Below are 42,502 nucleotides of genomic sequence, written 5' to 3' on the forward strand. Positions count from 1 at the left end.
TATAGAAAATTTTTAAAATTGGTGTCATTTATTTACCTCCCAATGTTTTTTGGGAGGTTTATTTTTAACATATTTTTATTTTTCACTCAAGGTATATGTCAATATATGTTTTAGCTCTTCTACTTTCTTTATTAATTTCTCTTTTCCATGAAAGCTTGTACGTATCTGAATATCCAAAGCCGGTTCCATCTGCTATTATGCAATAAAACTCTTTATTTTTTTAGCCCTTTCATTATATCTTTTGCTATTCTTTCTATGAGTTCATTTAAGTCTTCAATTTAAAGTTTCTTTATTCTCTAATGTATAGTAGAGAAATCGGGGAATTTGATTGAATATATATCTAAATACTATTTTTAAGATTCTATTATTAGAAACCTTTCTTTTCATCTTTGTAATATCTAACTTTTACCAGTTTTTTAACTTTGGTAAACAATGATTAGATAAATTGAATAATATCATACATTTTTCTTTTAATCTACATAAAATATTAAAAATCTAAAAATTAAGAGGTGAAATTTTATGATAGATTATATAATTGGATTAGTTTTATTAATTTTTGCAATTTATATACTGTATAGGATTTTTAAAAAAAATATTCAAAAAGGTAAATGTGCAAACTGTTCTTTATATAGCTCCTGCCAAAAATCGTATAAATCTTAGAAAGATTTAAATATTAATTTTCTTTTTTAAAGTCATATTCAAAATTTTTTATAGTGATTGAAAATTTATCTTGCAAATGGTAATAGATAATGGGCATTTAAAATATTTATCATTACATATATTGTTTTGTATGTTTTACCGGTATCTCTATTGTAATCTTCATAAAAACTTGCCATTAATGACCAACATTTTCTATCCCATATAAAACTAAATCTTTTTTGCTGGACATAACCATATTTTAGGTTATTTAATATATAGCCATTGAAAGTATAATTTTTATAATTGATAGACATAGAATTAGCAATCTGATTTGTTCCAATGCCTTCTGTATCTGCTTTGTCATAAGAATGGGAAATAGAATAAGTTATATGACTTCCAATTGGAAATGATACGGAAGTTATAGACCTTAAAAAGCTATTTTTATTTATATCATAATAAGTTGTATTATTTGCAGAATATTTATCTATATTAAAAAATATGGAGTTTTTCAATGGCTTGATATTTCCTTTATACTCATTTAATCCAACTAAATATTTATCTAAAAATGTGTATCCGGAAGCTATTTGCCATCTGAAAAAATTATTATTATCAAATGTTAATATGTTATTTAATGCTATATCTAAATCTTTTTGTGAAAAGATATTATCTTCCCTGTCAAATTGCGGTAAATTATCTTGATTTACTTTTGATATATAACTGAAAGTTATTTCCGGAATTATACTATATATAAATTTACTATAATCTCTTGTAAATATAGTTTTAACAGAATCTTTAACAGAAAATAGATTTCTAATAGTATCAGATTTATTGCTATTTCTTACACCTAAATAAAATGTTGTTCTTGGAGATATTTCAAAAGAATTTATTAAGCTACCAAAAACAGTTGTATTTGTTAATCTTAAAATATTATCTGACCTAAATGCAGACTCTCCCTTCTCTCTATAAAAATTAATATTTGTAGATAAAAAATCTATATAAAAAGGTGTATCAAATAATTTTCTTTCTTTATAGTATAATCTAACTTCCGGCAATTCTTGTAATGTTTGTTCTTGATTTGGAACTGTTAAATCATATAAATAATCAAAATTAAATTCTATATCAAAATTTTCAGTTGAGTAATTAGTAAATAGATAACTTCTTGTATAAGATAGATATTTTAAATGAGAACTATTATAAATATCTTCAAAGAAATATGTATCACTTGGTTTATCTATTTTTAAATACCATTTTAAGTTATCAAAAGAATAAATTGAATCTAATTTTAAACGGTATCTATTTGTAATCGGTGTTATACTTCTATTGCTCCACCAATCTCTCTTCCCACTTTCTCTAAAAAAATATAAATCAGCATTTATATAACCATTTTCCAATACTCTTCTATATTCTGTATCTAATCCTTCTCCTTGTTTATTTCTATAATCGTATGTAAATGTTAAATCTGAGGTTCTGTTTATTACATAAAAAAATGGTATCTTGGCTATAAATGGGTTATAAGTATCCTGTCCTATGGTTGGTATTAAAAATCCGGTTTTTCTATCTATCGTAGGATAAGAAAAATAAGGAGTATATATTATAGGTATTTTACAAAAATTAAAGGTTGTATGGTAAGTTTTTGCCTCATCATTTTCTTTTATAACTCCTGATTTTGCTTTTACATACCAATCATATTGGTTAAATTCGCAGGAAGAAAATTCTCCATTTTGGAAATAATATTCATCTTTTTCTTTTCTTAAAACTTTCCCTCTTGTGTAATATTTATTATCTACTACTCCTTCAAAATTATATATTTCTCCGGTGTCATTTTCTATATCCCACCAGCCATTTGTTCCTTTTAACTGAAAATTTTTAGTTTTTATATAAACAGGTTTATTTATGTATATTTTTTTATTTTCAGTATCATAGATTACTTCATCGCTTTGTAGTATTTTATCTATATATTGTATTTCTACATTACCGGATGCTGTGATTACACCATTTTTATCTCTTTCCATTTTATCTGCTGTTATATTAACAGGTTCTTTTGCATAAGCAAAACTCATTAAAGCAGATAAAGCCAATAAAAATCTCTTCAATTCTACCTCTTTTTATCCGGATTTTACAGATAAAAATTTTATCATAATATCAACATTGCATCGCCGTAGCTAAAAAATCTGTATTTTTCTTTTATTGCCTCATTATAGGCTTTTAAAATAAAATCTTTTCCGGCAAATGCAGATACAAGCAATAAAAGTGTAGATTTTGGAAGATGAAAATTGGTTATTAATTTATCTACTAATTTAAATTTGTATGGTGGATATATAAATATGTTGGTGTAATCCTGAGTTTTTCCCGTATTTGCATAACTTTCTAAGGTTCTTACAACTGTTGTTCCTACTGCAAAGATATTTTTATTATTTTCTTTTGTTTCTTTTATTAATTTTATTGTTTCTTCCGGTATTTGATAAAATTCTTCATGCATTTTATGCTTTGTTATATCTTCCGTTGTTATTGGTTTAAATGTTCCAATTCCTACATGAAGGGTTATAAATCCTATTTTTACACCTTTTTGTTTTAATTTGCTAATTAACTCCTCTGTAAAATGTAATCCGGCAGTAGGTGCTGCAACTGCTCCTTCTTTTGAAGCAAATACAGTTTGATACATCTGTTTATCTTTTTCTTCATCTTCTCTATCTATATAAGGTGGAAGTGGAATATGTCCGTATTTTTTAATTGCTTTTTTTATATCTTCTGTATTTAATTTTATTATTGCAGTTTCTTCTTTCCTTTCAATTAACTCTATAAAAAAATCCTGCGAGATATAAACTTTACTTCCTATTTTTAATCTTCTTACATTTTTTATTAAAGCTTCCCAGACATCTTCTTTTAAAGGTCTTAATAAGAATATTTCTATCTTTGCTCCGGTTTCTTTTGTTCCTATTAATCTTGCCGGTATAACCTTTGTATCATTAAAAATCAGTAAATCTCCCTCATTAATATAATCAATAATCTGGTAAAAGATTTTATGTTCTATCTTTTGGTTTTCTCTGTGTAAAACCATTAATCTGCAATGGTCTCTTGGCTCTACCGGATATTTTGCTATTAGCTCCTGTGGAAGCTCAAAATTATATTCTGATAATCTATTCATCTTAAAAACTTCCCTATGATGTAGAATATAACAGATAATAAAATACTAAGTAATATTGATGTTGTTATTGGAAAATAAAATCTAAAATTTTCTTTTTCTATATAAATATCCCCCGGTAATCTTCCAATACTAAATGGAAGTTTTTCAAAAAAAGTAAGCATTAATCCTACAATAACAAGCATAAATCCTACGAATATTAATATTTTGCCAAACTCTCCCATCTTCACCTCATTCTGTTTGTAGTTTATTTAATATCTCGGGAATTGGCTCCGGCAATTCTTCTAAAGATATTTCTATATATTCATTTGTCCTTGGATGTTTAAAACCTATTTTATAAGCAACTAAAGCATGATACCATAGATTTTCCGATATTTGCTTTGCTATTTCTGATTTTAAGCTTGACTTTTTAAATCCATACACAAAATCATTTAAAAGTGGATGTCCTATACTGCTAAAATGGACTCTTATTTGGTGAGTTCTTCCGGTATGGAGTTTTATATCTACTAAGCTAAGATTATGTTTTTCCCAATATTTTTCAAGCCAGTATTCTGTAAGAGCATCTCTTAAATTTGTGGATACTGTCCCCATCTTTTGCCTATCATATATAGACCTTCCTATGGGTAAATCTATTAATCCATAATCTTTTGGTTTCCCAACAACTAAGGCTTTATATCTTTTATCTATATGTCTATCTTTAAACTGATTTTGTAGTTCTTTATGGGCAAATTCTGATTTTGCAACAATTAATAAGCCGGCTGTGTCTTTATCAAGTCTGTGAACTATACCGGCTCTTTCTTTTCCTCCTATGTAGGATACATTTTTAAAATGATATAACAATGCATTCACAAGAGTGCCTGATGTATGTCCAACAGAAGGATGGACAACCATTCCTGCCGGTTTAAAAACAACGGCAATATCTTCATCTTCATAATATATATCAAGAGGAATATTTTCTGGTTCAACCTTTATCTCTTCCGGTGGCGGTATAATTAATTTAACTTCTTGATTTTCTTTTATCTTTAGAGATGGTTTATTTACTTTGTTATCATTTAAATAAACATAGCCCTCTTTTATCAATTTTTGATAATAAGCTCTGGAATACTCCGGATATACAGATGCCAAAAATATATCTAATCTTTTTCCTTCATTTTCTTTATCTACTTTAAATAATAAACTTTCTAAGGTTTCCATCATTTTAGAGAATAAAATTTAGCCAGATATATAATTTTTTCAACTTCTTATAGAAAGCTCTTTTACTACATCAACAAGATATTTTACTTTTGAAACTTTCATATCAGGTGATAAACCATGTCCGAGATTAAATATATGTCCTGAATCTTTTCCCCATTTATCTAATATTTTTTTTGCTTCATTTTTAATAACTTCTTCATTTGCATATAATACAATCGGGTCTAAATTACCTTGAACTGCCTTATCAGTTTTTTGTTTTACAACGGATATATCTATCATCCAATCAACGCTATAAACATCTGCTCCGGAATCTATCATATAATCTAAAAATCCTGCAACTCCTTTTGTAAAATGAATTACCGGCTGATAATCTCTTTTTAAATTTTTTATTATCTTTTTTATAGGTGGGAGTGCAAATTTATTATAATCATCAGGGGTTAGATATCCTGCCCAGCTATCAAAAATTTGCACTGCATCTGCACCGGATTCTATCTGAAAATTAAGATATTCTATAAGCATATCTGCAAGTTTATCAAGAAGTTCCTGAAATTCTGTTGGATTTTCATACATAAAAATTTTTGTCTTTTTAAACTCTTTGGAAGTTTTGCCTTCAATCATATATGCTGCAAGGGTAAAAGGTGCTCCACAAAATCCTATGGTAGGTATTTCTCTATTTAAAGCCTGATTTATACCTTTTATTATCTCGCCTACATAATAAACATCTTCTTTTTTAAATGGCTTTAATTTTTTTATATCTTCTTTTGTTCTGATAGGATTATTAAATACCGGTCCCTCTCCTTCTCTAAAATCAAAATCCATACCTATGGATTCAAGTGGTGTAAGTATATCTGAAAATATAATTGTAGCATCTATATCAAGTATCTTCTTAGGTAAGATAGAAGCCTGAACTGCTAAATCAACATTTTTATAAAATGCTTTAAAATTACCGGCTTTTTCTCTTAAAGCTCTGTATTCTGGCATATATCTTCCGGCTTGTCTCATAAGCCATATAGGTGTCCTTTCTATATCTTCTTTATAACAGGCTCTTAAAAATAAATCATTCTTAACTTTCATAATCACCTCAATCTATTAAGATACCACTTAAAAAATTATATCATGAAGCGAGTATTAATAAATATTTTATTGTTCATACCATTCAGTTTTTAACTTATTTTCTAAATTTTTATTTTCTTTTATTGTTCCAAATGGGATTCAACAAGTTTTTTAGCTTTCTCTTTTTTCTCCAACTCTTTAATAATTTTTTCTATCTGCTTTAAAGTAAGGGATGTTTTTAATCTTAATTCACCTTTATCTTCTGTCTCAATAATTACTTTACCCATCTTAACACCTTCCAAAATTTAATTTTTACCTTTTCTATTAAAATTTTTAGTTTTATAGAAAGTATAAATCCTTAATTAAAAATATGCAAGCAAAAGATTAAAATATTATAATATTCATATGGAAAGAATAGATTATATAAAATCAGCAAAAAGGATTGTTTTGAAGATAGGCTCCGGTATATTGGAAAAAGAAGATGATATTGATATAGAATTTATTCAAAATCTTGCAAATCAAATAAAAAATTTAGATAAAGAATTTATTATAGTATCTTCCGGTGCAGTTTTAGCAGGGGTAAAAAAACTAAAATTAAAATATAGACCAAAAGATATTACAGAAAAACAAGCAGTTGCAGCAGTAGGACAGGCATATCTTATGCAGATTTATGACAATATTTTTTCAAAAAATAATCTAATAGTAGGTCAGATACTTCTCACTACAGAAGGTTTAAGAGAAAGAAAAAGATATATATATGCAAGAAATACCTTAAATAAATTGATAGATATGAATGTTATACCTATTATAAATGAAAATGATACAATTGCAGTAGAAGAGATAGTTTTCGGAGATAATGATTTTTTAGCTGCCCATGTATCTGTTCTCGCCCAGGCAGATTTATTAATAATATTATCAACAGCCGGTGGTTTATATACAGATGACCCATCAAATCCGGATTCTAAGCTCATAGAAGAAATAAAAGATATAGAAGAAGCTCTAAGCTATGCAAAAAGTTCAAAATCAAAATTCGGAACCGGTGGAATGAGAAGCAAATTAGAAGCCTCTAAAATTGCAACATCTCACTCAATTCCAGTAATAATTGCTCCCAAGAAAGAAGATATAATAAAATCTATTTTTGAAGGAGAAAAAGTAGGAACATTTATATATCCTGCAAAAAACAAAAAATTAAAAGAGAAAAAAAGCTGGCTATCTCTTTTATCTGCTCCAAAAGGAAAAATCATAATAGATAAAGGTGCAGAAAATGCATTAAAAAATAAAAAAAGCCTCCTTCCTGCCGGAATAAAAGAAGTAGAAGGAATATTTTATCCAAAAGATGTAGTTGCAATTGCATCGGAAGATGGAAAAATAATAGGCAAAGGTATTGTAGAAATTGGTTATAAAGATTTGAAAAAAATAAAAGGATTAAAAACAAGCTACATAGAAAAATTATTAAATAAAAAAATATCAGAAGTTATTCATATAGATAATATGGTTTTATTTGATGAATAATCTACAAGAACTTGAAAAAATACAATATGAGCTTGCAAAAAAATTAAATCTTAATGATAAAATTGATATTAACAATATAAAAACCGTTGCCGGAATAGATACAACATTTTTAAATCCTTGGGAAAATCCTACAAAAGCTATATCTTCCATAATTGTTTTAGATTTTGAAACTATGGATATAATAGAAGAAGTTTTTGGAGAAAAAGAGATAGATTTTCCTTATATCCCTACATTTTTAGCATTTAGAGAACTTCCATCTATAATGGAAGCATATCAAAAATTAAAAACAAAACCGGATATTTTTATATTAGATGGTCAAGGAATAATGCATCCGAGGAAAATGGGTATTGCTTCCCATTTTGGAGTAATTACCGATAGCGTTTCTATTGGCTGTGGTAAAACAAGATTAATCGGTAATTTTAAAGAACCGGAAAATAAACCTATGGCTTATTCAGAAGTTTATATAAAAAATCAGCTTGTAGGATATGCATTAAGGGTAAAGAAAAATACAAATCCTATCTATATTTCCCCCGGAAATAATATTTCTGTAGAAAGCTCTTTAAAAGTTATAATAAAATGTATAAGAAATTATAAATTACCAGAACCTGTTAGATTAGCCCATAATAAACTTAAAGATTATCTAAGACTTCTATCTTAATCTCTTTTATTCTTCTTTTTTCTATCTGTAGGATTGTAAATTTATAATTGTTTATAACAATTACTTCATTTCTTCTTGCCATTCTTCCAAGATGATAAATAATCATTCCACCCAAGGTTTCATAAGGACCAGAAGGAAATCTATCCTGCAAAATTGTTTCTACTTCTTTTATCTCTATTCTTCCATCAAATACAATATATTTATCAGTTTGTTCTTTTATCAGATTCTGTTCTTTCTTTGTAGTTTTATCTTTTATCTGTCCCACTATCTCGGCAAGAACATCATTTATTGTAATAATACCAATTGTTACACCTCTTTCATCAACAACGACTGCCATATGGTCTTTATAATGTTTAAATCCTTTTAAAACATTTGGAAGATTTGTAAATTCCGGTATATATCTTATACCTTTTAGATATTTAACTATATTATCGGAAGGATTTGCATTTATAACATCATAAGCCCTTATGACACCTATTATATTATCGACCCTCTTTCTATATATAGGAATTCTTGAAAATCCTGTTTCTTTAAATATCTCTATAGCATCTGCAACTTTTTTGTCATCAGAAATCATAATAACATCAATTAAAGGAATAACAATCTCTCCAAGTCTTCTATTTTTAAATATAATTACATTAGATATTATCTTTTTTTCAATATTTGGTATATCTTCACTTTCAGATAAAATCATATCTAATATTTCTTCCCGTGTATATATCCTTTCAAAAGGAGCTTTAATATTAAATATTTTGTAGATGATTTTTGTTAATATATTTGCAAATATTAGGAATATCTTAAATATCTTTCTGAAAAACTCTAAGAATGGAACTATAAAAAATATTAATTTTTCTGCATAATGTTGGAATATACTTTTTGGGATAATCTCACCAAAAATAAGAGTAAAAATAATTAAACTTTCTGCAAGAATTTCTTCTTTTGAATGAATAAATGGCACAAAATTTGCTAAATCATATAAAAAGCTAACAAATACGGTAGTAGCAATAACAATACTTAATGTGGTTCCGATTAAAGCAGTCCCAACATATTCTGTAAAATGTTTTTCAAGGAGATTATAAATCTTTTCTGCTTTTTTATCTCCTTCTTTTGCCTGATATTTTAATTTAGATTTATTTACAGAAAATAAAGCTATCTCAGAACCGGAAAATAAACCTTCTAAAAATATAAAAAATGCTACGGTAATTATATAACTAATCAATTTACGTCTCCTCTTTCTTCTCAATTAAAACGGTAACTATTCTGTTTATATCCATTTCTAATATGGTAAATTCAAAATCTTGATATCTGAATTTTTCTCCTTCTTCTGGAAATTTTTTAAGCTGGTCTAAAATAAAGCCGGCTAATGTATCATAATCGTAATCTTCCGGAAGTTGTAGATTTATATGTTCTTTTAATATCTCTATATCTATTTTTCCGGATACTTTCCATTTATTTTCATCAATTTTTTCAATGGATGGTTCTTCTACTTCAAACTCCTCAGGTATATCTCCAACTATATATTCCAAAATATCCTGAAATGTTATAAGTCCTACCACCGTTCCGTGTTCATCTACAACTATTGCTATTTTTATTTTGTTTTCTTCAAAACTTTTTATAACATCTAAAAGTGTAGCAAATTCCGGAACAAATATAGCCTCTCTTATGAAATCCTGTATTTTTTTATCTTTTCCATCAAAGATATAAGGTAGTATATCTTTTATATATAAAATACCAACAATTTTATCTAAGTTTTCTTCATAAACCGGAATTTTACTATAATCATGGTCTTTTAGTTCAGATAAAGCTTCTTCTATTGTTAAATTTTTTTCAAGGGCGAAAATATCTCTTCTTGGGGTCATAATTTCTACGGCTGTTTTCTGGTGAAGTTCCAAAGCAGATTCTATTATTTCAAGTTCTTCTTCTGAAAATACTTTATTTTCTACTCCTAAATGGATTATACTTTTAATATCTTCTTCTGATATTTTTTTACTTTCGGTAGGAATATCTACACCAAACTTTTTAAGTATCTTTTCTACAAATTTTTGTATTATAAATCTAAATGGAGTAAATATAATATAAAAAAGATAAAATATTCTAACTGTTTTAAATGCATATTTTTCAGGAAAATTAGCTCCAATAGTTTTTGGTGTTATTTCTCCAAAAGTAAGTAAAAGAATAGTAGATAATAAAACACCTATGAATAGATATTTTTCTCCAAAATTTTCAATAATAAAAGAAGCTGTAATTGCAGATATTGATATATTTACAATCTCATTTCCTATTAAAAATGTTATAACAAGCTCTTTTGGCTTTGAGCGGATTTTATCTATTAAAATAGCAAGTTTATTTCCTTTTTTTGCCAATCTTTTTATTTTTAACCAATCAAGAGAGAAAAAAGAAGATTCTATTCCGGCAAAAAATGCCGCTAAGATTAAAAGGATAAAAATTGTTATTATATATATATATGTTTCATTAAATAAAATGGCAATAAACCTCCCTGTTATTTATAAATTTTATATCCGGTTCTTTTTTACAAATTTCTGTTCTATTTGGACATTTTCCATAAAATATACAGCTTCCTTCCGGTGTTTCTATCTCTTCTATATATTTTATTTTTTTTCTTTTTCTTGGTGTTTCCGGTGGTAAGCTTTCAAGTAATAGCTTTGTATAAGGATGCATAGGGTTATCTATAATATCTTCTGTCCTTCCTTTTTCCATTATTTTACCTTTATATAAAACTATTATTTTATCTGATATAGCAGAAACAACATTTAAATCGTGAGATATAAATAAAAAACTTACATTTCTATTTTCTTTCAGATTTTTAAGTAATTTAACTATACCGGTAGCAACTGATATATCAAGTGCTGATGTTGGCTCATCTGCAACTATTAAAGATGGATTTAATATTATTGCTCTGGCTATTGCTACTCTTTGCCTTTGTCCTCCGGATAGTTCAGATGGGTATCTATTTAAAAAACTCTCATCAAGCCCTGCATCTGTTATTGCTTTTATAATTTTTTCTTTTCTGTCTTTCTCTTTATGCACAATAAGTGGCTCTTCTAAAATATCATATACCTTATATCTTGGATTTAAGGAGTTTCTTGGGTCTTGAAATATTATTGATGTTTCTCTTCTAAACTCTTTTTCTTTTATCTGATTTATATCTTTTCCTTTAAAATATATCTTTCCTTCATCTGATTTTATCAGTTTTAAAATAAGTTTTCCTATGGTAGATTTTCCACTTCCGGATTCTCCGACTAATCCAACAACCTCTCCTTGATTTATCTCAAAAGATACATTATCAACAGCCTTAAAATACTCTTTTTTTAAGAATCTCTTTTTAACCAAATATTTTTTTGATAAATTTTCTACTTTTAATATCTTCATTTTTTCCTCAAAAATGTATAGAATCTTTATTCAGTAAAATCATTATAAACCTATCAACACCAAGAGACGCTCCGCTACATTCAGGCAAATTTTTTATTGCATCTAAAAATTCATCATCAATTTTATATTTTATACCTGTTTCTTTTTCCTTTTTTATAATATCATTTTTCAATATATCATAAACATATTGATAATCAGTAGCTTCATAATAACCATTTACAAGTTCTATTCCATCTATATATGCTTCAAATCTTTTAGCTTTATTATTTTCTACCTTAGATAATAACCCAAGTTGTTTTGGATAATCATATATAAAAGTAGGCTTATCTACTCCAAGAAAAGGCTCAACATAAAATGCATATATTCTAAAAAACAGCTCTTCCCAATCATCACTACCTTTAAAATTTTCTTTTTCTTTTAAAAATTTATTCATACTATTTATATTATCCAAATATACATTCGTATATCTATAAAAAGCTTCTTCCACCGTAATTTTTTCCCAATCTGTTAAATCAAAAATCTTTCCTTTATAATCTATTTTTGGTTTTTTATTTATATTAATTGCCGTATAGATAAAAAGATTTTTTGTATCTTCCATTAAATCATTTAGGTTATATCCTACTCTATACCATTCAAGCATTGTAAATTCTATTTTGTGTTTATAAGAGCCTTCATAATTTCTAAAAACTTTTGTTATCTGAAAAATATCTTTTTTAATTTTAGAAAGTATTTTTTTCATCTGGATTTCTGGTGAAGTATGAAGAAATGCCTGAATTGGTTCTTTTTTTTCGTTATAAATAGTAAGTTCTACCGGATATATATTGCTGTCTAAATTTGGATAATATTGAATAATATCTGTGAAAACTTCTAAGGAATCTGTATTTATAAAATAATTTCTTATGGATTGTATAATTTTTGCTTTTTTCTGCAGATAATCCATTTTTTAAGAAAAAATGCCCTTTCGGGCATTCTTTTTATTGAGCAACAGGGTATACGCTAACTACTTTTTTCCCTTTTGATGTTTCAAATTTAACTTGACCATCTATTAATGCAAAAAGAGTGTAATCTTTTCCCATTCCTACATTTTTTCCGGGATATATTTTTGTTCCTCTTTGTCTTACAAGAATATTTCCGGCTCTAACTATTTGACCATCGTATCTTTTTACTCCCAGACGCTTAGATATACTATCGCGACCATTACGGGTTGAACCACCACTTGCCTTAGATGCCATCTTTTATTCCTCCTTAACTAATTTCTTCAATTTTAATTAATGTATAAGGTTGTCTATGTCCGTTTAATTTATCATAATGTTTCTTTCTTTTAAAATGAAATACTAAAACTTTTTTATGTTTATCATGTTTTAATACCTGAGCTTTAACTTTTCCTTCTGTTTTTATATTTCCATTTTCATCTTTAACAAAGATAGCCGGTAATTCTATGCTATCTCCCACATTTGCACATAATTTTTCAACTTTTAATAATGTTCCCTTTTCTACTTTATATTGCTTTCCACCGGTTTTTATAACAGCATACATCTACTTCATTCCTCCTTCTTCTAAAAATACAGAAAAATATTATAACATAAATTTTTTGATTTAGAGAGAAAATTATTGAGAATTTGAGAATTATAAGTGGAGGCGGGGGGAATCGAACCCCCGTCCGACAGCATCCCAGCAGTTGGGCATCTACATGCTTAGCCTGTGAGAAAGTTTCGCCTATAAACCGGCACAGGCACCGGTTTATAGACTATCCTCTTAAAATTTCCCGAAAGCCTTAAGAGGAGCTCGGCTTTCAGTAGCCTGTATCTCTTACGCCCTTCTACAGCCTACAGGCAAGCCATAGAGGACGTCGCTGCGTTAATTAAGCAGCGAGTGCGAGTTCGCGTTCGGGAATTGTTTGTTTTTGGTTTTTTACGGAGTCGCCTTCTCCGGCATGCTTCCCGCAGCCTAATGCTGCCGTCGAACCCGAATCGCCCCCATATTCAATTGCTATGATAATATATTCCTGATAATTAAATTTGCAATAACTCCATCAAAAAATCCAATTAATGCTCCAACAATAACATCTACCGGAAAATGTGCTCCCATATATATCCTTCCGTAAGATATTATTAACGCATTTATCAGTAAAATTATGACAATATATATTGGTAAAAAAAATAAAGATACAGCAAAAATAGTAAAAGCATAAGCAGTATCTGCTGATGGAAAACTTTTGAGAGAAACCGGCTCAAGCAGATTTACATTTTCAAGTAAAGAAGAAGGTCTTTTATGTTTAAAAGTATATTTTATAGAAGGCATTAAAATACCGGTAATTAATAAGCCAATAAATAAAGCATAAATACTCTTTATATTTGAAAAATACCAAAATATAAAGATATAAATCGGCAAAGAATAACTTTTTCCCATATAGTAGTAATATTTATAAAATTTATCAAGAAAAGAAAATCTTTTATTATTAATCAGATAAAATAGCTTTACATTCCATTTTATTCTTGTTTCCCAATCGTTTGGTATCATTAAACCACCTTAAAAAAGTTAGTTATTCCGATTAATCTAAATCCAAAATAATATCCAAATAATTTAAAATCATACTCATAAAGCTCTAAATGATAATCTCCTTTTTCTTTTGCTTTATATTTAAAATAATCTTTCTCTGTAATTAAAACCGGTATATTATCTTTTTTTAAGATTGCTACTTTTTTCTTTTTATTAAATTCAAAATATATATTACTATCTAAGGGTATTTCTTCACCGAGGATATATATTTTATTATCTTTTTCTGCCCAGATATTGAAAAAATTTTGTTTTAAAGATATATACAGATTGCCATTTTTTAAAGCATTTAGTAGCTGGTCTTTATTTTCTATCGGATGCGTAGAATAAACAATATTTATAAGCCATTTAAATCCGGATTTATATGAAGGTATCATTAAACCATGGGTTCTTTCTTGATAAACTACTTTTATATGTAAATCAGTTCCACCTATTATTTTTAAACCTTTTGCCCTGTTAAAATAAAGCTCTATCCATTTATCTGCCGGAATTAAGCTATTCCATTTATGGATTATATTTCTTGTTATCGGAAATATTAATAAATTTTTAATTAAAGAAAGCCCTGTAATTAATTTATTCCAAACAACAATATCTTTAATATTTATAATCTCATATAGATAATCCTTTTTAAATTCTCCCTTCCATCTATAATGCTCAAACTCAAAATTGTTAGGGTGAGATATTACCGGTATTTTATTTCCAAGAAGAAGTAATCTTCCATCTTCTGTGTTTCTTTCTTCTCCGGCAAAGATTTTTTCATCTTCAAAATATTTATAATCTGAGTTATTATGGTCTGTAATTAAAACAAAATCTATCTGATTTATCTCCATCGCTTTTTTTATATCAGAAGGTTTTCCAAGAGAATCAAAAGAAAATTGAGTGTGAATATGGGATATTACTTTATATGTATAAATACTTGGTTTTTCAAAAGCTTCACACTCAATATTATGTAGATTTAGTTTTTTAACCGGTTTAAATTCAAAATATGCTATATATAGTAGTAATAAAACTAAAATTATCCAAATTATTTTGCTACCTCTGCTTCTTGGTTTTCCGGTTCTTCTTGTCCGGAAGGTATTCCTTCAACAAGCTCTCTGATTAAATCTTTTACATGGACTAATCTTTTTATTCTGTATCCATTAGAACCGCTGAAAAATAAGCCTGTTTCATATCTTCCAAGATATGCATCTCCTAATCTATCAGCTATACAATATCCTACTTTTTTTGCTTCTTCTCCGTGATTGCAAGGGACTACGCAGTTAGATATACATTTAACTTCTGGAGCTGTTCCTCTTTCTATATCTTTTATTAATTTTGTTACTATTCCTCTTGCAGGATAACCTACCGGAGATTTAAGTAAAACTATATCTTCTTTTTTTGCATTGATTATAACTTTTTTAAATTCCATAGATGCATCGCATTCATAAGTGCCTACAAATCTTGTTCCCATCTGAACGCCAGCTGCTCCTTGTGATATATACCATTCTATATCTTCTTTGCTCCATATTCCACCGGCTACTATTATAGGAAAATTTCCCCATAAATCTCTTTCTTTCATTACTTCAACAAATAGATTTTCAAGCTGATATTCAGGTTTAAAACAATCTTCATAAGGTATTCCTTGATGCCCACCGGATAATGGCCCTTCAAGAACTACCGCATCCGGTAATCTATTATATTTCTTTTTCCAATGCTTGCATATTACTCTTAATGCCCTTGCTGAAGAAACTATTGGAACAAGTGCAGCATCGCTTCCTTCTGCATACTCAGGCAATCTAAGTGGAAGCCCTGCACCGGAAATTATTATATTTGCTCCGGCTTCAATAGAATCTCTTACAACCCTGCCATAATCTGTTATGGCACATAATATATTTACACCTATTACAGCTTTTTCTCCACCGGCTATATCTTTTGCATCTCTTATAATCTGCTGTAAAGCCTGTTTATTATGAATATTTAAACTTCCTACCGGTCTTCCATCTTTTAATCTTACATAATTAGGATGTCTATATCCGGTTCCTACCGAAGAAACTACACCAAGACAGCCATTTTTTGAAACATTTCCGGCAAGATTTTCCCAAGATATTCCTACTCCCATTCCACCCTGTATTATCGGATATTGTATTTCATATTTTCCTATTCTTAATGATGGTAATCCCATTTTTAATTACTCCTAATTTATTTGCGGTAAACAATTTTTTGCTTTCAAAATATTTAATATCTGATTATATAAATATGGCTCTCCTTGAGAAAATGCAAGGTTATCTATCACAAATTTATCTTTTATTTTTGAACCTTTTGCTATAAAATCTGCTGTAAAAACTCCTTCTCTTCTCTTATGCTCATAAGCCACTAATCCAATTACTCCAATATCATTTTTATTTATTTTATATACTATATCCATTCCAAGAACATTTTTAACTGCAAAATTTGTAAGAATATACTCTTCTACTGCTTGTTTTATTCTTAAAGACTCATCTTCTACAATCTGCTCTAATTTTTCTTCTTCTTTTTTCTCATTATTATCATCATCTTTTTTCCGGAATTTAATAACAGCCATAAATTACCTCACACAAAAACAAAAAAACTTTTTAATATTTTAGCATAGATTTAGATAAAACTTGGAAGCTTAAAAAATAACTTCAATAAAAAGATAAAATAGAATAAAAAAAGATAAAATAAAATCCATTTTTTAACTTTACCTCTAAAATTATTGAGAAAGCAGAAAAACGCCCATAAAGGGCGTTCTTGCAACTTATTCTAAGTTTCCAAGTACTAATTTATGTTCCTGTAATTTTCTTCCAAAATCCTTATTAATAACTCCGTTGCTTTTAATAATTTCAAGTTTTCCAAGTTGTGCTCCTATGCTTAACACTTTGAAAGCTTTTCTTATTTCTTCCATTGCTACCATATCATAATCAAAAGCATTATAACCATATCTTCTAATAATATCATTTACTCTATTAATTTCTCTATCTACTATCATACTAAGGTTATACATTAAATTAGAATATTCTTTTATCAAACTTGATAGTTTATTATAAAATCTAACTCCTTCTCTTCGTGCTTCAAAAACTTTTTCCGCTTTTGCAAGTTCTTGCTTTGCATCTTCAAGTTTGCCTTTCATTTTTTCATCCATTATAAATCCACCGATTAAAATGGCCGGAGCAAAAGTAATTCCACCTAAAACAATAGAGCCTAAAGCCATTCCTCCACCACCTGCTGCTAATGAACCTCCTCCTAAAAATGCCAAAAATGCATTGGTTGCTGCTGCTCCGCTTAAAGCACTAAGAGCTGTTCCTGTTGATGCTACTCCTATACTCATAACAAGATTTGTAATTAATACATTTGAAGCAACTCCGGCTGCTACTCCTGAAGCTAAAGATGTTCCAATACCGGTTAATATATCTTTTAATTCCATTATTTCTGTTTTCACTCTTCCTAAGTTTAAATTAACATCGCTTTTTAATTCATTTTTTCTTATAGAACCTTCAATATTTTTTATACTTGAGATTAAGTTATACAAATGTGGAAGTTTTATTCCATAAACTTCTTTCATAATAATTTTCGCATTATCGGCTGCTGATTGAACTTCATCCTTAGCTCTTAAAAACTTTCTTTTTGTTTTTTTATCATTTTCCTTAATGTAATTTGCAATTTCCTTAATTTCCTCATTTTTTTCCAATGCATCAAGACCTTTTTTTACACCTGCTCCTGCAGCTAAAGCGGCTCCTGCTAAAAGTAAAAATGGCAACATAACACATACCTCCTAAATTTTTTTATAAAATTAAAGGTTTATCACTATAAAATCTTCTTTCAAATTCATCATTATCTATTTTTCTTAAATTAAATAAATCACAAAACATATCAAGATATTTTTCATCATCAGTTTGTATATAGTTTTTCAAAATTTTATTTCCTTCTTTAATTAACTCCTCTATATAAGATAAATGGAGTAATAAAAGATCTACTCTACTTCTTAACTCGTTTTTAAAAATTTCTAAAGCTAAAAATGCCTCTTTTGTTTGTTGCTCTTTAATTTTATTTACTCTTATTAAATTTTCAAGATATCCAAAGGATAAATGACCAAAAGCATACCCAAGCAACCCACCTAAAACTGCACCTACAGGACCTGCAACAACAGCTCCAACTCCTGCATAGTATAATGAATTTAATGATTCAGTTGCTGTTTTAGCCACTCTAATTGAGCCTTCCGTAGCTGTAATTTCTCCTTTTAATACCAAATGTAATGATTCTATTCCGGTAATAATTGTTTTAGATATAGCTCCTACAACAGGAGTATTATTCAATCCTTTACCAAGAATATAAGATAACGAAGATATAGCTCCGGTTTTTCCGGCAGATTTTAATGCCTTAGATACGCTTTCTTTATCTATACTTTTCTTAACAATAGTTTCAGTTGCAAGTGTTAAGGCAAAAGCTGTTCCTGCTGCGAATAAAGTAAGTTCTCCACCTTCTCTCAAATATAATTTTAGCTTTTCATTTCTTACAAATTTTTCTGTATTTTCTGTAACATAAAGGACTTCATTATAAGAAGTTCCTCCGGACTTAACTCCTTTATAAGATATTTCTTTATCCAAAGTTTCTAAAAGTTCCTTATATTTTCCTTGATATATATTTCCTGATAAATATCTTTTTTCATAAAGTTCTTTAATTCTATCTATATGTTCCGGATTTGTTATTCTTCTCATTCCGGAGTAATCATCTCTAAAAAATTCTTTTGCAGGATACATATGAGAAGATGAAGATTTTAACTGGAAATAAGTTAATGCTTTATTTATAACATCAATACCTTCTAAATCTTTTGGAGCAATTACTATATCAGCAGGATGAGTTCCATTCCCTTTAATTGAAGAAGTGACATAACTTCTAAAATTTTCTCCTTTTAATGCTGCATCTTGGTTGAATTTATAACTTTCCAAATACTCATAAATAAAACCTTGTCTTTGAGAGATATCTTGATTTATTCTTCTTAAAGATTCTCTTAATAAATTATCTAAATCTAATAACCCTTGTCTTGTTGATTCCGGAATATTATTAAGTTCTAATAGAGAAATTGCAGAAGTAATAGACGGTATAGTGAAATCAAGATTGTTCTTTGTGTTTCTCATGATAAACTTCTCCTGCAAAAATTAATTTAAATTCATATTATTTTTGTGCTATAATACCAATACCGAAGAATAATGAGAGTTAATTTTTTAAACAAAGAATTTTTTAATTTCCTGTATTATCTTTTTCATACATCAAATTTATTAATATTATTTCATATCGGTTTTGGTATAAATATTTTTTATTCAATTAATATTTTTCTTATAATTTTAGGACATTTTTTATAGAAAATCAAATATTATTTTCTACAATTCTTCCTTTTTGGTTGTGTATAAATTATAAAAAAGGAATAAAAGCAAGATTATATTAAAAAGATTGATGGCAGAAGAGATTGAATGGATAGTTTTGAATTTTTCTTTTATTTGCTCGGCTTCCGGTTCTTTTTTCTCATCTAAAAGTTGATAATATTGGCTATTTAATGTTTGTCCTATTGGCAATATAGCTTTATGAAGTGCCATAGATGATATGATATAAATTGATATTCCAATTACAAAATATTTTAATTTCCTAAGTATTTCTTTATTTTTTGTAGATAAAATTGCAATAATTGTGTATATCACAATTCCAAGTATCCAACCAATTCCAAAATAATAAGGAAATATAATATTTGTTATTTCTCCGGCTAATCTGTGATTAAAATGTGAAAAAAGTAAAGGAGCAACGATAAATGTAAAAAATACCGATGCCCCTATCAAAAATCCCAATATTAAAAAGATTAAAAAATATAAATATCTATCCAATTAACTCAAGCCCACTAAAGAAAAATGGAATTTCATAATTTGCAGATTCTACCGAATCAGAGCCATGGACTGCATTTTCTCCGACATTAGAACCATATAATTTTCTCAATGTTCCTTCTTCTGCTTTTGCAGGGTCTGTAGCTCCCATAATAGCTCTAACTCTTGCTATTGCATTTTCTCCTTCCCAAACCATAGCTACAATTGGTCCGGAAGACATAAACTCACAAAGTTCATCATAAAAAGGTCTTTCTTTATGAACAATATAAAACTGTCCTGCCTGTTCTTTTGTAAGTTTTAATTTTTTCAATGCTACCAATTTAAAACCTTCATCTTCAAATCTTGCAATAATTTTACCTACAACATTTTTTCTTACAGCATCAGGTTTTGCTAAAACAAGAGTTCTTTCTACTGCCATTATCTCCTCCGGATATTAGTTTTTTTTACATTTTAATTATAAACTAATCTAAAATATAAAGCAAATATTTATCTTTCTAAGAAATCTTTTAAAATTTTTCCGTGGTCAAATACAAGTTTTTCAAAAGGTATCTCTTCTAATTTATATATAGAAGCCTTTTTTGCATCATCTTTGCCCTTTGGTTCTCCGTAAGCTTTACAGATATAAACGATAGAAACAGTATGAAATCTTGGGTCTCTATCAGGTTTAGAATAAACGCCGTGTAATTTAGTTATTATTACATCTAAATCTGTTTCTTCTTTCATCTCTCTAATCAATGCTTCTTCTGTTGTTTCTCCTATATCAACAAATCCTCCCGGCAAAGCCAATCCATAAGGTGGATTTTTTCTTTCTATCAAAACTATTCCTTTAAAATTTTCATCTTTATCAAATATTTTTATTATTCCATCAACAGCCACAAATGGAGTTTTTATCATTTTCCTTCCTCCAAGATATTTTTTATAATTTTTGCTGTTTTTTGTAATGCTCCCTTTTCTCCAAGTTTATTTTTTAATTCTTTTAGCTCTTTTTTTGTTTCTTGATAAAGATTTTCATCAGTTATATATTTTTCTGTATATTTTACAATATTTTCTATATTGCAATCATTTTGGATTAATTCTTTTATTATCTCTTTTCCGGCTATTATATTTGGAAGTCCTATATATTTTATAGAAACAAGCATTTTCCCTATAAAATAAGTAATTGGACTAACTTTGTATATTATTATAAATGGATTTCCTATAATTGCAGCTTCAAGGGTAGCTGTTCCAGAAGTTATTATACTAAATTTTGAATGTTTCATAACTTCATAGGAAGCGTATGGGAAATAAGGTATTTTCTCATTTTTTATATTTGTGATTACTGATAACGGTAAATCTTGATAATTTTTAACTTTTTCTAAAACTTTATCTATCATATTGGCAGTTGCCGGTATTATAAAATGCAAATTTTTATATTTTTGATTTAATATTTTTGCTGAATCTAAAATTATAGGAAGTAGATTTTTTATCTCATTTTCCCTGCTACCGGCAAGTAATCCAATTAAAATTTTATCTTTATCTATATTTAGCTTTTCTTTAAAACTTTCTTCTGTTTCCTGATATTCTACTATATCAAGAAGTGGATGTCCTACATAAATATATTTAAAATCCTGATTTACAAAATCTTTATAATAATTTTCTTCAAATGGAAGTATTGAGATTAAAATATCTGTATATTTTACTATTTTATGAATTCTTTTATATCCCCATGCCCATATTTGTGGAGATATAAAATATACCGTTTTAATATTTAACTTTTTTGCTTCTTCAAGAAGTTTAATATTAAATCCGGGGAAATCTACAACAATTAATAAATCAATATTATTTTTTAATTCTTCTACTGCTTTTTTAAATGTGTTTTTTATATGAAAATATTTTGAGATTGCTTCTGTTATTCCTACTACCGATATATTCTCTATTCCTTCTACGGATTTGCATCCGGCCTGTCTCATTTTAGGGCCGGTTATTCCTACCCATTCATATTCTGGAAGTAATTTTATAATCTCCGATGCATAATTATCTCCGGAAATCTCCCCTACCGATATAAATATTCTTTTTTTCATTTTATTCTACTGCAAAATTTATTGTAATGGTTGCCCATTGGGTTTTATTTTCTGGAATTTTATTAAATTTCCATCTTTTTAGATAATTTATTATCTGATTGTTTAGTTCAACATCTGATGTTATAGTTAAAAGTTCAACTTTTTCAACATTTCCATCAGGATTTATCCATAATTTAGCCCTTACAGACGGCTGAATAATAGATGTTTTTATCTTGGGTGGCGGTGGTCTGTATATAACTTCTCTACCGGTAGCCGTTCCTTCTACATTTTTTCCTATATTTGATAATTTTTCTCCAAAAGATAGTTCTGTTTTCTTTATAGCAGTTGACTCTTCTACTTTTGATTTTTTATCATTTGCAAGTATTTTTGCAAGTAATGGTGATTCTTCCTCTTCTATTTTTTCATTTTTTGCTTCTACTTCTATTTTTTTATTGGAAGCTAATCTATTTTTTGTTTCAGGTTTTTGTGTTTTTTCTGATTTTTCTTCTTTTGCTATATTTTTCTGAGCTATCTCTTTTTTATCTATCTTTTTTTCTTCTATAACTTTTTTTATTTTTATTTCTTCTTCAATTTTTTGTTTTTCCTCTTTTATCTCTTCTACAGTTATAATTATAGGCTTTTCTTGTATTTGATTTTGAAAATATTTAAAAGGAAAGAAAAACAGTATTAAAAATAAAAAAACATGTATATTTAAAGATACAAGAACACCAACCAATAAGTTTTTATCCTCTGTATAAACCATATATATATTTTATATTAAAAATAGAAAAATTAAACTCCCTATTCCTAAAAAGGAATAGGGCAGAATTTCTTTAATTAATGATGGTGATGTGCCGGTTCCATTTTCATTTCTTGGTTTTTAACCGGTGCTTCTACTTCAACTTCTCCGGCATTTTTAAATTTGATATATAAATAATAATAATTGATTTTCATCAATTTTTCAAATTACTCTTTTTTAATTGCATAAATTAATATTGATGAGAAAAATCCGATAAGAATAATAAAATATATTAATGGTGAAAATCCAGATTTCTCAATAAGTTTCACAAAATAAAAATTTATAATCATATATGCTATTCCTATTGATACAGCAGTAGCTATAAGTGTTTGATTTTTTGAATATAATTTTATTCCAAGTAAAAATCCAGAAACACCGAAAAACAAAAATGGCACAAAGAAGAAAAATCTATCTGATAAAATAGCTAAGCTTTTATTAAAATTCTCATTTTTTTCCTGAATATTTCTAAATAAATCAGTTAAAGGGGCATCTTCAATAGCTATCTGTTTTAGATATTCTACATCTAAATTAAATCTATATTCATTAAAATGTAAAAAGCTAAAACTATTTTCAGAAGGAAGTTGAAGATATCCATCTTTTAGGATTAGATAGTTTCCTATAAATTCTCCATATTTTGCAGTTATAAGATAGCCATTATTTTTGTTGTATATAAATATATCTTTAAATGATTTATCTTTTTTTTCATTTACATATATGGTTATTTTTTCATCTACTTTAAAAAAGTTTTTCTCTTTTACAGAATCTAAAAAATATGCTTTTACATTTGTTGTTAAAAATTTTGCCCTTTCTCTATTTGCATAAGGAACTAAAAAAGTTGAGATAAATAAAGCTATTATTACAAATATTATTGATAAATAAAAAATTGGTTTTGAAATTCTAAGTTGGGATATTCCGGATGAATATATAGCATAAATCTCATTACTTTCTCTTAGTATTGCTCCGGTTAATATTGAAGATATAAAAAAAGCAAACAATATCAGATATTTAATAAAAGAAAGTTCCATCAAAATCAAAAGTTGAAAAAAATCAAATATATTCATAAAATAAATAACTTTTGGAAGATGAAGCATTTGGGAAGATATTATTACAAGGGAAAAAATAGCAACAAGTATGAAAAATATTTTAATAAATCTTTTTATTAGTATTTTATCAATTAGTTTCATCATCTTATTTTAAGTGTAGATATGGCAATTATTGCTAAGATTATAGATATTATCCATACCCTTACAACTATTTTTGGCTCCGGAATACCTGCTAACTCAAAATGATGGTGTATAGGTGCCATCTTAAATAATCTCTTTCCACCGGTTAATCTGTAATATCCAACCTGTAATATAACAGATATTGTTTCAATAACAAAAATACCTCCCACAAGTGCAAGAACAAGCTCTTGTTTTGTAATCACAGATACAAGTCCAAGAACTGCTCCTATGGATAATGCTCCTGCATCTCCCATAAACATCTCTGCTGGAAATGAGTTAAACCATAAAAATCCAAGCCCTGCTCCAAGCAATGCCATCAAAAAAACGGTTAATTCTCCGCTTCCTTCTACATAAGGAACTATAAGATATTTAGATAATACAGCATTACCGGCAATAAAAGCAAATACTGCAAATGTAGATACGGATATAAGAGAAGGACCTATTGCAAGTCCATCAAGCCCATCAGTTAGATTTACTGCATTGGAAGCTCCTACAATAATAAATATTATAAGCGGAATATAAAGATAACCTAAATCTATATGAATATTTTTAAAAAATGGCATATATAAAGTTGTATTAAACTTAGGATAATAATAAAGGATAAAAGCTACGATAGAAGCAGTTATAATTTGAAATAAAAATTTAGTTTTGGAACTAAGTCCTTTTTTATCTATTATTTTTTTATAATCATCTATTGCTCCTATCATTCCAAAAGAAAGAAATGTAAATAAAGAAAGCCATATATATATATTATCTAATCTACACCATAATAAAGATGTTAGGCTTACAACCAACAATATTAAAACTCCACCCATAGTAGGTGTATGTTTTTTCATCTGATGCCAATCTGGTGTATCCTGCCTTACATAACCGCCTTCTTTTTTTTGAAAGGCTTTTAATTTATTTATTACATAAGGGCCAATAATTAAAGATATAAAAAATGCTGTAATTAATGCATAAAATCCACGAAAAGTTATATATTTGAATATATTTAATCCGAGTAATTCATAAAATATATGATAAAACATATCTTTATCTAACCCCTTTATCTATTTGGTGAAAATAATCTATCAAGGATTATAGCTGCTGCATTTCTAACTGAAAGATGGTTATAATCACCAGCTCCAAGTATTGGTTCTAACACATAATCACAACTTTTTACAAGTTCTTCCGGCATTCCCCAACCTGTTCCAAGTAATATTAAAAATGGATTTTCTTTTTTCTCTATAATCTCTTTCATATCTTTATAAGAGATAGTATTTTCATATCTTTTTGCAGATGTTGCTATTAAAACCGGATATTTATTGAAATTCTTTTGAATATCTTCTATCACTTCTGTTAAAGATGATGATAGTTTTACTATGCTACCTGCTTGGGAGCGTTTTGGATTAAATGATGCTCCAAAACCTTCTGTCCAGTATTTTATCTGCTCCTTTATTATATATTGTTGTGCTTCAAATGGTTGAACTATATAATAAGCTCCAAGTTCATAAGTTCTTGCCGGTCTTGCTATATCGTGAAAATCAAGGGTTGTAAAAGAGGTGCATATCCATTTTTTATCTTTATTTACTGCCGGATAATGTAAAACAGATAAAAAAACATGGCTATTTTTCATTCTATACTCCGTCTTTTATCAATTTGTAAATAAGGCTATCAACTACAGCTTGCCATGAAGCTTCTATAATATTATCAGAAACTCCCACTGTTCCCCATTTTTTTTCTTTATCTCTGCTTTCTATTAAAACCCTTATTTTTGCAGCTGTTCCACCGGTTTCATTTACTATTCTAACTTTATAATCTATAAGCTCTACTTCTGCAAGAGAAGGATATTTATTTATTAATGCTTTCTTTAATGCTCTATCAAGGGCATTTACAGGACCATTTCCCAAGGATGCTGTATGTTCATAATCATTATCAATTTTTATTCTAACGGTTGCTTCAGAAATTGGAGATTTATCTGTATATCTTCTTGCAATTAAAACTCTGTAAGCATCTAAATCAAAATAATTTTTTATACCTTCTAAATGTTTTCTTATAAGTATTTCAAGGGAAGCTTCTGCCGCTTCAAAATGGTATCCTTCATTTTCAAGTCTTTTTATCTCCTGAACTATTTTTGCAATTCTTTCATCTTTTTCATCTATCTCTATTCCAAGCTCTCTGGCTTTGTATATAATATTGCTTTTTCCGGCCAAATCAGAAACAAGTATTTTTCTTTTATTTCCAACTTCTTCTGGTAATATATGTTCATAACTTCTTGGTGTTTTTAATACTGCCGAAGCGTGAACTCCACCTTTATGGGCAAATGCACTATCTCCAACATAAGGCATATTTTTTGGAACGGGCATATTAACAATATCTGCTACAAAATTAGATACTTCTTTTAATTTTTTAATATTTTCTCTTGTAACTGTTTCATATCCAAGTTTTAAAGATAAATTAGGTATAATTGAACAAAGATTTGCATTTCCACATCTTTCACCAAATCCGTTTATAGTGCCATGCACCTGAACTGCTCCATTTAAAACTGCTACTATTGAGTTCCATACTGCTGTGTCTGAATCATTATGGGCGTGAATACCAAGTTTTGATTTTATACCGGCTTCTTTTACAGCTTTAAATATATTTTCTACTTCATTTGGTAATGTTCCACCATTTGTATCGCACAGAACAAGGAAATCTGCTCCGGCTTCCTCTGCAACTTTTAAAACTTTTATTGCATACTCCGGATTTGCTTTATATCCATCAAAAAAATGCTCTGCATCAAATATAACTTCATCTGTATATTTTTTAAGATATAAGATACTGTCATAAATCATTTCTAAATTTTTTTCAAGGGTTGTTTTTAAAGCTTCTGTAACATGCAAATCCCAGCTTTTACCGAATATGGTTATAGCCGGTGTTTCGGCTTTGATTAAATCCTGAATTTGAGGGTCATTTTCTACTTTAAGAGAAGCTCTTCTTGCCATTCCAAATGCTGTTAATTTCGTATTTTTTAAATTTAATTTTTTTGCTTCTTGGAAAAATTCCATATCTTTTGGATTAGAGCTTGGCCATCCACCTTCTATATAATGAACTCCAAAATCTGCAAGCTTTTCTGCTATTCTTAATTTATCTTCAACAGAAACGGTTATACCTTCTGCCTGTGTTCCATCTCTCAATGTTGTATCGTATATTAATACCTTCTTTTCCATAGTTTATCTCCTTTATAATCTAACATTTATTTCTTTTTCTTTTAGATATAATTTTAAATCAGGTATTTCAAGCTCTCTGAAATGAAATAAAGAAGCTGCAAGACAGGCATCTGCTTTTCCTTCTGTAAATGCCTGATAAAAATGCTCTTTATTACCTGCACCACCGGAAGCTATCACAGGAATTTTTACTGCTTCACTTACTGCTTTTGTAAGTTCTATATCATAACCGGATTTTGTTCCATCTTTATCCATAGATGTAAGCAGTATTTCTCCTGCTCCGAGGGATTCTACTGCTTTTGCCCATTCTACAGCATCTAAATCTGTTTCCGTTCTTCCACCATTTATATATACTTTCCATTTATTATCTGCAACTTTTTTTGCATCTATTGCTACTATAATTGTTGATGAGCCAAATCTAAGGGCTGCACTTTCTACCAAGGAAGGCTGTTTAACAGCAGCAGTATTGATAGATACTTTATCTGCTCCATTTTCAAGTAATTTTCTAATATCTTCTAATGACCTTACACCACCACCGACCGTTAAAGGCATAAAAACAGTTTCTGCAGTATGTTTGACAACATCAAGAATAATATCCCTATCTTCTGCAGATGCCGTAATATCAAGGAATACTATTTCATCGGCACCTTGCTCTTGATATAAAGATGCTATCTCTACCGGATCTCCTGCATCAATAAGATTTAAAAAATTTACACCTTTTACAACTCTTCCTTTATTAACATCTAAACAAGGTATTATTCTTTTTGCTAACAATTACAAACCTCAATAAAGATTTAAGATAAATATTTTATGGTAGATTTTCTATCTCTTCAACATTTATCTCTTTTAAATTTTCCCTAAAACTATTATCTATTTCTACTCCTTCTTTTGATAATGCAAAGCTTAATTTTTGATAAATTTTTTCACCATGTTTATCTAAATCAGTAAGAATTATGCATTTTTTGTAATTTTCTGCTATATAATCAATGATATCATAAAATTTTTGACCTTGGATTACAAAGATATTTTTGATACTATATTTATTTAATTTTTCTTTATCTTTTTTACCTTCAACAATAATAATACTTTCTTCAGAAGCCTTTTTTAATCTTTCTTTCCAATCTTCAAAATCCATTAATCTTTTTTTCCAATTCCTAAAAGTTTCTTTATAAATTCAATAATTCTTGCAATAATTGATTTCGCTGTTTCTTTATCAATTTTTTCTTCAATTAATCTTTCCTTAACATATTCTTCACCTTTTCTCTCTTTTAATATCTCCGTAATGTAAAAGAATACTTCAAGAGGGTTGAATGGTTTTTCTATAACAGTATCTGCCCCAAGTCTCGTAAAATATTCCTTTTCTTGGTCTGTTAAAGATGAAGATAATATAATAAAAGGAATATCTTTATTTAGTTGCTTTCTTAAATATACTAAAATCTCAACAGCTGGTCTATTTCCTATTTTTCTTTCGGATACAACCGCATCAATCTCTTCATTCAGGAGAATATTTTTAGCCTCATCTATATTATGAATATTTATAATTTTAGAACCGCTAAGCTGAGCAACCTCATTTAAAACTTCTGCAGTTGCAGAATCTTCATCCAATACCAATATTTTCATAGCACTCACCCCTATTTATACAAATTCTATTTTTGGTAAATTCTCAATTAATCCTTTTTCGTATGCTTCTTTTAAAAATATCTCTATGGCTTTTTTCCCTCTTTCTCCGTAATCTACCGTTAAATCATTTACATACATTCCTATAAATTTATCTGCCTTTTCTTTATTCATACCTCTTGCAAATTTTAATGCATAATCTACTGCTTCTTCCCTATGAGTTAATGAATATTTTATACTTTCTTTTAATATTTCGGAAATTTCTTTCATAACTTTTTCACCAAGATCTTTTCTTATAACATTGCCACCAAGCGGTAATGGTAATCCATCAGTTTTTTCATACCACCATTTTCCAAGGTCTATAACTTCTTTTAAACCTTCATCTTTATAAGTTAATTGTCCTTCGTGTATAATTAGCCCTGCATCTACTTTTCCTTCTTTTACTGCATCTATAATTTTATCAAAAGGCATTACTTCATAATTAAAATCTTTTGTCCCTAAGAATAAAGACAATGCGAGAAAGGCAGAAGTCAATAAACCGGGAACCGCTATCTTTTTATTTATTAAATCTTCCGGTTTTATATCTTCTTTTGATACAACGATAGGACCATAATTATCCCCCATACTTGCACCACTTGATAATAAAGCATATTTATCTGCTACCAATGGAAATGCATGGATTGATATTGCAGAAACTTCATAACGTCCTTTTAATGCTTCTTTATTTAATGTTTCTATATCTGAAAGAACATCTATAAATTCATAACCTTTGGTATCTATCTTTTTTGTATTAATAGCATAAAACATAAATGCATCATCAGAATCCGGACTATGGGCTATATGTATTTTCATCTCTTCTCCTTATAAAAATATATAATTTTTACAGATTTATTATAAATTCTTTTAAGGGTGATTTCAATAAAGATTGAAATTAATTAAATTTTCTTTAATAGGTACTCAAAATCGTGAGGTATAGGTGCAGTTATGGATATTTTTTTATCAGTGTATGGATGGGTAAATAATAATTTAAATGCGTGAAGCATCTGTCTTTTTATATTTTTAATTAGATTGTTTTCAACTTTTTTTACTCCATAAATTTTATCTCCAACTATTGGATGTCTTATTGAGGCAAGATGTTTTCTTATTTGGTGTTTTCTTCCGGTTTCTATATTTATTTCAAAATAAGAAAATCCATTTCCTTTTTTTATTAATTTAACATGGGAAACTGCTTCTTTTCCATCTATTGGCTCTCTTATTGTTATATTGCTGAATGTTGCCTCATTATGGGATATTGCTAAATAAATTTTAGTAATATCTTTTTTTTGCCATAACTCTTTAAATCTTTCATAAATTCCAAAATTTTTTGCAAAAAGTAAAATTCCGGAACTTTCTTTATCTAATCTATGGATAGCTTTTATATTTTTATTATTTTTTTGATTTCTAAGTATATCTTCAATAGAGTTTTTTTCATTTTCAGAAATTATATTAGCCGGTTTATTTACTGCAATTATATAGTTATCTTCATATAATATACCTACTTTTACAGGCAAATTTGTTTGAGTTTCTATAATCTCAACAATATCGCCATATTTTAATGTATGTGTAGCTATCCATACTCTTTTATTGTTTACAAAAACATTTCTTGAATCTATTATCTCTTTTGCTTTATTTTTTGATATTTTCAATTTTTCTGCAACAAAATCTTTTAATGTTATTTCTTTATCTGCTCTTAATTTTTTCAAATTAACTCCTTTTTGATAGATAAATTTTTCTTACTTCATTGAAAAAATCAATATTTTCTTTATAATCAAGATATGTCCATAATAGAGGATGAAAACTGCCATGATGATAAAGAAGCTCTATTTCTGCAAATACACCTTCTCCAAGATATATTCGGCTTCCTTTATCTTTTGAGCTTGCAACTACTACCTGAAACATATCAAGATATATAGGGTCTATATTTACTGTTCTGTTTGAGTTTATCCTGTATTTATCTTCAAGTTTCATACTATATTTTTTTAGTTCAATTAATTTATCCTTTTCTATTAGGTTATCAATAGCTACAAATTTTTTATGAAGTCCTTCCCCCATTTCTTTTTCATAATATTTGTAATAATCTTTTATGCCTATATATTTTTCAAAAATAATATCTCCCCAATCTCTTTTTATCTCTTCTTCTGCTTTTTTGAGATATTCTTCATCTTTATACATTAATGCGAATAATAATAAAGCTTTAATGTTTCTTTTCACCTCTTGCAAAAGATTTAACATATATACCATCTTCTTCAAGTTTTACTTCTACATAAGCTTGGTCTATTAAGATAGGATGACAAAATGGAAGTATTTCCGGAGTTTTCTTTGCTCCTAGAATTCCTGCCATTTCAGTAGCAGTGATAACATCTCCTTTTGGAATTTGCTTATTTTTTATCACATCTATGGTTTCTTTTGAAAGATATATCTTTCCTTCTGCCTGAGCTGTTCTTATTGTTTCAAATTTTAAAGAAACATCTGCCATTTTCATCCTTATCACTCCTTTTTATACAATTAATTTAAATTCACCGGTTTCTTTATCATAATTATAAATTTCTCCGGTTTCTATTATATAATACCAACCATAAATTTTTAATTTTCCTTCTATATATCTATCTCTTATAAAAGGGTAAGTTAATAAATTTTTTATCTGCTCTATTATATTTAATTGTTCTGTAATCATTTATAATTTATATGGATTATCTTTACAAATTTGCAAAGCTTTTTCTTTTGCCGGATTTATCAATTCTATCCATTTTTTTACATGAGGAATATTTTTAAGCTCTTCCTCTGTTTTATAAACAGAAGCACAACCTCCACAATTTGAATGTCCACATATTACAATATTTTCAACATTTAACACTAAAACTGCATACTCTATTGCAGATGTAGTTGCAACATAATCATTTGTATCTCTATATGGAGGAACCAAGTTAGCAATATTTCTTACGGTAAATAATTCACCGGGTAATGTTTTTGTTATAAGATTTGGTATAATACGGGAATCAGCACATCCTATAAATAAAGTATGTGGATTTTGTTTATCTTTTAACTTTTGAAAAATCTCTTTATGTGTTTCATAATCTTCATTTTTAAATCTATAAATTCCTTCAAATATTTTATCCATCTACACCACCATATATATATCTTTTAATGTTCTTCCTTCTTCTGCCCAATCTAATCCATATCCTACAACAAATTTATCCGGTATAACAAAACCGGTATAATCAGCCTCATAATCTACTTCTCTTCTTTCTTTTTTATCAAGCAATACTGCCGTTTTTAATTTCCTTGGATTTCTAAGTGATAATGCTTCTACCAAAGCTTTAAGTGTTCTTCCCGTATCTATAATATCATCTATTAAAAGCACATTTCTATCTTTTATATCTTCTGACATCTCTTTTATAAATATCACTTCTCCAAAACTTTCCATTTCTGTTTTATAAGAAGAAACTTGCATAAAATCTATATAAACTTTACCTTTTAGCTCCCTTACCAAATCCGAAAAAAAGATAAAAGCTCCTTTTAAAATACAAACTGCTAAAATCTCTTCTCCTTCAAAATCCTGATTAATTTTTTCTGCTATCTCTTTAACTTTTTCTTTTATCTGAGCTTCCGGAATCAATAACTCTAAATTTCTGCCTCTTATCTGCATCTTATAACTCCTATGTAATTAAATTTAAATTAGAAACATATTTTTTCCAACTCTTTTTTTAGGAAAGGTATATCCTCATTAACTGTCAACCAGATAATTTCGTAATCTACTCCAAAATAGTCATGTATTAATTTATCTCTCATTCCTGCTATCTCTTTCCATGGAATATTTTTATTTTTCTCTTTTATTTCTTCCGGTAGCTTTTTAACTGCTTCTCCAATAATTTCTAAACTTCGTATAAAAGCTCTTCTTAAATCTTCATTTTTCTCAAATTCTGAAAAACTTAAATTTTTGCTTCTATTTATTAGATAAGTGCACTCTTCCAATATATCGTTTATATAATCTTGATAGTATTTTTTCATAATGAAATTGCCTCTTTTAGAACTTGTTTTTTTATATAAGGTTTTAGTGATTTTTTCATTACTAAATCAACTTTTATTCCCAGCAGGTCTGATAGGTATTTTTCAAGTTTTATAAATTGAATTAAAGTAATTGGCTCTTTTAACTCAATTAATATATCTATATCGCTTTCTTTTGTCTGTGTCCCTCTGACATAAGAACCAAATATAGCCATACTTTTTATATGATATTTTTCTTCCAATTCTTTTTTATGCTCTTCTATGATTTTCTTTATTTTTTCTAAATTTTGCATATAATCTCCTTTTTCATCAATAGAGCATTTATATTATTCTCATAATAATCCTTTCTTATATTATAAACCTCAAATCCAAATTTTTTATATAAATTTATGGCTTTTTGATTATTTTCTGCTACCTCTAAGTATATATATTTTACATTATTGCTTTTACAAAAGTTGATGATGTAATTCATAATCTCTTTTCCTATCCCTTTTTGCTGATATTCCGGTTTAACTGATATAATAAGAATCTCTGCTGTATCAAATATTATATTTAGCTCAAATACGGCTACTATTTTATCTTTTATTTTCAATATTTTTTTGATTGCATTTTTGGAAAATTGATAATCTCTATTTAATGCTTCTTTTATTATCTGTTTTACCGGCTCTATATCTTTTTCTGTCAAATCTTCAATTATCATCTATTATTTTTTTAAACTTTCTCTTAAAAATTTTACAAGATTTTCTTCTGTAACAGCCCCATAGATTATATTTATCTTTTTACCATTTTTTACAATATAAGTAGTAGGTGTTCCAAATATTGGAAAGATTACCTGATTTTTTGGATTATTGGCATAGATTGGAAAATCTTTATCTTGAAAATTATTTTCTTTACCATCTATTGCAAATGCTATATTTATAAAATATATTAAAAATAAAAATAATCTTTTCATTTCAGACCTTATTTTGAACTCTTAAAATTTTTCCAAATAAAGATAATGAAAAAATTATATCTTTTTTAACTTTTGTTTTTCTTTTTTCTTTTGCATCTGTGAGGATAAATTCTTCTTTTTCTTCTCCGAGATATTTAAACATTCCCCATTTATTTTTTTCTCTGAATAATATAAAATCTCCTTTTGTTAAAACAACCGGTGGAACTTTGGCTATAAGTATCCATAAATTTTTGATATTTACCCAAAAACAATTTTCTTTAAAATTTTCTATATTTTCTACCAATATAAGCGGTGTTTCTATATCTTCTATGGGTTTTATCTTTCCTTTATCTTCTGTAATTTGATAAGCTTTTAGAAATATTTTTAGTATTTCAGCCGGCTTTTCTTGTTGGGATTGTTGCATTTCTACTTTGCTCTTTTAAGATATTGATAGATTGGACTACCATAAAAAATGCATGTTCTAAATTTATAAGTGCCGCTTCAAAATCTTTATCTTGAGTATTAAATCTTAGCTCTCTTACTTCTCTATATAGTTGGTCTACATTTGTGCCAAGTTGGAATGCAAGGGTAAAAACTCTTGCTATTAAATCATCTAATTTTTTTCTTTCTTTATTTGTCATTTTTTCCTCTTTTAGCTTATTATTGATTTTAATATTTTAACTCCATCTTCACTGCCAAGTAATATTTCACTTGCTCTTTCCGGATGCGGCATCAATCCGAAAACATTTTTATTTTTGTTGGTTATTCCGGCTATATTTTGCAATGAGCCATTAGGATTGCTATCTTCTGTTATATTTCCATTTTCATCACAATATCTTAATATTATCTGTCCGTTTTTCTCCATCTCTTCTAAAGTTTCTTCATCACAAAAATAATTTCCATCATGATGGGCAATAGGTATCTGTAATATTTCTCCTTTTTTTGTTAATTTTGTAAATGGTGTATCATTATTTTCAACTTTTAGATACTGTTTTTTACAGATAAATCTGCCGTGATTGTTAGGTAGTAATGCCCCCGGTAATAAATGGCTTTCTGTTAATATCTGAAATCCGTTGCATATTCCTATTACTAATTTTCCTTTTTCTGCAAATTCTTTTATAGCATTTGTAAGAGGTGTATGTGAAGCTATTGCTCCCGGTCTTAAATAATCTCCGAAAGAAAATCCCCCCGGAATTACTACACAATCAAATTTAGATAAATCAGTTTCTCTATAATCTACAAACTGGGCATCTTTTTTTAATATCTGGGTAATAACATAATACATATCATAATCACAATTAGAACCGGGATATACAGCTATTGCAAATCTCAACTTACCTTACCTCTACAACTTCTATTTCATAATCTTCTATCAAATCATTAACAAGGGCTTTTTTTGCCATCTCTTTTGCTTCTTCTAAGGCTTTATCTTTTTCTTTATCTTCAATATATACTTCTATATATTTTCCTACTTTTACATCCTTTACATCATTAAATCCAAGGGATTTTAAACTTTCTGCAACAGCTCTACCTTGAGGGTCTAAAACTCCTTTTCTTGGTTTGATGAAAAACTTTATAAGCATTTTTCTTCTCCTTCCAAAATCTTAAAAATATTATAACATTATAGTTTAACTGAAAAGAGAGGTTAATATATCTTCTGTAACTGTTGCCGTTCCTATTTCTCCTACAACATAACCGGCAGCATAATTTGCAATTATTGCACTTTCTTCCCAACTTGCTCCGATTGATTTAGCCATTGATAGGACAGATATTACTGTATCTCCTGCTCCGGTCACATCATAAACTTTTTTAGCTTTTGCAGGAATTTTTATTACTTTATCTTTTTCAAAAAGAGCCATACCTTCACTACTTAAAGTTATAAGAACTCTTTGAAGATTTAGATTTTCCATTATTTTTTTTGCTACATTTTCTAAACTTTCTTCTTTGTCTGCTTTAACAAGTTCATAGGCTTCTTTTCTATTTGGTGTTAATATTGTTGTATTTTTATAAAGCATAAAGTTAGAAGGTTTTGGGTCTACAAATATCATCTTTCCGGAAGATACTAATAAATCCATAATATTTTGGGTAATTACACCTTTTCCGTAATCAGATACAATAATACTATCTACCTTATCTAAAACATTTTTTATATTTTTTATTATCTCTTCTTCTATTTCCTTAGAAAGTTTAGCTTTATTTTCTCTGTCTATTCTAAGTAATTGCTGGCTTACTGCTATAATTCTTGTTTTTTCTATTGTTGGTCTTTCTTTATCTTCTACAAGGGCATATTTTATATTTTTTTCTTCAAGCAGATTTTTTAATATTTTTGCATTTTCATCTTTGCCGACAACACCAATTAAAATAGCTTCTGCATTTAATGATGCTATATTATTGGCAACATTAGAAGCTCCGCCAAGATTATAATTTTCTTTAATTACTTCAACAACCGGAACAGGTGCTTCCGGAGAAATTCTTTCCACATTTCCCCAAAGATATTTATCTAAAATAATATCTCCTATCACAAGGATTTTTGCTTTTTTCAGATTAGATATTATCTCAAGGGCTCTTTCTTTTTGTATCATGGCCAGATAGAATAATTAATTAATCCTTCTGTTTCATCTATATTAAGGATTATATTCATATTTTGGATTGCTTGGGAAGATGCACCTTTACCAAGATTATCTATTGCTGATATAATTGTGATTAATCCGGTTTTTTTATCTTCCGTTATGTAAATATCACAAAAATTTGTTCCTGCAACTTCTTTAATTCTTGGCGGTTTATCGCTTATTCTTATAAATGGTTCATTTTTATATTTTTCTTTAAATATTTGAATAATTTCATCTTTTGAAAGATTTATTTTTATATTTATTGTTGATAGCATTCCTCTTGATACTGGAATAATATGAGGAATAAATCTTATATTAATATTTTTCTTTGATAAATCTGACAAAATAAACTCAATTTCCGGTGTATGTCTATGCTTTTCAACAGAATAAGCATAAGCATTTGAAAATGCTTCCGGATATAAAAAATCTTCTTTTAAATGTCTTCCTGCTCCGGATATTCCTGATAATGAATTGATAATTATTATATCTTCTATTTTATCTACAACCGGATACAAAGCAAGGATTATAGATGTTGGATAACAACCTGGATTTGCAATAATAGTAGCTTTTTTTATATCTTCTCTATAAATTTCCGGCAGTCCATAAACTGCCTCATTAAGCAAATCATCATAAGGATGTTCAAAATTATAATAATCCAGATATACTGATTTATCTTTTATTCTGTAAGCAGCAGATAAATCTATTACTATTTTGCCTTTATCTTTTAAAGATTTTGTAATATGCAAAGATGCGTCATGAGGAAGACATAAAAAATATATATCGGATTTTTCTAAATCTATATCTTCTGTAAAAATTAAATCTTGGTATTTAGATTTATATAAGAAGGGAAAGACATCTTTTAATGCCTTTCCTTTATATTGTCTTGATGTTATCTGATTTACATTAACATATCTGTGATTTGATAATATTCTTAATAATTCTATGCCTGTATATCCGGAAGCTCCGATAACAGCAACATTTTTCATAATAAATATTAACGTTTAGACCATCTGTATTTCGCTCTTGCACCCATTTGAGCGTATTTTTTACGTTCTTTAACTCTTGCATCTCTTGTCATTAATCCTGCAGATTTTAGAGGAGTTCTAAATGCAGGATTATAAGCTTCAAGGGCTTTCGCTATTCCATACATAACCGCCTCTGCTTGAGCCGGTTTTCCACTGCCTTCTACTGTTGCATATACATCAAATTTTCCAAGAGTTTCAGTTACTACAAAAGGTTGATTTATTTTTTCAATAAGAATATCTCTTTCAAAATAATCTTTTGCATTCCATTCTTTACCTGATGAAGATTTAACAAATATTCTTCCTTCTCCAGGTAATATCCATACTCTTGCAACTGCTTCTTTTCTTCTACCGGTTCCGTATTTTGCTACCTTAGGGTCTATTTTGATTGCTTTTTCTGTAGCCAAAGTTTAACCTCCTTATATAGCTTTCCATAATTTAGCTAAATCTTCAAGTGGCTTCGGATTTTGTGCTTGATGAGGATGTTCCGAGCCAGTATATATCTTTAATCTTTTCATAAATCTTTTTTGCAATTTATTCTTAGGAAGCATTCTTTCAACAGCCAATGCTAACACTTCTTCTGGCTTGTTTTGGAGCATCCATTCAAGAGTTCTTACTTTCAATCCACCTGGTCTATTTGTATGGAATTTATATTCTTTATCTGTTAATTTTTTTCCGGTTACAGTTATTTTATCTGCGTTTAAAACGATAACAAAATCTCCACAATCTACATCTTTTTGGAATACAGGTTTATGTTTTCCTCTTAAAACATTTGCTATTAGAGATGCCAATCTTCCAAGGTTTTTTCCGGTTGCATCAATTACATACCAATCTCTCTTAACATCTTCTTTGCGAAGATAGAATGTTTTCATCTTCTTTCACTCCTTTCAGATTTTATTTACAACAAATTAAGCAAAACAGTATTATACATTAAAAATATAAAAAAATCAATTATTAAACATTTGAAGCAATTAAGCCATAATTTCCGGCTTTCTTTCTGTAAATAACATTAATTTCCCCTGTTTCTGCATTTCTAAATGGCAAGAAAAATGTTCCCATTTCTTCAAGAAGCAATCTTGCATCTTCCACAGTCATAGGTTTTTCAACCGGTAAAGGCTCTAAGGTTATTAATGGTCTTTCTATGGATGGTGTTTCTGCAGTATGTTCTTTTAATGATTCAAGCTTAGCTGCTCTTCTTTTTTCTTCTACCCTTCTGCTTTTTAATCTAATTAATTGTCTTTCTACTTCATCCATAGCAAAATCTATTGCAGAATACAAATCATTACTTTCTTCCCATGCGTGGATAACACCACCACCGGGTGTATTAAAATAGATATCTATATCTACTCTATTTCTATGTCTGTGTTTTTCAAAATCATACACTACCCTAACTCTAACAGAATCTTCAGATACATCTAAATCTTTGATGTATCTTTTAATTCTTTCAAGCCTATGTTCTGTGTAAGCTTTGATAAAATCTGTTACATCAATGTTTTTTCCAACGTGTTCAATCTGCATTTTCTTGCCTCCTTTTATGTAATAACCTTTCTTTTTCTTGAATCCGGTATATTCATTTCTTCTCTATATTTTGCAACTGTTCTTCTTGCTACTTTTATTCCTTTTTCTTGTAATATCTGGGCTATCTGTGTATCACTTAAAGGATTAGATTTATCTTCTTCTTCTATTAATTTTTGAATTAAATATTTTACACTTTCTGGTGAAATATTTCCACTTTCTGTATTTAGTTTTGTTGAGAAAAATGCTTTAAGTGGCAAAAATCCTTGTGGTGTTTGTGCATATTTAGATGAAACAATTCTGCTAATTGTTGATTCATGTAAATCCATCTCTTTTGCTACATCTTTTAATGTAAGTGGTTTTATATGTTCTTTTCCGTATTTTAAAAAATCTTTTTGATGATTAACAAGAATTTTTGCAAGTTTGTATAATTCTTCTCTTCTTTGTTGTAGCCCTTTAACTATTCCTATTGCTTGTTGTAATTTTGTATATAAAAATTGTTTTGTTTGGGGATTAATATTTTTATTATTTAAAGCTTTTTTATAAGAATTTACAAATTTTAGTTTTGGAATATTTTTTTCATTTATTACTATCTCAAATTCTTCCGGATTGCCATCTGTTGGTGTTCTTTCATATATAAATATATCCGGCTCTACATATATAGTGTTTTCAGATGAAAAATTTGATAATGGATAAGGATTAAGTAATTTAATTAATTGGATTTTTTCTTCTATTTTTTCATCTTTATATTTCTTTTTAAGATAATCAATATCTGTAATATGTTCTAAATCTTGGTTTATAATATCTTTTATTATCTGGTCTTCGCCAAATCTCTCTTCATATTGAACAATCAATGCCTCTTTTATATTAAGTGATGCTATACCGGCTGGCTCTAATCTTGTTATTCTTTTTCTTATATTTTCTACTATTTCTTCATCTACTTTAAATTTCTCTGCAATCTCTTTAATTGGGGTATCTAAAAATCCTTTTTCGTTGAGATTTCCTACTATTTCATAAGCTATCTCTTTTTCATTATCATCAAATTCTAAATCTATTTGAGAAGAGATAAAATCTAAAAAAGATGGTTGATAAGCTATTCTGTTTAAAGGATTATCTTTTTCTTCATCATCTTCATAATAATCATATTTTGGCTCATAATCAATATCATTTTTTATAATATTAATCTCTTCTTCTAAAAATGGATTTTCTTCAAGCTCATTTCTAATTAGTTCTTCTATTTCAACTTTTTGAAGGGTTAAAATTGTTATCTGTTGTTTTAAACTTAATGTAAGGGTTAATTTATTTTTTAATTTTAGTGATAATGTGTTTTTCATACCCTCATCCTGTTAATTATCTCTTCTATTATTTTATTTTTATTTTCAGCTTTTAATATAGGTCTTCCTACTACTATTATATCTGCTCCATTTTTTACTGCTTCTTCCGGTGTTGCTATTCTCTGTTGGTCATCCATTTTATTATTATCAAATCTTATACCGGGGACAACTGCTATAAAATCTTTATTTATATTTTCTTTTAAAAATCTAACTTCATGGGCAGATGAAACAACTCCATCTATTCCTATATCAATTGCTGTTTTTGCCAAGTTAAAAGCAAGCTCTTTTAAAGAATATTCTGTCTTTATATAATTTTTATATTCTTCATTATGGCTTGTTAAGATGGTTACAGCTATAACTTTTAGATTTGAGTTTTGTTTTGCTTCGTATGCTTTTTCAAGCATTTCTTTACCACCAAGAGAGTGGATAGTAAGGTAATCTATATTTAGCTCCTTAGCCGATAAAACTCCATTATATACTGTGTTTGGAATATCATGAAGTTTTAAATCTAAGAATATCTCAAATCCAAGATTTTTTATATAATCAATCAAGCCATAACCACCTTTTATAAATAAGTTGTATCCTATTTTTATAATAATATCTTTATGCTCTATCTCTTTTATTACTTTTTTTGCTTCTTCTAAATCATTAATATCAACAGCAAATGCTAATTTTTTCTCCACTTTCTCTCCTTATGCAAAATTTATGCCAAAAAAATATTTTATCCTCATTTTAAATTTAAGGCAACTTTTATTAAGCTATGATAAACTTATTATGAATTTACCTTTTAAAGATAATAAAAAGGTTTTGTGATGAATATAAAAGAATTCAAAGAAGCTTTAAAAAATAAGCAGTATATAGAAGCTGTTCCTATTGTTGAGCTTAAAAGAGAACCTACACATCCAGGAGAAATTCTTGAAGAAGAATTTATGAAGCCTTTAGGGCTTTCCCAATCAAAACTTGCTAAAGAACTTGGAGTTAGTATAAGGGCTATTAATGAGATAATAAATAAAAAAAGAGGAATAACTCCTGAAATGGCTATTAGACTTTCTCAAAGGTTTGGAACAACTGCAGAATTCTGGCTTGGATTACAAATAGATTATGATTTATGGAAAGCATACAATAAACCAAGTAGAAAATTTAAAAATAAATCTGTTAATTATTGATATTTATAGCAGGAGGTTTGTATGGAAAAATATTTTTTTGTAAAATCACACGGGCTTGGGAATGATTATATAGTTATGGATGGAGAAAAAATAGATTTTGAGATTACTCCGGATTTTATAAAAAAAATATGTGATGTTCATTATGGTGTAGGTTCAGACGGATTACTTTTAAGATATTCTTCAAAAGTTGCTGATGCTAAGATAAGAATATTTAATCCTGATGGTTCAGAAGCAGAAAAAAGCGGAAATGGACTTAGAATATTTGCTAAATTTTTATATGATTATGGATATGTAAAAAAAGATAGATTTTATATAGAAACAAAAACAGATATAGTAGAAGCATTTATAGAAAAATCTGAAAATAATAAAGCAAAAATAATAACCATAGATATGGGAAAAGCTAATTTTAAATCAAAAGAAATTCCGGTTAATATTGATAAAGAAGAATGCCTTGGAGAAAAGGTTATTTTTAAGGATAAAGAGTTTGAAATAAATTGCGTATCTGTAGGAAATCCCCATTGTGTAATTATAAGAGAGAATTTAGATGAAAATGAGATAAAAGAATACGGAGCTATTATAGAAAATGCACCAATTTTCCCAAACAGAATAAATGTCCAATTTGCAAAACCAATAGATAGAAATAATGTCAAGATTTTAATGTGGGAAAGAGGAGCAGGTTTTACATACGCTTCCGGAAGTTCTTCCTGTGCGGTTGCTTCTGTCTTGTATAAAAAAGGTTTAATAAATAAAGATGTAAATATTCACATGCCCGGTGGAACTTTAAAAATATCAATATCAGAAGATTGGAAAATAAAAATGACCGGAGAAGTTAAAGAAATATGCACCGGATATTTAAGTGATGAATTTTTTTATTAAAAATTTTATAAGTTTGTTTGAATATGTTTAGTAATACCAAAACCATTATAAAATTACCCCAATAAAGCATTTTTAATATAAGGGAAAAATGTAAGATTTTTTAACTTTTCCATAGAAAATGTGTTCAA

Annotated in this window: 55 protein-coding genes, 1 other RNA gene and 1 pseudogene; 5 read left to right on the forward strand and 52 right to left on the reverse strand. The window is 28.1% G+C overall.

The features are described 5' to 3' along the window. The first annotated feature begins 519 nt into the window (after positions 1-519). The gene (locus QOR43_RS05880) at positions 520-660 is read left to right on the forward strand and encodes a FeoB-associated Cys-rich membrane protein (protein ID WP_265134754.1); all 141 of its coding nucleotides are present in this window, start codon (positions 520-522) and stop codon (positions 658-660) included. Positions 661-725: 65 nt separating this feature from the next. Here the strand turns inward: QOR43_RS05880 and QOR43_RS05885 are convergent, their stop codons facing one another. From QOR43_RS05885 to QOR43_RS05910, 6 genes are all read right to left on the reverse strand, one after another. Further along, the gene (locus QOR43_RS05885) at positions 726-2,732 is read right to left on the reverse strand and encodes an LPS-assembly protein LptD (protein WP_265134753.1); all 2,007 of its coding nucleotides are present in this window, start codon (positions 2,730-2,732) and stop codon (positions 726-728) included. Positions 2,733-2,773: 41 nt separating this feature from the next. Beyond that, positions 2,774-3,784: a tRNA preQ1(34) S-adenosylmethionine ribosyltransferase-isomerase QueA gene (gene queA / locus QOR43_RS05890; RefSeq protein WP_265134752.1), complete on the reverse strand. Its 1,011-nt coding sequence runs from the start codon at positions 3,782-3,784 to the stop codon at positions 2,774-2,776. Beyond that, positions 3,781-4,005 (reverse strand): DUF2905 domain-containing protein, encoded by a 225-nt coding sequence (locus QOR43_RS05895; protein WP_265134751.1) that lies wholly within the window; start codon positions 4,003-4,005, stop codon positions 3,781-3,783. Before QOR43_RS05895 ends, queA begins: the two co-directional genes overlap by 4 nt. 7 nt (positions 4,006-4,012) lie before the next feature. Further along, positions 4,013-4,975, reverse strand: coding sequence for an RluA family pseudouridine synthase (locus QOR43_RS05900; protein WP_265134758.1), 963 nt, complete (start codon positions 4,973-4,975; stop codon positions 4,013-4,015). Between the two features lie 39 nt (positions 4,976-5,014). Then, positions 5,015-6,052 carry a uroporphyrinogen decarboxylase gene (hemE, locus tag QOR43_RS05905; protein WP_265134757.1) on the reverse strand — a complete coding sequence of 346 codons (1,038 nt, stop codon included), beginning with the start codon at positions 6,050-6,052 and terminating at the stop codon, positions 5,015-5,017. Positions 6,053-6,168: 116 nt separating this feature from the next. Then, positions 6,169-6,315 (reverse strand): hypothetical protein, encoded by a 147-nt coding sequence (locus QOR43_RS05910; protein ID WP_265134750.1) that lies wholly within the window; start codon positions 6,313-6,315, stop codon positions 6,169-6,171. A 118-nt stretch (positions 6,316-6,433) separates the two neighbouring features. Between QOR43_RS05910 and proB the strand changes: the two genes are divergently transcribed. Both proB and QOR43_RS05920 read left to right on the forward strand, forming a co-directional pair. Further along, positions 6,434-7,540 (forward strand): glutamate 5-kinase, encoded by a 1,107-nt coding sequence (gene proB, locus QOR43_RS05915; protein WP_265134749.1) that lies wholly within the window; start codon positions 6,434-6,436, stop codon positions 7,538-7,540. Then, positions 7,533-8,198: an endonuclease V gene (locus QOR43_RS05920; RefSeq protein ID WP_265134748.1), complete on the forward strand. Its 666-nt coding sequence runs from the start codon at positions 7,533-7,535 to the stop codon at positions 8,196-8,198. The genes proB and QOR43_RS05920 overlap by 8 nt, the downstream gene beginning before the upstream one ends. On the opposite strand, the gene QOR43_RS05925 is transcribed toward QOR43_RS05920, so the two are convergent. The 46 genes and pseudogenes from QOR43_RS05925 to pyrF form a co-directional block, all read right to left on the reverse strand. Beyond that, entirely contained in the window at positions 8,170-9,417 is a 1,248-nt protein-coding gene (locus tag QOR43_RS05925; RefSeq protein WP_265134747.1) for a hemolysin family protein, read from the reverse strand. The genes QOR43_RS05920 and QOR43_RS05925 overlap by 29 nt on opposite strands. Before the next feature lies 1 nt (position 9,418). Further along, a complete protein-coding gene (locus tag QOR43_RS05930; RefSeq protein WP_283571452.1) occupies positions 9,419-10,702 on the reverse strand; it encodes a hemolysin family protein in 1,284 nt (427 codons plus the stop codon). Beyond that, the gene (locus QOR43_RS05935) at positions 10,671-11,588 is read right to left on the reverse strand and encodes an ABC transporter ATP-binding protein (RefSeq protein WP_265134746.1); all 918 of its coding nucleotides are present in this window, start codon (positions 11,586-11,588) and stop codon (positions 10,671-10,673) included. The genes QOR43_RS05930 and QOR43_RS05935 overlap by 32 nt, the downstream gene beginning before the upstream one ends. 7 nt (positions 11,589-11,595) lie before the next feature. Further along, positions 11,596-12,528 (reverse strand): elongation factor P--(R)-beta-lysine ligase, encoded by a 933-nt coding sequence (epmA, locus tag QOR43_RS05940; RefSeq protein ID WP_265134745.1) that lies wholly within the window; start codon positions 12,526-12,528, stop codon positions 11,596-11,598. A 34-nt stretch (positions 12,529-12,562) separates the two neighbouring features. Then, entirely contained in the window at positions 12,563-12,820 is a 258-nt protein-coding gene (rpmA, locus tag QOR43_RS05945; RefSeq protein WP_265134744.1) for a 50S ribosomal protein L27, read from the reverse strand. A 13-nt stretch (positions 12,821-12,833) separates the two neighbouring features. Next, entirely contained in the window at positions 12,834-13,124 is a 291-nt protein-coding gene (rplU, locus tag QOR43_RS05950) for a 50S ribosomal protein L21 (RefSeq protein WP_265134743.1), read from the reverse strand. A 94-nt stretch (positions 13,125-13,218) separates the two neighbouring features. Then, positions 13,219-13,566, reverse strand: a transfer-messenger RNA (tmRNA) gene (gene ssrA, locus QOR43_RS05955). 11 nt (positions 13,567-13,577) lie between these two features. Further along, positions 13,578-14,108, reverse strand: a complete 531-nt coding sequence (locus QOR43_RS05960; RefSeq protein ID WP_265134741.1) for a phosphatase PAP2 family protein — start codon at positions 14,106-14,108, stop codon at positions 13,578-13,580. Next, a complete protein-coding gene (locus QOR43_RS05965; protein ID WP_265134740.1) occupies positions 14,108-14,974 on the reverse strand; it encodes a phosphoesterase in 867 nt (288 codons plus the stop codon). Before QOR43_RS05965 ends, QOR43_RS05960 begins: the two co-directional genes overlap by 1 nt. A gap of 194 nt (positions 14,975-15,168) precedes the next feature. Continuing rightward, entirely contained in the window at positions 15,169-16,305 is a 1,137-nt protein-coding gene (locus QOR43_RS05970; RefSeq protein WP_265134739.1) for a nitronate monooxygenase, read from the reverse strand. Between the two features lie 12 nt (positions 16,306-16,317). Continuing rightward, positions 16,318-16,704 carry a hypothetical protein gene (locus tag QOR43_RS05975; protein WP_265134737.1) on the reverse strand — a complete coding sequence of 129 codons (387 nt, stop codon included), beginning with the start codon at positions 16,702-16,704 and terminating at the stop codon, positions 16,318-16,320. Positions 16,705-16,899: 195 nt separating this feature from the next. Continuing rightward, positions 16,900-17,901: a hypothetical protein gene (locus tag QOR43_RS05980; RefSeq protein WP_265134736.1), complete on the reverse strand. Its 1,002-nt coding sequence runs from the start codon at positions 17,899-17,901 to the stop codon at positions 16,900-16,902. Between the two features lie 22 nt (positions 17,902-17,923). Further along, positions 17,924-19,276 (reverse strand): hypothetical protein, encoded by a 1,353-nt coding sequence (locus QOR43_RS05985; RefSeq protein WP_265134735.1) that lies wholly within the window; start codon positions 19,274-19,276, stop codon positions 17,924-17,926. 243 nt (positions 19,277-19,519) lie between these two features. Further along, positions 19,520-20,014 (reverse strand): DUF4149 domain-containing protein, encoded by a 495-nt coding sequence (locus tag QOR43_RS05990; RefSeq protein ID WP_265134734.1) that lies wholly within the window; start codon positions 20,012-20,014, stop codon positions 19,520-19,522. Further along, the gene (gene ndk / locus QOR43_RS05995; protein ID WP_265134733.1) at positions 20,007-20,429 is read right to left on the reverse strand and encodes a nucleoside-diphosphate kinase; all 423 of its coding nucleotides are present in this window, start codon (positions 20,427-20,429) and stop codon (positions 20,007-20,009) included. The genes QOR43_RS05990 and ndk overlap by 8 nt, the downstream gene beginning before the upstream one ends. Before the next feature lie 68 nt (positions 20,430-20,497). Continuing rightward, complete coding sequence (locus tag QOR43_RS06000; RefSeq protein WP_265134732.1) at positions 20,498-20,905, reverse strand: NUDIX domain-containing protein; 408 nt, start codon at positions 20,903-20,905, stop codon at positions 20,498-20,500. After that, on the reverse strand, positions 20,902-22,071 hold the full coding sequence (lpxB, locus tag QOR43_RS06005; protein WP_265134731.1) for a lipid-A-disaccharide synthase: 1,170 nt from the start codon (positions 22,069-22,071) through the stop codon (positions 20,902-20,904). The genes QOR43_RS06000 and lpxB overlap by 4 nt, the downstream gene beginning before the upstream one ends. A 1-nt stretch (position 22,072) precedes the next feature. Then, positions 22,073-22,813: a TonB family protein gene (locus QOR43_RS06010; protein WP_265134730.1), complete on the reverse strand. Its 741-nt coding sequence runs from the start codon at positions 22,811-22,813 to the stop codon at positions 22,073-22,075. Between the two features lie 203 nt (positions 22,814-23,016). Next, positions 23,017-24,036 carry an LptF/LptG family permease gene (locus QOR43_RS06015; RefSeq protein ID WP_283571450.1) on the reverse strand — a complete coding sequence of 340 codons (1,020 nt, stop codon included), beginning with the start codon at positions 24,034-24,036 and terminating at the stop codon, positions 23,017-23,019. Beyond that, positions 24,033-25,100: a phospho-N-acetylmuramoyl-pentapeptide-transferase gene (gene mraY / locus QOR43_RS06020; protein ID WP_265134728.1), complete on the reverse strand. Its 1,068-nt coding sequence runs from the start codon at positions 25,098-25,100 to the stop codon at positions 24,033-24,035. Before mraY ends, QOR43_RS06015 begins: the two co-directional genes overlap by 4 nt. A gap of 17 nt (positions 25,101-25,117) precedes the next feature. Beyond that, positions 25,118-25,687: an RNA methyltransferase gene (locus QOR43_RS06025; RefSeq protein WP_265134727.1), complete on the reverse strand. Its 570-nt coding sequence runs from the start codon at positions 25,685-25,687 to the stop codon at positions 25,118-25,120. A 1-nt stretch (position 25,688) separates the two neighbouring features. Then, positions 25,689-27,263, reverse strand: a complete 1,575-nt coding sequence (gene cimA, locus QOR43_RS06030; RefSeq protein WP_265134726.1) for a citramalate synthase — start codon at positions 27,261-27,263, stop codon at positions 25,689-25,691. A gap of 12 nt (positions 27,264-27,275) precedes the next feature. Beyond that, a complete protein-coding gene (gene hisF, locus QOR43_RS06035; RefSeq protein ID WP_265134725.1) occupies positions 27,276-28,034 on the reverse strand; it encodes an imidazole glycerol phosphate synthase subunit HisF in 759 nt (252 codons plus the stop codon). A 34-nt stretch (positions 28,035-28,068) separates the two neighbouring features. Beyond that, positions 28,069-28,395, reverse strand: a complete 327-nt coding sequence (locus QOR43_RS06040) for a toprim domain-containing protein (RefSeq protein WP_265134724.1) — start codon at positions 28,393-28,395, stop codon at positions 28,069-28,071. Beyond that, on the reverse strand, positions 28,395-28,880 hold the full coding sequence (locus tag QOR43_RS06045; RefSeq protein WP_265134723.1) for a response regulator: 486 nt from the start codon (positions 28,878-28,880) through the stop codon (positions 28,395-28,397). Before QOR43_RS06045 ends, QOR43_RS06040 begins: the two co-directional genes overlap by 1 nt. Before the next feature lie 15 nt (positions 28,881-28,895). Beyond that, complete coding sequence (locus QOR43_RS06050) at positions 28,896-29,729, reverse strand: menaquinone biosynthesis family protein (protein WP_265134722.1); 834 nt, start codon at positions 29,727-29,729, stop codon at positions 28,896-28,898. Between the two features lie 83 nt (positions 29,730-29,812). After that, entirely contained in the window at positions 29,813-30,619 is an 807-nt protein-coding gene (locus QOR43_RS06055) for an RluA family pseudouridine synthase (protein ID WP_265134721.1), read from the reverse strand. A gap of 1 nt (position 30,620) precedes the next feature. Beyond that, positions 30,621-31,127 (reverse strand): DUF4416 family protein, encoded by a 507-nt coding sequence (locus QOR43_RS06060; protein WP_283571451.1) that lies wholly within the window; start codon positions 31,125-31,127, stop codon positions 30,621-30,623. Then, positions 31,111-31,398 carry a cyclic pyranopterin monophosphate synthase MoaC gene (locus tag QOR43_RS06065; RefSeq protein ID WP_265134719.1) on the reverse strand — a complete coding sequence of 96 codons (288 nt, stop codon included), beginning with the start codon at positions 31,396-31,398 and terminating at the stop codon, positions 31,111-31,113. The genes QOR43_RS06060 and QOR43_RS06065 overlap by 17 nt, the downstream gene beginning before the upstream one ends. A 15-nt stretch (positions 31,399-31,413) precedes the next feature. Then, positions 31,414-32,034: pseudogene (locus tag QOR43_RS06070) on the reverse strand (carbonic anhydrase). Then, on the reverse strand, positions 32,035-32,562 hold the full coding sequence (hpt, locus tag QOR43_RS06075) for a hypoxanthine phosphoribosyltransferase (RefSeq protein ID WP_265134718.1): 528 nt from the start codon (positions 32,560-32,562) through the stop codon (positions 32,035-32,037). A gap of 29 nt (positions 32,563-32,591) precedes the next feature. Then, positions 32,592-32,924, reverse strand: coding sequence for a HepT-like ribonuclease domain-containing protein (locus QOR43_RS06080; protein ID WP_265134717.1), 333 nt, complete (start codon positions 32,922-32,924; stop codon positions 32,592-32,594). Continuing rightward, the gene (locus QOR43_RS06085; RefSeq protein ID WP_265134716.1) at positions 32,921-33,214 is read right to left on the reverse strand and encodes a nucleotidyltransferase family protein; all 294 of its coding nucleotides are present in this window, start codon (positions 33,212-33,214) and stop codon (positions 32,921-32,923) included. Before QOR43_RS06085 ends, QOR43_RS06080 begins: the two co-directional genes overlap by 4 nt. Continuing rightward, complete coding sequence (rimI, locus tag QOR43_RS06090; RefSeq protein WP_265134715.1) at positions 33,202-33,621, reverse strand: ribosomal protein S18-alanine N-acetyltransferase; 420 nt, start codon at positions 33,619-33,621, stop codon at positions 33,202-33,204. Before rimI ends, QOR43_RS06085 begins: the two co-directional genes overlap by 13 nt. Before the next feature lie 3 nt (positions 33,622-33,624). After that, positions 33,625-33,873 carry a TlpA family protein disulfide reductase gene (locus tag QOR43_RS06095; protein WP_265134714.1) on the reverse strand — a complete coding sequence of 83 codons (249 nt, stop codon included), beginning with the start codon at positions 33,871-33,873 and terminating at the stop codon, positions 33,625-33,627. Between the two features lies 1 nt (position 33,874). Then, positions 33,875-34,276, reverse strand: a complete 402-nt coding sequence (locus tag QOR43_RS06100) for a hypothetical protein (protein WP_265134713.1) — start codon at positions 34,274-34,276, stop codon at positions 33,875-33,877. Then, complete coding sequence (locus QOR43_RS06105) at positions 34,245-34,493, reverse strand: replication initiation protein (protein WP_265134712.1); 249 nt, start codon at positions 34,491-34,493, stop codon at positions 34,245-34,247. The genes QOR43_RS06100 and QOR43_RS06105 overlap by 32 nt, the downstream gene beginning before the upstream one ends. Before the next feature lie 11 nt (positions 34,494-34,504). Continuing rightward, on the reverse strand, positions 34,505-35,185 hold the full coding sequence (purQ, locus tag QOR43_RS06110; RefSeq protein WP_265134711.1) for a phosphoribosylformylglycinamidine synthase I: 681 nt from the start codon (positions 35,183-35,185) through the stop codon (positions 34,505-34,507). A gap of 1 nt (position 35,186) precedes the next feature. Further along, a complete protein-coding gene (gene purS / locus QOR43_RS06115; protein ID WP_265134710.1) occupies positions 35,187-35,435 on the reverse strand; it encodes a phosphoribosylformylglycinamidine synthase subunit PurS in 249 nt (82 codons plus the stop codon). Between the two features lie 45 nt (positions 35,436-35,480). Further along, complete coding sequence (gene rfaE1 / locus QOR43_RS06120; protein WP_265134709.1) at positions 35,481-36,434, reverse strand: D-glycero-beta-D-manno-heptose-7-phosphate kinase; 954 nt, start codon at positions 36,432-36,434, stop codon at positions 35,481-35,483. Then, a complete protein-coding gene (gene argC, locus QOR43_RS06125; RefSeq protein ID WP_265134708.1) occupies positions 36,431-37,447 on the reverse strand; it encodes an N-acetyl-gamma-glutamyl-phosphate reductase in 1,017 nt (338 codons plus the stop codon). Before argC ends, rfaE1 begins: the two co-directional genes overlap by 4 nt. 8 nt (positions 37,448-37,455) lie before the next feature. Next, complete coding sequence (rpsI, locus tag QOR43_RS06130; protein WP_345782856.1) at positions 37,456-37,890, reverse strand: 30S ribosomal protein S9; 435 nt, start codon at positions 37,888-37,890, stop codon at positions 37,456-37,458. A gap of 12 nt (positions 37,891-37,902) precedes the next feature. Next, positions 37,903-38,355 (reverse strand): 50S ribosomal protein L13, encoded by a 453-nt coding sequence (rplM, locus tag QOR43_RS06135; protein WP_265134707.1) that lies wholly within the window; start codon positions 38,353-38,355, stop codon positions 37,903-37,905. Positions 38,356-38,437: 82 nt separating this feature from the next. Beyond that, on the reverse strand, positions 38,438-39,001 hold the full coding sequence (gene hpf / locus QOR43_RS06140; protein WP_265134706.1) for a ribosome hibernation-promoting factor, HPF/YfiA family: 564 nt from the start codon (positions 38,999-39,001) through the stop codon (positions 38,438-38,440). A 14-nt stretch (positions 39,002-39,015) separates the two neighbouring features. Further along, positions 39,016-40,332 (reverse strand): RNA polymerase factor sigma-54, encoded by a 1,317-nt coding sequence (rpoN, locus tag QOR43_RS06145; RefSeq protein ID WP_265134705.1) that lies wholly within the window; start codon positions 40,330-40,332, stop codon positions 39,016-39,018. After that, the gene (gene pyrF / locus QOR43_RS06150) at positions 40,329-41,015 is read right to left on the reverse strand and encodes an orotidine-5'-phosphate decarboxylase (RefSeq protein ID WP_265134704.1); all 687 of its coding nucleotides are present in this window, start codon (positions 41,013-41,015) and stop codon (positions 40,329-40,331) included. Before pyrF ends, rpoN begins: the two co-directional genes overlap by 4 nt. 129 nt (positions 41,016-41,144) lie before the next feature. Here pyrF and QOR43_RS06155 point away from each other — a divergent pair, with 129 nt between their 5' ends. Next, positions 41,145-41,498: a HigA family addiction module antitoxin gene (locus QOR43_RS06155; protein WP_265134703.1), complete on the forward strand. Its 354-nt coding sequence runs from the start codon at positions 41,145-41,147 to the stop codon at positions 41,496-41,498. Between the two features lie 21 nt (positions 41,499-41,519). Continuing rightward, positions 41,520-42,374, forward strand: a complete 855-nt coding sequence (dapF, locus tag QOR43_RS06160) for a diaminopimelate epimerase (RefSeq protein WP_265134702.1) — start codon at positions 41,520-41,522, stop codon at positions 42,372-42,374. The last annotated feature ends 128 nt before the right edge of the window (positions 42,375-42,502 follow it).

Origin of the sequence: Venenivibrio stagnispumantis, from assembly GCF_900182795.1 — a bacterium.
GTDB classification, from domain to species: domain Bacteria; phylum Aquificota; class Aquificia; order Aquificales; family Hydrogenothermaceae; genus Venenivibrio; species Venenivibrio stagnispumantis.

What these genes read in the sequence shown, in the direction of transcription:
- QOR43_RS05880 (WP_265134754.1), top strand. Translation starts at nt 520, where the DNA reads ATGATAGATTATATAATTGGATTAGTTTTATTAATTTTTGCAATTTAT.
- queA (WP_265134752.1), bottom strand. Translation starts at nt 3,784, where the DNA reads ATGAATAGATTATCAGAATATAATTTTGAGCTTCCACAGGAGCTAATA.
- QOR43_RS05895 (WP_265134751.1), bottom strand. Translation starts at nt 4,005, where the DNA reads ATGGGAGAGTTTGGCAAAATATTAATATTCGTAGGATTTATGCTTGTT.
- QOR43_RS05900 (WP_265134758.1), bottom strand. Translation starts at nt 4,975, where the DNA reads ATGGAAACCTTAGAAAGTTTATTATTTAAAGTAGATAAAGAAAATGAA.
- QOR43_RS05910 (WP_265134750.1), bottom strand. Translation starts at nt 6,315, where the DNA reads ATGGGTAAAGTAATTATTGAGACAGAAGATAAAGGTGAATTAAGATTA.
- proB (WP_265134749.1), top strand. Translation starts at nt 6,434, where the DNA reads ATGGAAAGAATAGATTATATAAAATCAGCAAAAAGGATTGTTTTGAAG.
- QOR43_RS05920 (WP_265134748.1), top strand. Translation starts at nt 7,533, where the DNA reads ATGAATAATCTACAAGAACTTGAAAAAATACAATATGAGCTTGCAAAA.
- QOR43_RS05935 (WP_265134746.1), bottom strand. Translation starts at nt 11,588, where the DNA reads ATGAAGATATTAAAAGTAGAAAATTTATCAAAAAAATATTTGGTTAAA.
- epmA (WP_265134745.1), bottom strand. Translation starts at nt 12,528, where the DNA reads ATGGATTATCTGCAGAAAAAAGCAAAAATTATACAATCCATAAGAAAT.
- rpmA (WP_265134744.1), bottom strand. Translation starts at nt 12,820, where the DNA reads ATGGCATCTAAGGCAAGTGGTGGTTCAACCCGTAATGGTCGCGATAGT.
- rplU (WP_265134743.1), bottom strand. Translation starts at nt 13,124, where the DNA reads ATGTATGCTGTTATAAAAACCGGTGGAAAGCAATATAAAGTAGAAAAG.
- QOR43_RS05960 (WP_265134741.1), bottom strand. Translation starts at nt 14,108, where the DNA reads ATGATACCAAACGATTGGGAAACAAGAATAAAATGGAATGTAAAGCTA.
- QOR43_RS05965 (WP_265134740.1), bottom strand. Translation starts at nt 14,974, where the DNA reads ATGGAGATAAATCAGATAGATTTTGTTTTAATTACAGACCATAATAAC.
- QOR43_RS05970 (WP_265134739.1), bottom strand. Translation starts at nt 16,305, where the DNA reads ATGGGATTACCATCATTAAGAATAGGAAAATATGAAATACAATATCCG.
- QOR43_RS05975 (WP_265134737.1), bottom strand. Translation starts at nt 16,704, where the DNA reads ATGGCTGTTATTAAATTCCGGAAAAAAGATGATGATAATAATGAGAAA.
- QOR43_RS05980 (WP_265134736.1), bottom strand. Translation starts at nt 17,901, where the DNA reads ATGTTGCCATTTTTACTTTTAGCAGGAGCCGCTTTAGCTGCAGGAGCA.
- QOR43_RS05985 (WP_265134735.1), bottom strand. Translation starts at nt 19,276, where the DNA reads ATGAGAAACACAAAGAACAATCTTGATTTCACTATACCGTCTATTACT.
- ndk (WP_265134733.1), bottom strand. Translation starts at nt 20,429, where the DNA reads ATGGCAGTAGAAAGAACTCTTGTTTTAGCAAAACCTGATGCTGTAAGA.
- QOR43_RS06000 (WP_265134732.1), bottom strand. Translation starts at nt 20,905, where the DNA reads ATGATAAAAACTCCATTTGTGGCTGTTGATGGAATAATAAAAATATTT.
- lpxB (WP_265134731.1), bottom strand. Translation starts at nt 22,071, where the DNA reads ATGAAAAAAAGAATATTTATATCGGTAGGGGAGATTTCCGGAGATAAT.
- QOR43_RS06010 (WP_265134730.1), bottom strand. Translation starts at nt 22,813, where the DNA reads ATGGTTTATACAGAGGATAAAAACTTATTGGTTGGTGTTCTTGTATCT.
- QOR43_RS06015 (WP_283571450.1), bottom strand. Translation starts at nt 24,036, where the DNA reads ATGATGAAACTAATTGATAAAATACTAATAAAAAGATTTATTAAAATA.
- mraY (WP_265134728.1), bottom strand. Translation starts at nt 25,100, where the DNA reads ATGTTTTATCATATATTTTATGAATTACTCGGATTAAATATATTCAAA.
- QOR43_RS06025 (WP_265134727.1), bottom strand. Translation starts at nt 25,687, where the DNA reads ATGAAAAATAGCCATGTTTTTTTATCTGTTTTACATTATCCGGCAGTA.
- cimA (WP_265134726.1), bottom strand. Translation starts at nt 27,263, where the DNA reads ATGGAAAAGAAGGTATTAATATACGATACAACATTGAGAGATGGAACA.
- QOR43_RS06040 (WP_265134724.1), bottom strand. Translation starts at nt 28,395, where the DNA reads ATGGATTTTGAAGATTGGAAAGAAAGATTAAAAAAGGCTTCTGAAGAA.
- QOR43_RS06045 (WP_265134723.1), bottom strand. Translation starts at nt 28,880, where the DNA reads ATGAAAATATTGGTATTGGATGAAGATTCTGCAACTGCAGAAGTTTTA.
- QOR43_RS06050 (WP_265134722.1), bottom strand. Translation starts at nt 29,729, where the DNA reads ATGAAAATACATATAGCCCATAGTCCGGATTCTGATGATGCATTTATG.
- QOR43_RS06065 (WP_265134719.1), bottom strand. Translation starts at nt 31,398, where the DNA reads ATGAAAATGGCAGATGTTTCTTTAAAATTTGAAACAATAAGAACAGCT.
- hpt (WP_265134718.1), bottom strand. Translation starts at nt 32,562, where the DNA reads ATGCAGATAAGAGGCAGAAATTTAGAGTTATTGATTCCGGAAGCTCAG.
- QOR43_RS06080 (WP_265134717.1), bottom strand. Translation starts at nt 32,924, where the DNA reads ATGAAAAAATACTATCAAGATTATATAAACGATATATTGGAAGAGTGC.
- QOR43_RS06085 (WP_265134716.1), bottom strand. Translation starts at nt 33,214, where the DNA reads ATGCAAAATTTAGAAAAAATAAAGAAAATCATAGAAGAGCATAAAAAA.
- rimI (WP_265134715.1), bottom strand. Translation starts at nt 33,621, where the DNA reads ATGATAATTGAAGATTTGACAGAAAAAGATATAGAGCCGGTAAAACAG.
- QOR43_RS06095 (WP_265134714.1), bottom strand. Translation starts at nt 33,873, where the DNA reads ATGAAAAGATTATTTTTATTTTTAATATATTTTATAAATATAGCATTT.
- QOR43_RS06100 (WP_265134713.1), bottom strand. Translation starts at nt 34,276, where the DNA reads ATGCAACAATCCCAACAAGAAAAGCCGGCTGAAATACTAAAAATATTT.
- QOR43_RS06105 (WP_265134712.1), bottom strand. Translation starts at nt 34,493, where the DNA reads ATGACAAATAAAGAAAGAAAAAAATTAGATGATTTAATAGCAAGAGTT.
- purS (WP_265134710.1), bottom strand. Translation starts at nt 35,435, where the DNA reads ATGCTTATAAAGTTTTTCATCAAACCAAGAAAAGGAGTTTTAGACCCT.
- rfaE1 (WP_265134709.1), bottom strand. Translation starts at nt 36,434, where the DNA reads ATGATACAAAAAGAAAGAGCCCTTGAGATAATATCTAATCTGAAAAAA.
- argC (WP_265134708.1), bottom strand. Translation starts at nt 37,447, where the DNA reads ATGAAAAATGTTGCTGTTATCGGAGCTTCCGGATATACAGGCATAGAA.
- rplM (WP_265134707.1), bottom strand. Translation starts at nt 38,355, where the DNA reads ATGAAAACATTCTATCTTCGCAAAGAAGATGTTAAGAGAGATTGGTAT.
- hpf (WP_265134706.1), bottom strand. Translation starts at nt 39,001, where the DNA reads ATGCAGATTGAACACGTTGGAAAAAACATTGATGTAACAGATTTTATC.
- rpoN (WP_265134705.1), bottom strand. Translation starts at nt 40,332, where the DNA reads ATGAAAAACACATTATCACTAAAATTAAAAAATAAATTAACCCTTACA.
- QOR43_RS06155 (WP_265134703.1), top strand. Translation starts at nt 41,145, where the DNA reads ATGAATATAAAAGAATTCAAAGAAGCTTTAAAAAATAAGCAGTATATA.
- dapF (WP_265134702.1), top strand. Translation starts at nt 41,520, where the DNA reads ATGGAAAAATATTTTTTTGTAAAATCACACGGGCTTGGGAATGATTAT.